General features: G+C 71.3%; 48 protein-coding genes and 1 pseudogene (2 of these 49 only partly in view). 26 read left to right on the forward strand and 23 right to left on the reverse strand.

Features of this window, described 5'->3' with window-relative positions:
• The 5 genes and pseudogenes from QQ657_RS30765 to QQ657_RS30785 all read right to left on the reverse strand — a co-directional run.
• Positions 1-673, reverse strand: a pseudogene (locus QQ657_RS30765) (L-fucose/L-arabinose isomerase family protein) (its annotated part extends 518 nt beyond the left edge of the window); the annotation flags it as partial.
• Positions 673-1,662, reverse strand: coding sequence for a substrate-binding domain-containing protein (locus QQ657_RS30770; RefSeq protein WP_284745758.1), 990 nt, complete (start codon positions 1,660-1,662; stop codon positions 673-675). The pseudogene QQ657_RS30765 and the gene QQ657_RS30770, both read right to left, overlap by 1 nt.
• Positions 1,663-1,676: 14 nt before the next feature.
• Entirely contained in the window at positions 1,677-2,687 is a 1,011-nt protein-coding gene (locus tag QQ657_RS30775) for an ABC transporter permease (protein ID WP_284745759.1), read from the reverse strand.
• Positions 2,684-4,213 carry a sugar ABC transporter ATP-binding protein gene (locus QQ657_RS30780; protein ID WP_284745760.1) on the reverse strand — a complete coding sequence of 510 codons (1,530 nt, stop codon included), beginning with the start codon at positions 4,211-4,213 and terminating at the stop codon, positions 2,684-2,686. The genes QQ657_RS30775 and QQ657_RS30780 overlap by 4 nt, the downstream gene beginning before the upstream one ends.
• Before the next feature lie 133 nt (positions 4,214-4,346).
• Positions 4,347-5,342, reverse strand: a complete 996-nt coding sequence (locus tag QQ657_RS30785; protein ID WP_284745761.1) for a LacI family DNA-binding transcriptional regulator — start codon at positions 5,340-5,342, stop codon at positions 4,347-4,349.
• A 95-nt stretch (positions 5,343-5,437) separates the two neighbouring features.
• Between QQ657_RS30785 and QQ657_RS30790 the strand changes: the two genes are divergently transcribed.
• Positions 5,438-6,919, forward strand: coding sequence for an FGGY-family carbohydrate kinase (locus tag QQ657_RS30790; protein WP_284745762.1), 1,482 nt, complete (start codon positions 5,438-5,440; stop codon positions 6,917-6,919).
• A gap of 31 nt (positions 6,920-6,950) precedes the next feature.
• Here QQ657_RS30790 and QQ657_RS30795 read toward each other — a convergent pair whose 3' ends face one another.
• Positions 6,951-7,271 carry a hypothetical protein gene (locus tag QQ657_RS30795; RefSeq protein ID WP_284745763.1) on the reverse strand — a complete coding sequence of 107 codons (321 nt, stop codon included), beginning with the start codon at positions 7,269-7,271 and terminating at the stop codon, positions 6,951-6,953.
• A gap of 459 nt (positions 7,272-7,730) precedes the next feature.
• Here QQ657_RS30795 and QQ657_RS30800 point away from each other — a divergent pair, with 459 nt between their 5' ends.
• Entirely contained in the window at positions 7,731-10,865 is a 3,135-nt protein-coding gene (locus tag QQ657_RS30800) for a TIM-barrel domain-containing protein (RefSeq protein WP_284745764.1), read from the forward strand.
• 994 nt (positions 10,866-11,859) lie between these two features.
• Here QQ657_RS30800 and QQ657_RS30805 read toward each other — a convergent pair.
• Positions 11,860-12,321, reverse strand: coding sequence for a GNAT family N-acetyltransferase (locus QQ657_RS30805; protein ID WP_284745765.1), 462 nt, complete (start codon positions 12,319-12,321; stop codon positions 11,860-11,862).
• A 67-nt stretch (positions 12,322-12,388) separates the two neighbouring features.
• Between QQ657_RS30805 and QQ657_RS30810 the strand changes: the two genes are divergently transcribed.
• Entirely contained in the window at positions 12,389-12,985 is a 597-nt protein-coding gene (locus QQ657_RS30810) for a TetR/AcrR family transcriptional regulator (protein ID WP_284745766.1), read from the forward strand.
• Between the two features lie 11 nt (positions 12,986-12,996).
• On the opposite strand, the gene QQ657_RS30815 is transcribed toward QQ657_RS30810, so the two are convergent.
• Positions 12,997-13,977 carry a helix-turn-helix domain-containing protein gene (locus QQ657_RS30815; RefSeq protein WP_284745767.1) on the reverse strand — a complete coding sequence of 327 codons (981 nt, stop codon included), beginning with the start codon at positions 13,975-13,977 and terminating at the stop codon, positions 12,997-12,999.
• A gap of 51 nt (positions 13,978-14,028) precedes the next feature.
• Between QQ657_RS30815 and QQ657_RS30820 the strand changes: the two genes are divergently transcribed.
• The 8 genes from QQ657_RS30820 to QQ657_RS30855 all read left to right on the forward strand — a co-directional run bounded on the left by QQ657_RS30820 (position 14,029) and on the right by QQ657_RS30855 (position 21,126).
• Positions 14,029-14,409, forward strand: a complete 381-nt coding sequence (locus QQ657_RS30820; RefSeq protein ID WP_284745768.1) for a cupin domain-containing protein — start codon at positions 14,029-14,031, stop codon at positions 14,407-14,409.
• Between the two features lie 9 nt (positions 14,410-14,418).
• Positions 14,419-14,994: a GNAT family N-acetyltransferase gene (locus QQ657_RS30825; protein ID WP_284745769.1), complete on the forward strand. Its 576-nt coding sequence runs from the start codon at positions 14,419-14,421 to the stop codon at positions 14,992-14,994.
• Between the two features lie 32 nt (positions 14,995-15,026).
• On the forward strand, positions 15,027-15,530 hold the full coding sequence (locus tag QQ657_RS30830; RefSeq protein ID WP_284745770.1) for a winged helix-turn-helix transcriptional regulator: 504 nt from the start codon (positions 15,027-15,029) through the stop codon (positions 15,528-15,530).
• Positions 15,531-15,598: 68 nt separating this feature from the next.
• Positions 15,599-16,090, forward strand: coding sequence for an SRPBCC family protein (locus QQ657_RS30835; protein ID WP_284745771.1), 492 nt, complete (start codon positions 15,599-15,601; stop codon positions 16,088-16,090).
• Entirely contained in the window at positions 16,087-17,112 is a 1,026-nt protein-coding gene (locus tag QQ657_RS30840; protein ID WP_284745772.1) for an LLM class flavin-dependent oxidoreductase, read from the forward strand. The genes QQ657_RS30835 and QQ657_RS30840 overlap by 4 nt, the downstream gene beginning before the upstream one ends.
• A 10-nt stretch (positions 17,113-17,122) precedes the next feature.
• On the forward strand, positions 17,123-19,435 hold the full coding sequence (locus QQ657_RS30845) for a molybdopterin-dependent oxidoreductase (RefSeq protein WP_284745773.1): 2,313 nt from the start codon (positions 17,123-17,125) through the stop codon (positions 19,433-19,435).
• Between the two features lie 45 nt (positions 19,436-19,480).
• Positions 19,481-20,026, forward strand: a complete 546-nt coding sequence (locus QQ657_RS30850) for a dihydrofolate reductase family protein (protein ID WP_284745774.1) — start codon at positions 19,481-19,483, stop codon at positions 20,024-20,026.
• Entirely contained in the window at positions 20,023-21,126 is a 1,104-nt protein-coding gene (locus QQ657_RS30855) for an epoxide hydrolase family protein (RefSeq protein WP_284745775.1), read from the forward strand. The genes QQ657_RS30850 and QQ657_RS30855 overlap by 4 nt, the downstream gene beginning before the upstream one ends.
• On the opposite strand, the gene QQ657_RS30860 is transcribed toward QQ657_RS30855, so the two are convergent.
• Together QQ657_RS30860 and QQ657_RS30865 are read right to left on the reverse strand one after the other, a co-directional pair.
• Positions 21,123-21,479 carry an immunity protein CdiI family protein gene (locus QQ657_RS30860; RefSeq protein ID WP_284745776.1) on the reverse strand — a complete coding sequence of 119 codons (357 nt, stop codon included), beginning with the start codon at positions 21,477-21,479 and terminating at the stop codon, positions 21,123-21,125. The two genes, QQ657_RS30855 and QQ657_RS30860, sit on opposite strands and share 4 nt — an antisense overlap.
• Entirely contained in the window at positions 21,449-22,972 is a 1,524-nt protein-coding gene (locus tag QQ657_RS30865) for an AMP-binding protein (RefSeq protein ID WP_284745777.1), read from the reverse strand. Before QQ657_RS30865 ends, QQ657_RS30860 begins: the two co-directional genes overlap by 31 nt.
• A gap of 62 nt (positions 22,973-23,034) precedes the next feature.
• Between QQ657_RS30865 and QQ657_RS30870 the strand changes: the two genes are divergently transcribed.
• On the forward strand, positions 23,035-23,868 hold the full coding sequence (locus tag QQ657_RS30870; protein WP_284745778.1) for a hypothetical protein: 834 nt from the start codon (positions 23,035-23,037) through the stop codon (positions 23,866-23,868).
• 171 nt (positions 23,869-24,039) lie between these two features.
• Complete coding sequence (locus tag QQ657_RS30875; RefSeq protein WP_284745779.1) at positions 24,040-24,756, forward strand: nitroreductase/quinone reductase family protein; 717 nt, start codon at positions 24,040-24,042, stop codon at positions 24,754-24,756.
• Here the strand turns inward: QQ657_RS30875 and QQ657_RS30880 are convergent, their stop codons facing one another.
• Genes QQ657_RS30880 through QQ657_RS30900 form a run of 5 tightly spaced genes read right to left on the reverse strand, consistent with a single transcriptional unit; the run spans position 24,757 to position 29,419 of the window.
• The gene (locus tag QQ657_RS30880) at positions 24,757-25,608 is read right to left on the reverse strand and encodes a TIGR03620 family F420-dependent LLM class oxidoreductase (RefSeq protein ID WP_284745780.1); all 852 of its coding nucleotides are present in this window, start codon (positions 25,606-25,608) and stop codon (positions 24,757-24,759) included.
• A gap of 28 nt (positions 25,609-25,636) precedes the next feature.
• Positions 25,637-26,326 (reverse strand): TetR/AcrR family transcriptional regulator, encoded by a 690-nt coding sequence (locus QQ657_RS30885; RefSeq protein WP_284745781.1) that lies wholly within the window; start codon positions 26,324-26,326, stop codon positions 25,637-25,639.
• A 28-nt stretch (positions 26,327-26,354) separates the two neighbouring features.
• Positions 26,355-27,284, reverse strand: coding sequence for a phosphotransferase enzyme family protein (locus QQ657_RS30890; protein WP_284745782.1), 930 nt, complete (start codon positions 27,282-27,284; stop codon positions 26,355-26,357).
• A gap of 11 nt (positions 27,285-27,295) precedes the next feature.
• Positions 27,296-28,477, reverse strand: a complete 1,182-nt coding sequence (locus QQ657_RS30895) for a pyridoxal phosphate-dependent aminotransferase (protein WP_284745783.1) — start codon at positions 28,475-28,477, stop codon at positions 27,296-27,298.
• Positions 28,478-28,510: 33 nt separating this feature from the next.
• The gene (locus tag QQ657_RS30900; protein ID WP_284745784.1) at positions 28,511-29,419 is read right to left on the reverse strand and encodes a hypothetical protein; all 909 of its coding nucleotides are present in this window, start codon (positions 29,417-29,419) and stop codon (positions 28,511-28,513) included.
• A 212-nt stretch (positions 29,420-29,631) separates the two neighbouring features.
• On the opposite strand from QQ657_RS30900, the gene QQ657_RS30905 reads away from it, so the two are divergent.
• Positions 29,632-29,931: a YciI family protein gene (locus QQ657_RS30905; RefSeq protein ID WP_284745785.1), complete on the forward strand. Its 300-nt coding sequence runs from the start codon at positions 29,632-29,634 to the stop codon at positions 29,929-29,931.
• 236 nt (positions 29,932-30,167) lie between these two features.
• Here QQ657_RS30905 and QQ657_RS30910 read toward each other — a convergent pair whose 3' ends face one another.
• The 4 genes from QQ657_RS30910 to QQ657_RS30925 all read right to left on the reverse strand — a co-directional run bounded on the left by QQ657_RS30910 (position 30,168) and on the right by QQ657_RS30925 (position 33,146).
• Positions 30,168-30,563: an NUDIX hydrolase gene (locus QQ657_RS30910; protein WP_284745786.1), complete on the reverse strand. Its 396-nt coding sequence runs from the start codon at positions 30,561-30,563 to the stop codon at positions 30,168-30,170.
• Positions 30,564-30,578: 15 nt separating this feature from the next.
• Positions 30,579-32,249 carry a hypothetical protein gene (locus tag QQ657_RS30915; protein ID WP_284745787.1) on the reverse strand — a complete coding sequence of 557 codons (1,671 nt, stop codon included), beginning with the start codon at positions 32,247-32,249 and terminating at the stop codon, positions 30,579-30,581.
• 81 nt (positions 32,250-32,330) lie between these two features.
• Positions 32,331-32,693: a VOC family protein gene (locus QQ657_RS30920; protein WP_284745788.1), complete on the reverse strand. Its 363-nt coding sequence runs from the start codon at positions 32,691-32,693 to the stop codon at positions 32,331-32,333.
• Positions 32,694-32,723: 30 nt separating this feature from the next.
• The gene (locus QQ657_RS30925; protein ID WP_284745789.1) at positions 32,724-33,146 is read right to left on the reverse strand and encodes a hypothetical protein; all 423 of its coding nucleotides are present in this window, start codon (positions 33,144-33,146) and stop codon (positions 32,724-32,726) included.
• Between the two features lie 203 nt (positions 33,147-33,349).
• Between QQ657_RS30925 and QQ657_RS30930 the strand changes: the two genes are divergently transcribed.
• The 3 genes from QQ657_RS30930 to QQ657_RS30940 all read left to right on the forward strand — a co-directional run bounded on the left by QQ657_RS30930 (position 33,350) and on the right by QQ657_RS30940 (position 38,356).
• Complete coding sequence (locus QQ657_RS30930; RefSeq protein WP_284745790.1) at positions 33,350-34,498, forward strand: serine hydrolase domain-containing protein; 1,149 nt, start codon at positions 33,350-33,352, stop codon at positions 34,496-34,498.
• Between the two features lie 973 nt (positions 34,499-35,471).
• Positions 35,472-35,654 carry a hypothetical protein gene (locus QQ657_RS30935; RefSeq protein WP_284745791.1) on the forward strand — a complete coding sequence of 61 codons (183 nt, stop codon included), beginning with the start codon at positions 35,472-35,474 and terminating at the stop codon, positions 35,652-35,654.
• Between the two features lie 92 nt (positions 35,655-35,746).
• Positions 35,747-38,356 carry a CHAT domain-containing protein gene (locus tag QQ657_RS30940; protein ID WP_284745792.1) on the forward strand — a complete coding sequence of 870 codons (2,610 nt, stop codon included), beginning with the start codon at positions 35,747-35,749 and terminating at the stop codon, positions 38,354-38,356.
• Here QQ657_RS30940 and QQ657_RS30945 read toward each other — a convergent pair.
• Entirely contained in the window at positions 38,348-39,322 is a 975-nt protein-coding gene (locus QQ657_RS30945; RefSeq protein ID WP_284745793.1) for an aldo/keto reductase, read from the reverse strand. The genes QQ657_RS30940 and QQ657_RS30945 overlap by 9 nt on opposite strands.
• 1 nt (position 39,323) lies before the next feature.
• Positions 39,324-40,112 (reverse strand): SDR family oxidoreductase, encoded by a 789-nt coding sequence (locus QQ657_RS30950; protein ID WP_284745794.1) that lies wholly within the window; start codon positions 40,110-40,112, stop codon positions 39,324-39,326.
• A 217-nt stretch (positions 40,113-40,329) separates the two neighbouring features.
• On the opposite strand from QQ657_RS30950, the gene QQ657_RS30955 reads away from it, so the two are divergent.
• The 5 genes from QQ657_RS30955 to QQ657_RS30975 are packed head-to-tail and all read left to right on the forward strand — an operon-like array spanning position 40,330 to position 52,022.
• Positions 40,330-46,047 carry a type I polyketide synthase gene (locus tag QQ657_RS30955; RefSeq protein WP_284745795.1) on the forward strand — a complete coding sequence of 1,906 codons (5,718 nt, stop codon included), beginning with the start codon at positions 40,330-40,332 and terminating at the stop codon, positions 46,045-46,047.
• Complete coding sequence (locus QQ657_RS30960; RefSeq protein ID WP_434056798.1) at positions 46,041-49,868, forward strand: beta-ketoacyl synthase N-terminal-like domain-containing protein; 3,828 nt, start codon at positions 46,041-46,043, stop codon at positions 49,866-49,868. Before QQ657_RS30955 ends, QQ657_RS30960 begins: the two co-directional genes overlap by 7 nt.
• Entirely contained in the window at positions 49,865-50,155 is a 291-nt protein-coding gene (locus tag QQ657_RS30965; RefSeq protein WP_284745797.1) for an acyl carrier protein, read from the forward strand. Before QQ657_RS30960 ends, QQ657_RS30965 begins: the two co-directional genes overlap by 4 nt.
• Complete coding sequence (locus QQ657_RS30970; RefSeq protein ID WP_284745798.1) at positions 50,143-50,919, forward strand: alpha/beta fold hydrolase; 777 nt, start codon at positions 50,143-50,145, stop codon at positions 50,917-50,919. Before QQ657_RS30965 ends, QQ657_RS30970 begins: the two co-directional genes overlap by 13 nt.
• Positions 50,916-52,022 carry a glycosyltransferase gene (locus QQ657_RS30975; RefSeq protein ID WP_284745799.1) on the forward strand — a complete coding sequence of 369 codons (1,107 nt, stop codon included), beginning with the start codon at positions 50,916-50,918 and terminating at the stop codon, positions 52,020-52,022. Before QQ657_RS30970 ends, QQ657_RS30975 begins: the two co-directional genes overlap by 4 nt.
• 100 nt (positions 52,023-52,122) lie before the next feature.
• Here the strand turns inward: QQ657_RS30975 and QQ657_RS30980 are convergent, their stop codons facing one another.
• Positions 52,123-52,956: an ABC transporter permease gene (locus QQ657_RS30980; RefSeq protein ID WP_284745800.1), complete on the reverse strand. Its 834-nt coding sequence runs from the start codon at positions 52,954-52,956 to the stop codon at positions 52,123-52,125.
• Entirely contained in the window at positions 52,953-53,888 is a 936-nt protein-coding gene (locus tag QQ657_RS30985) for an ATP-binding cassette domain-containing protein (protein WP_284745801.1), read from the reverse strand. Before QQ657_RS30985 ends, QQ657_RS30980 begins: the two co-directional genes overlap by 4 nt.
• A 254-nt stretch (positions 53,889-54,142) precedes the next feature.
• On the opposite strand from QQ657_RS30985, the gene QQ657_RS30990 reads away from it, so the two are divergent.
• The 4 genes from QQ657_RS30990 to QQ657_RS31005 all read left to right on the forward strand — a co-directional run.
• Complete coding sequence (locus QQ657_RS30990) at positions 54,143-55,699, forward strand: DUF6801 domain-containing protein (RefSeq protein ID WP_284745802.1); 1,557 nt, start codon at positions 54,143-54,145, stop codon at positions 55,697-55,699.
• 110 nt (positions 55,700-55,809) lie between these two features.
• Positions 55,810-56,535: a hypothetical protein gene (locus QQ657_RS30995; protein WP_284745803.1), complete on the forward strand. Its 726-nt coding sequence runs from the start codon at positions 55,810-55,812 to the stop codon at positions 56,533-56,535.
• Positions 56,532-57,317, forward strand: coding sequence for an MlaE family ABC transporter permease (locus QQ657_RS31000; protein WP_155541429.1), 786 nt, complete (start codon positions 56,532-56,534; stop codon positions 57,315-57,317). Before QQ657_RS30995 ends, QQ657_RS31000 begins: the two co-directional genes overlap by 4 nt.
• Positions 57,318-57,671, forward strand: the 5' portion of a protein-coding gene (locus QQ657_RS31005) for an MlaE family ABC transporter permease (protein WP_284745804.1). Its footprint extends 462 nt past the window's final position; 354 of the gene's 816 nt are visible here — the first part of the coding sequence; the start codon lies at positions 57,318-57,320; its stop codon lies off the right edge, out of view.

The raw sequence follows: 57,671 nt of genomic DNA on the forward strand, positions 1-57,671 counted from the left end.
TCAGCTTGGCGCCGTCGTAGCGGACGGTCGCGTGCCGCTCCAGCCACTCGCGCGCGCCGCGCTTCTCCGCCGGATCCGCCGCTTCGGCGCGCCGGACGATCTCCCACTGGTCGATCTCCTCGACGTCCACGCCGAACTGCCGCTGCCACTGGTCGGTGTTGGCGACGGCCGTGTTCATCCCCATCGGCCGCCCGCCGATCCGGCCGAACGTGCTGCCGCGCAGCTTCGCCACCGCGGCCGCCGCCCGGGCCCGTACGCCGATCGCGGCCACGACTTCCCGCGGGGAGCCCCAGAGCCGCGTGTGCGCGCGACCGATCTGGTCGAGCGCACCGCCCGCGGCGAGCATCCCGACCATGCCCGGCTGCACCGGGTCGAGGTTCGCGACCAGCACCAGCGGCCCGCTGAGCGCCCCCGCGGCGAGCATCGTGAAGTGCGGGAACGCCCAGACGCAGTAGTGCAGCACGACCAGGTCCACCCCGGCCGCCTCGATCTCGCGCGCGACCGACGTTGCGACGGTGTTCGCCGACACCGGCGCCGAAGCCCGGACGACTTCGTGGCCCGCATCGGCAAGCGCCGAGACCAGCCGGTCTTCGTTCCCGCGCACGAAGTCCGCGATTCCACTGTGGACGTAGTCGCGGCCGTCGGAGAGGGACAGGACGCCGACCCGAGCCATCAGCGGTTGCCCTTCGCGTACACCTCGGCTGCGTTCGCCTGGGTGACGAGCTGCGTCGGCAGCATCTGCGTCTTCGCCGGCTTCGCGCAGTCGACGAGGATGCTCTTCGCCGACTCCACCGCCTCGCGCCCGCCCGTCGGGTAGACGAACGTCGCCGCGAGGCGCCCGGCTTCGACCGCCTTGATGCCGCCGGGCGGGATGGGCAGGCCGTCGATGCCGATGAACTTGATCTTCTGGTCCAGGCCCGCGGCCTTCGCGGCGAGGTAGGCCCCTTCGGCCATCGGGTCGTTCTGGGCGTAGACCGCCTGGATTTCCGGGTGCGCCTTGAAGATCGCGTCCGCCTGCTGCTGGCCCTTCTCGCGCAGCCAGTCACCGTCCACAGTGGTCACGATGTCGATGCCACGGCCTTCGATGCCCTTCGCGAAGCCGTCTTGGCGCTCCTTGGCTGGCGTGGACCCGGCGAGCCCGCGGATCTCGGCGATCTTGCCGCCCTGCGGCAGGACCTTGTCCGCCAGGTACTGCCCGGCCTGCCGGCCGATGTCGACGTTGTCCGCGCCGATCCACTGCGTGTACGCGTCGCCGTCGACCTTGCGGTCCAGGACCAGCACCGGGATGCCCTTGTCGTAGGCCTTCTTGACGACCGCGGTCAGCGGGGTGGCCTCGTTGGGGCTGATGATCAGCAGGTCGATCCGCTGGGTCAGGAAGTTTTCGACGTCGGCGACCTGCTTGGCGTTGTCCTGCTGCGCGTCGGCGAAGGTGACGGTGAACTGCGGGAACTGCTTCGCCGCGCGGGCGATGTCGTCGTCCATCTGCTTGCGGTAGGGCTCGGCGACGTTCGCCTGGCTCACGCCGATGGTGTACTTGCCCTCGGCGCCTTTGCAAGCCGCGGCAGATGTCACCGTGGCGCCCTGACCGGAGTTCTCGTGCGTGGTGCCGCAGGCGGCCAGGAGCAGGACGAGCGCGGGTAACGCGAAGTGCTTGCCGGACATCTCTTTCTTCCCCTCTACGGTGTCGGACGCAGTCGCTGCAGGCCCGCGGCGACCACGATGACCAGGCCCTTGATCAGGAGTTGCAGGTTGGGGTCGACGCCGTTCAGCGCCAGGATGTTGTTGAGCACGCCCAGCAGCAGCGCGCCGGCGACGGTCCCGGACACCGACCCGCGGCCGCCGGACAGCGCGGTGCCGCCGATCACGACCGCGGCGATCGCGTCGAGTTCGTAGCCGGTGCCGTCGTTGGGGCTGCCCTGGTTGATCTGGCCGGCGTGGACGATCCCGGCGAGCGCGGCGAGCAGCCCGCTCAACCCGTAGACCAGCACCTTCACCCGCGTGACGGCCACGCCGGAGAGGCGCGCGGCCTTCTCGTTGCCGCCGATCGCGTAGACGTGCCGGGCGAACGCGCTGGTGCGCAGGAACGCGATGGCCGCGACGGCGACCACGGCGAAGATGATCGCGGGAATGGGCACGAGCCCGTTGAACGTCCGCTCGCCGAGCAGCGAGAACGAGACGGGCGCCAGGCCCGGGCCGTCGCCGTATTCGATCGACACGCCCTGCCCGCCCGACCACATCCGGGCCAGCCCGCGGGCGACCTGCAGCCCGGCGAGCGTGACGATGAAGGCCTGGATGCCGAACACCGCCGACGCGACGCCCTGCAGCAGGCCGAAGACCAGGCCGGCGGCCAGCACGACGAGCGCGGCGGGCAGCGTGCCGAAGCCGTCTTCGACCATCAGCACGGCCGAGCCGACGGCGGCGAGGCCGAGCACCGCGCCGACCGAGAGGTCGATCCCGCCGATCAGGATCACGAACGTCATGCCGATGGCGATGATGCCGTTCTCGGACACCGCGCGGACGACGTTGAAGAGGTTCCCGCTGGTCAGGAAGTCCGGGAAGCCGTCGTGGACCGGCGAAAACGCGATCGCCGCGGCGAGCACCAGGACGAGGCCGAACAGGCTCTGGAAGCGGAACAGCGTGTCCACGGCGGCGGCGCGCCGGGTCGGGATGAACTCGGCCGTGGTCATCGCGTTTCCCCCATCGCCGCGGCCAGAAGTTCGGCTTCGCCGGCGTCGTGCGTGTCGAGCTCCTGGCTGCTCCGGCCGTCGTGCAGGACGACGACGCGGTCGCACAGCCCGACCAGCTCGGCGGGCTCGGAGGAGGCGAGCAGGACGCCGATGCCGCGGGCGGCCGCGGCGGCCAGCAGTTGGTAGATCTCCGCCTTCGCACCGACGTCGACGCCGCGGGTCGGCTCGTCGAGCAGGAGCAGCTTCGGCTCGGTGAGCAGCGCCCGGCCGAGCACGACCTTCTGCTGGTTCCCGCCCGAGAGCGTCCCGACGGGGTCGGCGAGCGCGCCTTTCACCCTCAGCTCGGTGAGGACCTTCTTCGTGACGTCGTTCTCGCGCCGGCGGGTCAGGAACCCCGCCGTCGCCAGTCTGTCCACAATAGCCAGAGCAGTGTTCGCGCGGACGGAGTGGGGCAGGGCCAGACCGGCGATCCGGCGGTCCTCGGGCACGAGGGCGAGCCCGAGCTTGACGGCGTGACGCGGGCTTCTCGGGTGGATTTCCCGGCCCTCGAAAGAAAGCCGGCCCTGCCACTGCCCGGGCGTCCCGGCGCCGAAGAGCGTCTCCAGGATTTCGGTGCGGCCCGAGCCGAGCAGGCCGCCGAGGCCGACGATCTCGCCGGCGCGGACGATGAGGGAGATCCCGGCGGGCTCCCGGCGGCCGGGCCGGTGCCGCCGCGGGCGCAGCGCGAAGTCGTCGAGGCACAGCAGCTCTCCGCCGGTTTCGCCGTGCTTGACGCGGAACAACGCCTGGACCGGGCGTCCGATCATCGCCTCGGTGACCTGCTCGACGGTGAGGTCTCGGGCGGCGAACTCGGCAGCTACGCGGCCATTGCGCAGCACGGTGGCGCGGTCGGCGATCCGGCCGATCTCCTCGAGCCGGTGGGAGATGTAGACGATGCCGGCGCCCGCGTCGCGAAGCTCGGCGATCACCTTGACCATCCGCTCGACCTCGGTGCCGGTGAGTGCGGACGTCGGCTCGTCCATGACCAGCACGCGTGCGTCGAGGGCGAGGGCCTTGGCGATGGCGACGAGCTGCTGCTCACCGGTGCGCAGCTCGCCGACGGCGCGCTTCGGGTCGAGCGTGATCCCGGTGCGGGCCAGCAGTTCCCGCGTCTCGCGGTGCATCTTCTGCCGGGCGATCGTGCCGGCCTTCGTGCGCAGCTCGCGGCCGAGGAAGATGTTGGCGGCGACGGAAAGGCCGGGCACGAGGTCGAGCTCCTGCGGGATCATCGCGATGCCGCGCCTGCGCGCGTCGGCGGGGCTGCCGAAGGTGGCGGGTTCGCCGTCGATCTCGATGGTGCCGCGGTACCCGGTGACGTCGCCGGAGAGGATCCGCACGAGCGTGGACTTCCCGGCGCCGTTTTCCCCGAGCAGCGCGTGCACTTCGCCGCGGCGCACGGTGAAGTCGACGTCGTCGCAGGCGAGCGTGCCGCCGTAGGCCTTGCTGACGCCGGTCATCGCGACCAGCGGGGTACCCGGCTCTTCCATGACACCCCTCGCGTCGGCGGAAGATGGGAGTAATCGATTACTCGACGCTAGGGGCGAGACGGGGGTGTGTCAAGCGTCACTTCGGGCAGACTCAAGGGCGGCCAGGCCGCACTTTCACGTGAAAGTGCGGGGTTCAGCGGGTCGAGCTGCCCCGGACGATGAGCTGCGCCGCCATCGTCGTCGTGGTCGTCGCTCGGGACGCGCCGTCGGCGATGCGGTCGAGCAGGAGGCGTGCCGCCAGCTGGCCCATCGCGTGGGCGGGCTGGGCGACCACCGTCAGCGCCGGGGAGATCAGGGTCGCCCACGGGGCGTCGTCGAACGACACGATCCCGATGTCGCGGCCGGCGCGCAGGCCCAGCTCCGCCATCACCTGCAGCACGCCGACCGACATCGTGCTGCTGGACACCAGGAGCGCGTCCGGCGGGTCGGGTTTCGTCAGCAGCTGCGTCGCGGCTTCCCGGCCGCCGGTCTCGCGGAATTCGCAGCGGCGCACCAGTTTGGCCGCGTACTTCCGGCCCGCCTCGCGGAGCCCGTCGCGGTAACCGTCGAGCCGGTCGTCCGCCGTGGTGACGCCCGGGGGGCCGGCGATGCAGCCGATCCGCTGGTAGCCCTGGGAAACCAGGTGCGACACGGCGACCCGGGCCGCGACGCGGGAGTCCAGCAGCACGGCGTCGCAGTCCGCCGAGGCGAGGCGCCGGTCGACCGTCACGATCGGCGTCCGGTTCGTGGTCAGCGGCCGGACGTCGCTGTCGCCCGTGGTCGGCGACATGATCACGCCGGCGAGCCGCTCCTGGGCCGCGACCTCGACGTACCGGCGTTCCTTGGCGGTGTTCTCGTCGGAGTTGCACAGCATCACCGAGTACCCGGCGGCCTGCGCCGCGTCCTCGACCCCGCGCGCGATCGCCGTGAAGAACGGGTTCTCGACGTCGGAGATGATCAGCGCCAGCACCGCGGTCTCCCGGCGGCGCAGGCTGCGGGCCAGGCCGTTCGGCGTGTAGCCGAGCTCTTCCACGGCCCTGGCCACACGCTCGGCGAGCACCGGGTCCACAGTGGACTTGCCGTTGAGCGCCCTCGACACGGTCGCGGTCGAGACGCCGGCCAGCGCCGCCACGTCGGAGATCGTCGCCACCGTGTCCTCGTTCGCTCTGGTTCGTTGACAGTGCTTCCGGCACACCATAGCGTGGTGGTAATCGATTTCCCGCAGGTTGGTCCGTGGAGGGGCGGATGACGGGACTGCTGCTCGGCGTGGACATCGGCACGGCCAGCTCGAAGGGCGTGCTGGTGGACCCCGGCGGCGCGGTGCTCGCCCGGTCGGTCCGCGAGCACGCCGTCTCGACGCCGCGGCCGGGCTGGTTCGAGCACGACGCCGAAACGGTCTGGTGGGCGGACTTCACCGGGATCGTCGCCGACCTGCTGCGCGCGGCCGAAGGGCGCCCGCTCGCCGCGCTCGGGATCAGCGGCATCGGGCCGTGTCTCCTCCCGGCCGATGCCGACGGCACGCCGTTGCGCCCGGCGATCCTCTACGGCGTCGACACCCGGGCGGGTGCGGAGATCGCCGAGCTGAACGACGAGCTCGGCGCGGAGAAGATCCTCGCCCGCGGGGGTTCGCCGCTGACGAGCCAGGCGGTCGGGCCGAAGGTGCGCTGGCTGGTGCGCCACGAGCCGGACGTCCACGCGCGCACGAAGAAGCTGCTGATGGCGAGTTCCTTCCTGGTGCACCGGCTGACCGGCCGGTACGTCCTCGACCACCACTCGGCGAGCCAGTGCACGCCGATGTACGACCTGGCCGCCGGCGACTGGGCCGCGGACTGGGCCGAGCGCGTCGCGCCCGGGGTGGCGCTGCCGGAACTGCTGTGGCCGACCGAGATCGCCGGCGAGGTCACCGCGGCCGCCGCGTCGCGGACGGGACTGCCCGCGGGCTTGCCGGTGACGGCGGGGACGGTCGACGCCTGGGCCGAGGCGGCGAGCGTCGGCGTCCGCGAGCCGGGCGATGTCATGGTCATGTACGGAACGACGATGTTCCTGGTCCAGGTACTGACCGAGCCGCGCCCGCACCCGGGGCTGTGGGGCACGCGCGGGGTCGCCCCGGGCAGTTTCACGCTGGCGGCGGGCATGGCGACGTCCGGCGCGGTGACCGACTGGCTGCGGAAACTCGTCGGAGCTTCCTTCGGGGACCTCGTGGCGGAGGCGGCTTCGGTTCCGGCGGGCAGCCGCGGGCTTCTCCTGCTGCCGTACTTCGCGGGGGAGCGGACGCCGCTGTTCGACCCGGCCGCGCGTGGCGTGCTGGCCGGGCTGACGACGTCGCACGGCCGCGCCGAGATCTACCGCGCGGCGCTGGAAGGGATCGCTTACGGCGTGCGGCACAACCTCGAGGCGATGGCCGCCGCGGGTGGCGCGGCGGGGCGGCTGGTCGCGGTCGGCGGCGGGACCAAGGGCGGGTTGTGGACGCGCATCGTCTCGGACGTCACCGGGCTGCCGCAGCAGATCCCGGCCGAGACGATCGGCGCGTGCCTGGGCGACGCGCTGATCGCGGCGGAGGCGGTGGGGATGGACGCGTCACGCGGGAACCCGATCGCCGCGACGGTGACCCCGGACCCGGCGAACCGCGAGCGGTACGACGAGTTCTACCGGCACTACCGGGCGCTCTACGAGGCGACGGCGGAGACGGCGCACTTCCTGGCGGCCCAGCAGCACGCGACGTCCTGACCGGCGTACCGGTTCGCACGAGGGTTTGCCGTCACGTCCCGCGACGGGACCGGCTCCGGCCCGCGACAGCGCTCCGGTGGTGCTCCAGCGCCGCCACGGACTGCGTGACCTGCTCGAAGCTCGGCAGCGCGTGCACGTTCGCGACGAGTGTCATGTCCTTGCGCGGGATCTCGACGAAGCACACCTCGACGCCGGACTCCGCCGCGTGCGTGGCCACCTCGTCGCGCCAGGTGGCGAGGTCGTGCTCGTCGCCGAGCCATTCGTGCAGGTAGACGCACCACTTGCCGCGCAGCAGCTCGCCCGCGATGGCTTCCAGACCGACCAAGTACGGCTCGGTCACCCGGTCGTCCATGACCGTCCCCGAGTACACCAAGGCACTGCTTCCCTCCTGCTCCCCGGTGGGGACCCAGCCCACCGGAAAGCGCTTCCCGGGTGACGGCCTCCCCACCGAGTCCGAGCAGCGCGAACCCCCGCGACCGATGCAGCTCTCCGGGGACGGCGTCAACATACCGGCGGATTTGGCGCGCAGCAACCATTTCCTCGGTATGTCGAGGTTCGCGGCGGTGAGCGTGCACTGCTCGCGTGCGGATGCACGTGCCGATCATGGACGCGCATTTGAATGTTCAGGGAAATGAGAACGGGAATTCCGCGGAGCGTCATCGAGGCGCGAAAGGCGTCCGGACGGTCGCGCAGCGTGAGACCCGACGGAAGTCGCGAGTCGGGCTTCTGAACCGGTTCGGCGGGTGACACTGCGCGAAACCTGCGCTATACAGAGCCCGTCATGCGTGTTGATGCGCGAAAGGTGTCACTAATGAGCAGAGTTGCGCAGTCGCTGGGCTGTTTGGCCGCAGCTGCCGCCCTCGGGCTGGCCCCCACCGCGGCGTACGCCGAGCCGCCCACGGCGCCCGCCGGGCAGCTCGGGGACCTCACCGGGATCTCGGCCGACGGCCCGGTGGTGACGCTGAAGTCGGGCGCCGCCGCCGTGCGCGTGAGCTTCCCGGCCGAAGGCGCCGTCCGGGTCTGGCTCGCCCCCGACGGGACCTTCATCGACCCGGCCGGCGACAAGATCGTCCTGCCGAAGACCACGCCGCCGGCCACGCCCCAGCGCGTCGACAAGGGCGCCTACTGGGCCGTTTCGACGCCCAAGGCGACCCTGCGCGCCTACAAGCACCCGCTGAAGTTCGCCCTCTACGACGCCGCCGACCGCCGGCAGCTCTGGGCCGAGTCCGCCCCGCTGTCCTGGACCGGCACCACGACCACGCAGAGCCTGACCAGGACCGCGACCGAGCAGTTCGTCGGCGGCGGCGAGCAGAACGGCCGGTTCAGCCACCGCGACCAGACGATCCGGATCTTCGCCGACGACAACTGGAACGACGGCGGCGCGCCCAACTCGCAGCCGTTCTATGCCTCTACCTCGGGTTATGGCGTCCTGCGCAACACCTTCGCCCCGGGCAGCTACTCCTTCACGGCCCCGGTGAAGACGACTCACGACGAGCGCCGCTTCGACGCGACCTACGTCGTCGGAGACACTCTCAAGGACGTCATCGGGGGCTATACCGACCTCGTCGGGAAGCCGTTTCTGCCGCCGATCTACGGTCTGGAAACCGGTGATTCGGATTGCTATCTGCAAAATGCAAATCGCGGGAAACGGCACACGCTCGATGCGGTGAAGGTCGCCGACGGCTACGCCGAGAACGGAATGCCGAACGGCTGGATGCTCGTCAACGACGGTTACGGCTGCGGCTACGAAGATCTGCAGAAAACGGGCGAAGGCCTCAGAAAGAACAACATGCAGCTCGGGCTCTGGACCGAGGACGGCGTCCCGAACCAGGCCGACGAGGTCAAGGCCGGTGTGCGGGTCCGCAAGCTGGACGTCGCCTGGGTCGGCCCGGGGTACCAGTTCGCGCTCGACGCCTGCGATACCGCGTACAAGGGCATCGAGGACAACAGCGACGCCCGCGGGTTCGTCTGGCAGCCGGTGAGCTGGGCCGGGGCGCAACGCTGCGGTGTGCTGTGGAGCGGCGACCAGTCCGGTTCGTACGACTACATCAAGTGGCAGATCCCGACCTACGCGGGCGCGACGACGTCCGGCATCGCCTACAACACCGGCGACATCGACGGCATCTTCGGCGGCAGCCCGCAGACCTACGTCCGTGACCTGCAGTGGAAGACGTTCCTGCCTGCCGCGATGACCATGGACGGCTGGGCGTCGTCGGACAAGCAGCCGTGGCGCCAGGGCGAGCCGTACACCTCGATCAACCGGAAGTACCTGCTGCTCAAGGAGCGGCTGCTGCCCTACACCTACAGCTACTCCGCCCAGGCGCACCAGTCCGGCGTCGGCCAGGTCCGGCCGCTGGCCCTCGAATACCCGGACGACCCGAACGTCTGGACGGACAAGGCGAAGTACGAGTTCCTGTCCGGCACCGACTTCCTGGTCGCGCCGGTGTACGAGAAGTCGTCCGTGCGCAACGGCATCTACCTGCCGAAGGGCACCTGGGTGGACTACTGGAGCGGCAAGACCTACACCGGTCCGGCCACCGTGGACGGTTACGACGCGCCGCTCGACACGCTCCCGCTGTTCGTCCGCGCCGGGGCCGTCGTGCCGATGTGGGCCGAAGGCACGACGTCGTGGCAGACGCGGGACAAGTCCCGGCTGGACCTCGACGTCTACCCGCAGGGCCACGGCGGCTTCACGCTCACCGAGGACGACGGCGTCACCCGCGGCTACCAGCGCGGTGAGCAGGCGAAGCAGACGTTCACCGTCGACGCGCCGAAGTCCGGGCCGGGCACGGTGACCGTCGGGATCGGCGCGAGCACGGGTACCTACCCCGGGAAGCCCGCGGCGCGGAACTACCAGCTGTCCGTCCACACGGGAGCGAAGCCGGCCGCTGTCCAGGCGGGTACCGGGGTGCTGCGCCAGTACGGCAGCAAGGCCGAACTCGACCGGGCTCAGTCGGGCTGGTGGTACGACCCGGCCGCACACGGCGTCGTGCGCGTCAAGACCGGGCAGCTCGGCGCGGGCGAGCGGCAGGACGTCCGGCTGTTCGGCACGAGCGCGGTCGGCGGCTTCTTCCCGGAGGACGACAATGGCACGGTGACGCTGACCGCTCCTTCACTGACCGCTCCGGGCCAGGCCGTGGCGGCGACCGCGAGCTTCACCAACGGCACGCCGTTGCCGGTGCGGGACGTGAAGGTTTCCGTTGGTGCGGAAGGGTTCCACGCCGAGGTCGCGGCCGTGCCGAAGCTCGTGTGGCCCGGCCAGAAGGTGGAGGTGCCGGTGAAGCTGACCCCGGACGCCAGGCTGAAGCCGGCGGACTACCAGGTCACCGCCACCGCGACCTACCAGGCCCGGGCCGGCGCTCATCAGGCCGTCGACTCCTCGACCGTCACCGTCCCGTACGCCTCCTTGGCCGCGGCGTACGGGAACGTCGGCGTCACCGATGCGGCGCACACCGCGGTGGGTGACCTCGACGGCGGTGGCAGCAGCTTCCGCGCCGAAGGGCTCGCCGAAGCCGGTCTCAAGCCGGGAGCGGTGTTCACGGCCGGTGGCGCCCTGCTGACCTGGCCGGACGCCGGGAGCGGCAAACCGGACAACGTCGTCGCCGCCGGGCAGACGATCGCCGTGCGCGGGACCGGCTCGAAGCTCGTGCTGGCCGGCACCGGCACCGGGATGGCCAAGGGCACCGTCGTCGTCCAGTACGCCGACGGCAGCACCAGCCAGGCCGACCTGGGCCTGCCGAACTGGTGCTGCGCCGATCCCGCCCAGTACGGCGCGACGACCGTCGCGACCGTGCTGGGCAAGAACACCCGGACCGGTCCGGCTTACCCGACCACGCCGTACCGGGTGTTCGCGAACTCCGTCCCGCTGACCGCGGGCAAGGAGGTCGTGGCGGTGACGCTGCCGTCGAACTCGGCGCTGCACGTGTTCGCCGCGAGCGTGGTCTGAAGGAGGTTCGGCGAGCCGCCGAAGTAGGCGCCGTCCGTGACGTACACCCTGTCGTCGCGGACGGCGACTGCCGTCGGGTTGGCGAGACCGTCCTCAAGGGACAGGAGCGGGTGGATGCCGTCGCGATCGACGGTGACCACCCGGTTCTCCTGGTTGATCGCGGCGACGACGGTGGTGCCGTGGAAGGCGAAGTCGTCGACCGGCCCGAGGCCCGTGGCGACGACCCGTCCGGGGCCGCCGGTGAGCGGGAACCGCACCAGCGTGCCGCGGTCCAGGTTGGACACCCAGACCGCGCCGGCGTGGACCTTGATCCCGTTGGCGCCGAAGCCGCTCACGGGGGCGAGCAGGTCACCGGTGGCCCAGGCGGTGACGCGTCCTCGAGAGACTCGCCAGACCGTGGAGTCGAACGAGTCGGCGACGAAGAGGTCGCCGGTGGCCGGGTCACGCGCGACGCCGTTCTGGAAGCCGGACGGCGGCAGCGCGGCCACCTGGACCGGCGCCGCGCCGGGCCGGACCCGGTAGAGGCCGGTCGCCGCGGTGCCCGTCGAGACGGCGACGTACAGGTCGCCACCGGGTGCGCGGACGATGCCGCCGAGGAACAGTTTCTTGTGGACGACCGGGACGTCGCCGTCGGCCGGCGCCGGGATCCGGGCGATGATCCGGACCTGCCCGCCGGGCGTGACGCGGCCGATTTCGCCGGTGTAGGCGAAGGTGAGGTCGGCGGAGCCGTCGGGCTCCAGGGCGATGTTCTCCGGCTGCTGCCCGGCGGCGAGGTCGAGGGGGATGATCCTCGGCGCCGCGTCCGCGGGGGTGGCCGGCAGGGCGAAGACGGCGGCCGCGGCCAGCACGGCGCCGATCTGCTTGATGCGCAAGGGAACTCCGTGTCGGTGAAGGGAACGGCGAAAAGAACCCCAGATCGCCGTGCCTTCGACGGTAGGCCCGCCGCGCCCCCGGCCACCAATAGCTCAGGCTGGGGTGGCCATCGGAAATCCGATCACAGGTCGCGCGCGAAGCAGCGCGAGAGCGGTTCGCCGACGTACGGCCCGTAAGCCTCGATGGGTTCGTAGCCTTCACGCTGGTAGAAGCGGATCGCGTCCGGCTGCCCGGTGCCGGTCTCCAGCAGCAGCCGGGCGATGCCGAAGTCGCGCGCGCGGTCTTCGAGCGCGCGCAGCAGGGCTGCCGCGACGCCGGTGCCGCGGGCCGCCGGCTCGACGTACATGCGCTTGACCTCGCCCGAACCCGGGCCCAGAAGGCGGAGCCCGCCGCAGCCGATGGCCGTCCCGCCGGCGTCCCGGGCGACGAGGAACACCGCCATGGTCTCGGCGGACGGCAGCGCGCCGGGCTCGTGGTCGTCGGTGCCGTAGCGGGCGTCCAGTTCGGTGCGCTGGGCCGCGCGCAGCCGGACGGCGTCGGGATCGTCCCAGGCCACGGCCGTGATCTCGATGGTGGTGGGCACGGCACTCCTTTCCGTAACAAGCGTTACCGTAGCAGCTGTTACGCTTTCCGGAAAGAGAGGATTCAGTGTGCCGAGACAGCGTGACGTGGGGGCGCAGCGGGAGCTGTTGTCGAACGCGACCTGGCAAGTGCTGGCCGACGGCGGCCTGCCGGGGCTGACCCTGCGCGCGGTCGCCGAGCGCGCCGGCTGCACGACCGGGCTGGTGATGCACGCGTTCCCGACGAAGAAGGCGTTGCTGCTGCACGCGCGAGACCTGCTCTACGATCGCACCGCCCTCCGCGCCGATGCCGCCGAGGCGGCGAGTCTTGACGCGTTCGGGGCACTGGAAGCGGTCCTCGGCCAGGCGGTCGACCTCCCGCACGGTCACCACGACGAGTCCCGGGTGTGGGTGGGCTTCCTCGCGGCGGCCCTGGCCGACGAAGACCTGGCCGAACGCCACCGCGCGGCGAACCACTCGTTCGTGGCCCGGATCCGCCGGCTGGTCGCGGCGTGTCGTCCGAAGTGGACGGACGAGCGGCTCGAGCTGACGACGAAGAGCCTGGTGGCGCTGGTCGAGGGGTTGAACGTCCTGGCCGCGGCGGACCCGGCCGGTTATCCGGCGCGGGTGCAGCAGGCCGCGCTGGCGAAGGCCCTGCAAGCGGTCGTGAGTGAGAAACAGGGCTAGAACACTGTTTCTCACTCACGACCTGATACCGGCACCGGGCCGAAACGGCGACGGTAGGCGCTCGGACTCAGTCCCGTGTGCCGTCGCAGCTGCAGACGCAAGTTCGCCGCCGTCCCGAAACCGCTCGCCTCGGCCACCCGGTCCACTCTCAGCTCGCCGCGTTCGATCAGGCGGCAGGCCAGCGTCACGCGTTCCGTCGTCAGCCATGCCAGCGGGGTCGTGCCCAGTTCCGCGCGGAACTTCCGGTGCAGCGTCGCCGGGCTGATCGCCGCGTGCGTCGCGAGGTCGGTCACCGTCAGCGGTGTGCCGAGCCGCGAGCGGGCCCAGGTCAGGACCGGTGACAGCGACGTGTCCGGGACCGCGGGCAGCGGCCGTTCGACGAACTGGCGCTGACCGCCGTCGCGGTGGCCGGTGAACACCAGCCGGCGGCTGACCGCGTTGGCGATCTCCGCGCCGTGGTCGCGGTGGATCAGGTGCAGGCCGAGGTCGAGCGCGGCCGCGCTGCCCGCCGCGGTGAGGACACCGCCGTCGTCGACGAACAGGACGTCGGGTTCGAGGTCCACGTCCGGGAACTGCGCGACGAAGTCGTCGGCCCAGCGCCAGTGCGTCGTCGCGCGGCGGCCGTCGAGGACGCCGGCGAAGGCGAGGGTGAACGCGCCGGTGCAGAAGCTCACGAGCCGCGCGCCGCGGTCGGCCGCCCGTCGGACGGCGGCCAGGACCTCGGGGGACGGCCGGGTCAGCGGGTCGGGCCGGTTGGGCACGATCAGCGTGTCCGCGATGTCGGCGACGTCGAGCCCGCGCACCCCGGAAAGCGTGAACATCCCCAGGTGCATGGCGACTTCCGGGCGGGGCGAGCAGAGCGCGAAGTCGTACCAGGGCCGGTCGAGCTCGGGCCGCCGCAGCCCGAACAGCTCGGTCGCGACGCCCAGCTCGAAGGGGTTCGAGCCGTCGTCGACGAGCACGACGACCCGGTGCGAGAATTCTTGCGGCATGTGCGATTCCTAGCACTCGTGCGCCGGAAACACCAGGTCGACGATGGGTGCATGAACCCGATCGACCTGAACGAAGTCCTGGCGAGCTTCGACGCCGCCTGGAGCCCGCGGATCGTCACCCGCGTCAACGACTACGACATCCGGCTGGCGCGCTTCGCCGGCGAGCACGTGTGGCACGTCCACGACGACACCGACGAGTTCTTCCTGGTCCTCGACGGCGAGATCGAGATCGGCCTGCGTGACCCGGACGAGCGGGTGGTGACGCTGTCGCGCGGCCAGGTGTTCGTGGTGCCGAAGGGGACGTTCCACAAGCCGTCGTCGAAGGCGGGCGCGAGCGTGCTTCTGGTGGAACCGGCGGGGACGCTCTCGGTCGGCGACGAGCACGACGAGGTCCCGGACCACGTCGACGTGACCACGGGGCACCTGGTCTAGCTTCGGGGGATGCTGACCGTCGTACCCGTCGACCAGGCGTCCTGGGCGGACCTGCAGGCGATCTTCGGCGACCGCGGCGACCCGGCCCGCTGCCGGTGCCAGTACTTCAAGGAGACGCCGGCGCAGTGGAAGTCGGGGACCGCCGAGGAGCGCGCCGACCGCTTCCGCGCCCAGACCGCCGAGCACGCCACCGGGCTCGTCGCGTTCCTCGACGGCGAGCCCGCCGGCTGGTGCGCGGTCGAGCCGCGCACCGCCTATCGGCGGCTCCTCCGCAGCCGGCTGGTCTGGGACGGCCGCGACGAGGACCCCGAGGACGACGGCGTCTGGGCGGTGACGTGCTTCGTCACCCGCAAGGGCTTCCGGCGACGCGGGGTGAGTGCCGCATTGGCGAAGGCGGCGGGGGACTTCGCCCGTGAGCGGGGTGCCCGCGCGGTCGAGGGCTACCCGATCCGCGTCGAGCCCGGGAAGCAGGTCGCGTGGCCGGGCGAGTTGTTCGTCGGCACCAGCGGGATCTTCGCCGACGCCGGCTTCGCCGAGGTCAGCCATCCGACCACCCGGCGGGTCGTCATGCGGCTGACCTGCTGAGTCCTTCTGGAAAACGGGGTACTCTCGGCCGCATGAAACGGACCTCGTTCGCGCAGTGGCCGTGCTCGATCGCGCGCACCATGGACCTCCTGGGCGACTGGTGGACCCCGCTCGTGCTGCGGGACGCCTTCTACGGCGTCCGCCGCTTCGACGAGTTCCAGCAGGCGCTCGGCATCGCACGCAACACCCTCGCCGACCGGCTCAAGCGCCTGGTCGACGAGGGGCTCCTCGAGAAGGTCGCCTACCAGACCGAGCCGGTGCGCTACGACTACGTCCTCACCGAAAAGGGCCGCGACTTCTACCCCGTGCTGCTCGCGATGACGCGCTGGGGCGACAAGTGGCTCTCGAGCGAGGCCGGGCCGCCGATCACCGTGCACCACGCCGCCTGCGGGCACGACACCCACGCCGAAATCGTCTGCGCGGAGTGCGGGGAACCGATGACGCCGGAGGACACGCGGATGCGCCGTGGCCCCGGCTTCCCGCCCCGGCTGGCGCAGCGCCCGGACGTCGAAGCGCGGTTCGCCCGGCAGGAGTGACGTTGACAGCGTAGGTCTATCTACGCAACTATCGTGGTCAGAGGCTCACTGAGAGGGGTGCGACCACGATGGAGTGGACCGGCGCGCGGTACGCGGACAAGCCGACGGCCGAGGTCTCGACCTGGATCGACGCCGCGCCGGAGGTCGTCTGGCCGGTCGTCTCGGACATCGCGGTGATGCCTTCCCTGAGTGCCGAACTGCAGTCCGTCGAATGGCGCGAGGTCGGCCGGACGTTCGTGGGCAAGAGCAAGCACGACGCCTTCGGCGAATGGGAGACGACGTCGTACGTCGTCGAGTGCGAAGAGCCGCGCGTGTTCGCCTGGGCGGTGCAGGATCCGGCCGAGCCGAGCTCGGTCTGGAAGTTCACCCTCGAGCCGGACGACGGCGGCACGCGGCTTTCGCAGTGGATGCAGATGGGCCCGGGCCGGTCCGGGCTGTCGTTCGCCATCGACCGGATGCCGGAGAAGGAACAGAAGATCGTCTTCGTGCGGCTGCGGGAGTTCGAAACCGCGATGACCGGCAACCTCGCGGCGATCAAGGACCGGGTCGAAGGCCGATGAGGACCGCGACGACGGTCGAGTTCTCCCAGGACTCCCGGACGACGCTGGACTTCGTGCTGGAGGCGGAAAAGCTCGGCCTCGACGTCTGCTGGGTCGCCGAAGCCTGGGGCTCGGACGCGCCGTCCGCGCTCGGCTACCTCGCCGCCCGCACCGACCGGATCCGGCTGGGTTCCGGGATCATCCAGCTCGGCACGCGCACGCCGGTCGCGATCGCGCAGGCCGCGTTGACGCTGGCCGACCTGTCCGGCGGCCGGTTCGCCCTCGGGCTGGGCCCGTCCGGGCCGCAGGTGATCGAAGGCCTGCACGGCGTCCCCTTCGCGAAGCCGTTGACGCGCATGCGCGAGACCGTCGAAATCATCCGCCAAGCGTTCGCCGGGGAGAAGATTTCGTTCTCCGGCAAGGCGTTCGAGGTCCCGCTGCCCGGCGAAGCACGTCCGATGCGGCTGTCCACCACGCCGAACCCGGACATCCCGATCTACCTCGCGACGCTGTCGCCGAAGCTGCTGGAGCTCACCGGCGAGGTCGCGGACGGCTGGCTCGGCACCAGCTTCGTCCCCGAAGGCGCCGACGCGTACTTCAGCCACCTCGACGCCGGACTCGCGAAGTCCGGCCGCACGCGTAAGGACATCGACGTCTGCCAGGGCGCGGAAGTCGCCTTCGCGGCCAACGAGGACGAGCTGCGCGTCATGGTCGGCAGCCGCAAAAAAGAACTCGCCTTCAGCCTCGGCGGCATGGGCTCGGCCACCACGAACTTCTACAACGACGCCTACAGCCGCCAGGGCTGGGCGGACGTCGCCGCCGAGGTCCGCGAGCGCTGGCAGGCCGGCGACCGCGACGGCGCGACCGCGCTCGTCACCGACGAGATGGTGCTCGGCACCACGCTGATCGGCACCGAAGAGATGGTCCGTGCCCGGCTGCGCGTTTGGCGCGACACCGGGATCGACACGGTCCGGCTGTACCCGGCCGGCGAAACGCTCGAAGCGCGCCTCACCACCTTGGGCCGCGCGCTGGACCTGCTGTGAAGGGAACGCCATGAGCGAGTGGCACCGCACCGCGTGCAGCCTCTGCTACCTCAACTGCGGACTGGAAGTGCAGGTCGAAGGCCGGAAGATCACCCGGGTCCGCGGCGACAAGGCGCACCCGCGCTCGGCAGGCTACCTGTGCCAGAAGGCGCAGCGCCTGACCTGGTACGGCGACCACGACGACCGGTTGACGACACCGCTGCGCCGGCGTCCCGACGGCACCCACGAGCCCATCGACTGGGAGACCGCGCTCACCGAAATCGCCGCGAAGCTGCACGCGATCCGGGACGCCGACACCGCGGCCGGCCGGCCCGGCTCGTTCGCCTACGTCGGCGGGGGCGGCCAGGGCAACCACTCCGGCGGCGCGTACGGCGCGTCGCTGCTGAAGTGGATGAACTCGACGCGGCACTTCAACGCGCTGTCGCAGGAGAAGACCGGCGACTTCTGGGTCAACGGGCAGCTGTTCGGCTCGACGCTCGTGCACACCGCCGAGGACGTCGAGCACTGCGACCTGCTGCTCGTGCTGGGCTGCAACCCCTGGCAGGCGCACGGGTTCAGCAACGCGCGGCACGCGCTCAACACGATCAAGAACGACCCCGCGCGCAGGATGATCGTGATCGACCCGCGGCGCACCGAGACCGCGGAGATCTCCGATCTGCACCTGCCGCTGCGCCCGGGCACCGACGCCTACCTGCTGGGCGCGATCCTGGCGCTGGTGCTGGAACGCGGCGGCGCCGACGAGGAGTTCCTCGCCACGCGCACCGAAGGCTTCGACGAGGTCGCGGCGGCGCTGGGGAAGATCCCGGTGGACGAGTGGATCGCGCACGCCGAGGTGTCCCGGGCGGACGTCGAGCGGGCGGTCGACCTGATCCTGTCCTCGACGGCGATGACCGTGCGCGTCGAGCTGGGCATCCAGCAGGGGCGGCACTCGACGCTCAACAGCTACCTCGAGAAGCTGCTCTACCTGGTCACCGGGAACTTCGGCCGGCGCGGCACGAACAACCTGCACTCGTGGCTGCTGCCGCTGTGGGGCTCGTCCGGCGGCAAGCGGTCCGAGGTCACCGGGTTCGAGTACATCGGCGGCCTGCTGCCGGCGAACACCCTGGCCGAGGAGATCCTCACCGACCACCCGAACCGCGTGCGCGCGCTGTGGGTGGAGTCGTCCAACCCGGCCAACACCTACGCCGGCACGCGGGAGGTCGAACGGGCGGTGCGGGAGGCCGAGCTGTCCGTGGTCGTCGACGTCGCCTACACCGAGACGGCCGCGCTGGCGGAGTACGTGCTGCCGGCGGCGTCCCAGCACGAGAAGTGGGAGTTCACGCTCTTCACGTTCGAATGGCCGACGAACTACTTCCAGCTGCGGCGGCCGTTGCTGGACCCGCTGCCGGGCACGCTCGTCGAAGCCGAGATCTACACGCGGCTGTTCGACGCGCTGGGCGTGCTGCCGCCGTCCGACGTCCTCGCGTCCCTGGCCGCCGGACCGCGTGCGGACCTGCAGGCTGGGATCGGCGCGCTGGTCCAGGCGATGCCGGAGCGGTCCGCGATCCTGCCGGTGCTGCTCTACCGGACCCTGGGCGCGTCCCTGCCCGACGGCGCGGCGTCGATCGCGCCGCTGTGGGCCGGGTGTCACCGGGCGGCGAAGACGATGACCGTGCCGGTACAGCGCGCGTTGGGTAGCTCCTCGACGGGGCCGGAGCTCGGGGAGGAGCTGTTCTCGCGCGTCTTGGCCGGTCCGACGCCGTTCTCGACGCACGAGCAGGACGAGGTCTGGAGCCTGATGCGCCGCTCGCGGGTCCGGCTGGCGGTACCGGAGCTGCTGGAGTGGCTCGGTTCGCTGGACCCGGCGGCCGAACAGCCCGACCCGGCGTTCCCGTACTCCCTGCTGAACGGGCAGCGCCGGGCGCACAACGCGAACCAGATCCTGCGCGACCCGCGCTGGCGCCGCACGGATCCGGACGGCGCGCTGCGGGCGCGTCCCGAAGAGCTGGCGTCGATCGGCGCCTCGCCGGGCGACTGGGTGGCGGTCGTGACGCCGGCCGGCCGGGTGGTCGTGCGCGCGGAGGCCGACCCGGGGATGCGGCCGGGCCAGCTGTCCCTGCCGCACGGCTACGGCATGGCCCACCCGGACGCGCACGGCCGCCGCGTGGTCAGCGGTCCCCGGATCAACCTGCTGACGGACGCGCTGGACCGCGACCCGATCGCTGGCACACCCCACCACAAGGACGTTCCGGCGCGCCTGGAGCCGGCGACGGAGGAGGAACGGGCTCGCGCGGAGGTGGACAGCGCGCGCGTGCGGGAGACCGTCGCGAGTGGACGGTCTTAGCGTTTCGCCCGTTTATAGTGGGACCCCTCGAACCTAAGGGGGCCCATGCGCAAGATCGTTTCGAACCTGTTCATCTCGCTCGACGGCGTGGTCGAAGCGCCGGACAAGTGGTCGCTCCGGTACTGGAACGACGAAATCGGCCAGGCGGTCGGGGGCGGGATGGCCGCGGCCGACGCGATGCTGCTCGGGCGCGTCACCTACGAAGGGTTCGCCGAGGCGTGGCCCGGGCGCACCGTCGAGGACGACGAAGGTGCCGAGTTCATGAACAACGTGCGCAAGTACGTGCTTTCGTCGACTTTGTCCGAAGTGAGCTGGAACAACTCGACGCTGCTGACCGGCGATTCCACCGAGGCCGTCCGGGCGCTGAAGGTGTCGTCCGGCGGCGACATCATGACCAGCGGCAGCACGACGGCGGTGCGCTGGCTGCTGTCCGAAGGCCTGGTCGACGAGCTGAACCTGCTGCTGTACCCGATCGTCGTGGGGCGGGGGAAGCGGCTGTTCCCGGCCGAGGGGCCGAGCTTCCCGCTGGTGCTGAAGAAGTCGGCGACGTTCGGCAACGGCGTCGTCCAGCTGACCTACGTCCCGGCGTGAGCACGCCGTTCCGGATCGAGGTCCCCGAGGCGGACCTCGACGACCTGCGCGCGCGGTTGCGCCGGACCCGCTGGCCCGAGGCCGGGCCGGACGACTGGAGCCAGGGCACGCCGTTGGGATATCTGCGTTCTCTGTGCGAATACTGGGCTTCTGGCTACGACTGGCGTGCGGTGGAAGCGCGGATGAACCGTTTTCCGCAGTACCGCACGGAAATCGACGGCCTGGGCATCCACTTCCTGCACGTGCGTTCGGCGTCTTCCGACGCGCTTCCCCTGATCCTGACGCACGGCTGGCCCGGCTCCTTCCTCGAGTTCTCCAAGGTGATCGCGCCGCTCTCGCGCGACTTCCACCTGGTGATCCCGTCACTGCCGGGGTACGGCTTCAGCGACAAGCCGTCGTCGCCGGGCTGGGGCATCGAGCGCATCGCGGCGGCATGGGCATCGCTGATGGCCGGCCTCGGCTACTCCCGCTACGGCGCCCAGGGCGGCGACTGGGGGACGTCGATCACGACATCGCTGGCCCAGCAGGACGCGGCTCACCTGGCGGGCATCCACCTGAACCCACCGATCGCGGCCCCGGACCCATCGACGTTCGACGATTTGACTGTTTCCGAACGTGCTTCTCTGGCGGCGTTGGACCACGCGCAGCGCTGGGAGGACGGGTATTCGGTGCTGCAGTCGACCCGCCCGCAGACGGTGGGGTACGGGTTGCTGGACTCCCCGGCGGGGTTGTGCGGCTGGCTGGTGGAGAAGTTCCACGCGTGGTCCGACGGCTTCCCGTTCACCCGCGACGAGCTACTGGACGACGTGACGCTGTATTGGCTGACGGGGACGGCGGCGTCGTCGGCCCGGTTGTACTGGGAGAGCATCCGAAAGGTGCAGAAGTGGTTCTCGGAGGCCACGGACGACACGGTGGATGTGCCGACGGGCTGCTCGATCTTCCCGGCCGAGATGCCGCGGCCGTCGCGGCGGTGGGCTGAGAAGAGGTATACGGACATCCGGCATTGGAACGAGCTGGACCGGGGAGGCCACTTCGCGGCTTACGAGCAGCCCGAGCTGTTCGTGGACGAGGTGCGGACGTTCTTCCGGATGGTCCGCTAGCGCTTGAAGCCCTTCGGATCGGCCAGGTACCGATCCAAATCCGGATCCTCGTGCAGCTCGGTGAACCCGTCCTCGACGTCCTGGCCCAGCTCCACCCGCAGCCGGTTCAACGCCGCCCGCACGTCGGCGTTGAACCGCGAGCACCGCGCCTCCCGCCACGATCCCGGGTCCGGCGGATAGTCCCAGTTCAGCGACTCGTCGTACTGCTCGACCAGACTGTCCAGCGAAGCGCGCAAAGCAGCGCTGACCGGCAGCTCGTCGAGGTCCGCCGGCCCGATGTCACCCCACAGCACCGCGCCCGAACCCGCGTCGAAGAAGAACCTCAGTTGACCTGGCGGTTCTGACCCTCCCAAAACGGCTCCCGCAGCTTGAACTTCTGGATCTTCCCCGTCGCCGTCCGAGGCAGCTCCTCCAGGAACTCCACCCGCTTCGGGCACTTGTACCCCGCCAAATACTCCCGGCAATGCTTGATCAGCTCCTCCGAAGTAACTTCCGACGAAGTGACCACCAGAGCCGTCACCAGCTCGCCCCACTTCTCGTCCGGAATCCCGATCACCGCGGCCTCCCGGACGGCCGGGTGCGAATTCAGCGCGTCCTCCACCTCGATCGACGACACGTTCTCCCCGCCCGAGATGATCACGTCCTTCTTGCGGTCGGCGATCGTCAAGTACCCATCGGAGAACGTCCCGCCGTCGCCCGTGTGGAACCAGTTGCCTTCCTGCACGCGCGAAGTCTCCGCGGGGTTCTCCCAATACCCCTCCAGGTTGTGGTTCGACTGCGCGAGGACCTCGCCGTCCGTGTCGACGGCGATCCGGACGCCCAGCGCCGGCGTCCCCGCACGGCCCAGGAGCCGGGCCTGCTCGTGCGGGTCCAGGTCGGCCCACTCGCTGCGCATCCGGTTGACCGTCAGCAGCGGCGCCGTCTCGGTCAGCCCGTAGATCTGGATGAACTCCCAGCCCAGCTCCGCCCGCACCCGCTCGATCGTGCGCGTCGGCGGCGGGGCGCCGGCCACGACGATCCGGACGCGGTCGCGGCCCGGGATCTCGCCCTCCCAGGTCGCGGCGCCGTCCAGCGCCGCCGTGACCACCGCGGGCGCGGCACAAAGAATGGTGACGCCGTGTTCCGCGATGCGCCGCAGGATCTCGGTGCCGTCGACCTTCCGCAGCACGATGTGCCGCCCGCCGAGGCCGGTCACCGCGTACGGCATGCCCCAGCCGTTGCAGTGGAACATCGGCAGCGTGTGCAGCAGGACGTCGTTGTCGCTCAACGTCGTGTGCAGGCCGAACACGGCCGCGTTCAGCCAGATGTTGCGCTGGGTGAGCTGCACGCCCTTGGGCCGCGCCGTCGTGCCCGAGGTGTAGTTGATCGTCGCCGTCGCGGACTCGTCGCCGGCCCACGGCCGCGGGGACCCGTCGCCGCCCCAGATCGCGTCGTCGTCGCGGCCCAGGACGAAGACGTGCTTGGCCGTCACCGTGTCCAGCAGGTGCGCCAGCTCGGGGTCGACGATCAGCACCTCCGCCCCGGAGTGCTCCACGATGTACTTGACCTCGGCCGGGGCCAGCCGGAAGTTCACCGGCACCAGCACCCGGCCCCAGCCGGACACCCCGAAGAACGACACGAGCAGCCGCGCGGCGTTGTGCGACACCATCGCGACGCGCCCGCCGACCGGCACGCCCAGCTCGTCGAGGTGCGCGGCCTGCGCGCGGGCCCGCCGCGCGACCTCGCGGTAGGTCAGCGAACCCCAGCTCGGCGCCGGCTGGTTCGGCTCGTCGACCACCGCGACGCGGTCCGGATACACCGTTTCCGCGCGGTCGAGGAAGTCGCGGACACCCAGATCGAAGAACATGCCCCCGATGATGACTCTTCGCAGGGTGCTCGCACCAGTCCGATGTGGTTCGCTGGAGCGCGATGGACTTCGACACGGTGGCCGGCGAGCTCTACGGGGGTGACCTCGCGGAGTTCGTCAGTGCGCGCAACGCGGCGGCGAAGGCTGCGAAGGCCGGAGGGGACGCCGAGCTCGCGGCCCGGATCCGCGAGCTGCGGAAGCCGACCACGGCCGCGGCGATCGTCAACCGGCTGGCCCGGGAAGACGCCGCCGAGCTGCGCGAGCTGGCCGAACTCGGCGACGAGCTGCGCGACGCCCACACCCGCCTGGCCGGCGACGACCTGCGGGCCCTGACCCGGCGCCGCGGCGAGCTGGTCCGGCAGATCGTCCGCGGGCTGCCGTCGATGAGCGACACCGTCTCCCGCGAGGTCGAGGCGACCCTGGAGGCCGTCGCGGCCGACCCGGACACCGCGCGGCTCGCCGTGGCCGGCCTCCTGACGTCGGTGGCGCACCAGGACACCGACCAGTGGTTCACCCTGGCCGCGACCGCCCCGCCGGCCACCGGCAAGCGCCCGGCCAAGCTGGTGGACAAGGCCGAACCGGCGAAGCCCAAAAAGGACCCTCGGCGCGAGGAAGAGGACCGCAAGGAGCGCGAACGCGCCCGAGCCGAGCGCGAGCGCCTGCGCAAGGAAGCCGCCGAGCTGGCCAAGGAGCGCGCGGTGGCCGAGCGCGACCTGGTCCGCACCGAGCGCGCGGCCGAGCAGGCGACGGCCCGCGTCGAGGACCTGCGCACCCGCCTGGCGGAGGCCGAGCAGCGGTCGGAGCGCGCGACGGCGGAGTTCGAGAAGGCGAAGGAAACCTACGAGCAGGCCGACGCGGCCGCCGAGGAAGCGCGAAAGGCCGCCGAAGCGCGCTGATTCCGTGCTACCGTGGCGTTGCGCCCCGGATGGGCCTACGCACGGAGGTAGTGGCTACTCAGCCCCCCTGAATCGACACGTTCTGCCTTCCCTGGCAGAAGTGTGCCCTCCGCGCGCCCATTCCGTGTCGCTTCACGGCCTCCGGTGATCACTTCATCGGAAAGGACCAGCTTGATCCTGCTCACCACGACCGGTGCCCGCACGGGCCGGCCGCACCGCATTCCCCTGGGAGCCTTGGACATCGACGGCCGTCTGGTCGTCGTCGCTTCGGCGATGGGCTCGCCGAGGCATCCCGCCTGGTACCACAACATCCGCCACAACCCTTCGGTCACCGTGGAAACCGACGCCGAGACGTTCGAAGCGATGGCCGCGCTCCCGCCCGATCGCGACGCGTTGTTCGCCGAAGTCATCGCGCGCGAACCGGGATTCGCTGACTACCAGGCGAAGACGACCCGTGTGCTGCCGGTCGTGGAGCTGCACCGCCTCGACGCCGTGCGCCGCATGGGCGACTGGCTCGTCGAGGTGCACGACTGGCTGCGTGCCGAACTGCGGAACCTGCGCGACGGTGGAACGCAACGCCTGAGCACGCGGTGCTCCGGCTTCTGCGCGGCCCTCACCCGGCACCACACCGGGGAGGGCACCGCGATCTTCCCCATGCTGGCCACGCGGTTCCCGGCACTCGCGTCCACGTTGGACAAGCTGGGCGAGGAGCACGTCGTCGTCGCGCGGTTGCAGGAGGAGATCCAGCGCCTCGTCGACGAGGAAACCGATCCCGCCCGGCTGCGGACGGAGTTCGACCGGCTGGCGTCCGCTTTGGACGACCACTTCGCCTACGAGGAACGCACGATCGTCACCGCGCTGAACGCCCTCCTGCCCGCGCCCGGCTGATCAGAGCAGCACTTCGGCCAGCCGCCGGTGGTTCTCCGCCTCCACCTGGGCCGACCGGCCGATCACCTGGAGGGCCACGTGGTCGGCGCCCGCGTCCACATGGGACCGCAGCCCCTTCGCGATCTCCTCGGGTGTCCCGTGCAGCGCGAGGTCGTCGATCAGCCGGTCGCTGCCGCCGCCCGCGACGTCGGCGTCGGTGTACCCGTGGCGCAGCAGGTTGTTCACGTAGTTGCGCAGCCCGAGGTAGGGCTCGCGGATGAAGGCACGGCCGACTTCGCGAGCCTCCTCGGGGGCGCCGACGACGACTTTCTGCTCCGGGGCCAGGATCTTGCCCGCCCCCAGGACCGACCGGGCGTGCCGCGTGTGCGCGACCGGCACGAGGTAGGGGTGCGCGCCCGCCGTGCGGTCGCGGGCCAGGCGCAGCACCCGGTCGCCGAGCGCGGCGAGCACCCGGGCGTCGGCGGGCACCCCGGCCGCGTCGAGCCGGTCGAGGAAGCCGACGAGCGTGTCGTACGGGCTGTGGTAGCCGGTGACCGACTCGGGGTGGCCGACGCCGATCCCCAGCAGCAAGCGCTTTCCGTACCGTTCCGCCAGCCGGTGGTACGACTCGGCCAGCGGCTCCGGCTCGTCGGCCCAGACGTTCACGATCGCCGTCGCCACGGTGATCCGCTCGGTGGCGGCCAGGATCTCTTCGACCAGGGCGAGGTCGCTGATCGAGGCCCGCCCGGTGCCGAGCCAGGCCGTGCCGTAGCCGAGCTTGTCCGCCGCGATGGCGTGCTGCTTGCGGGTCGGGTCGTCGCGGTGCGGGGACAGGAACACGCCGTAGGTGCCGAGGTTCACTACATTTGTCATAGGACTCAATGTAGCAAATGTAGCGTCGTCAGTTCGAGAGGCGGTGCAGCCACTCCCGCAGCAGGTGCCGCTCGGTCGTGGTCAGCTCGTCGACGTCGTCCTCGAGCGCGGTCGACAAAGCGACCGCGAGCGCGCCGACGGACGAGCCCTCGGCCGGCCGCTCGGCGAGCAGCCCGGCCAGCACGGCCTCCCTGACCTGCGCGGACATCGCCAGGTCGCGGCTCTCCTCGGGCTCGGCGATGAGGCTGAGCGTGACCCCGCTGTTCGCTGCGGCTAACTGGCGCGCCGCCTCTGCTGCGTCGACGCGCAACCGGCCGTCACGCGCGAGCGGCGTGAACAGCTCCAGCAGCATCGCCTCGGCGCTCGAGGTCAGGTTGCACGGCACGCCCGGCTCGATCTGGCCGTAGAGCAGCACGTAGAACTGCGGGTTCTCCAGGCCGTACCCGACGTGCCGGTCCCAGCCCGCGCGGATCCGGTCCACCGGGTCGCCGCCCGGCTCGGGAGCCTGCACGTACTGCGTGAAGCCGTAGTTGACGACGGCGTCGAGCAGGCCCTGCTTGCTGCCGAAGTGGTGGTACAGCGTGGGGGCCTGGACACCGGCGCGTTCGCAGATCGCCCGCGTCGACACCGGGCCGCCCTGCGCCTCGTGCAAGAGCTGCCCGGCGGCCAGCAGGAGGCGGTCGCGGGTGCTGGTGGCGTTGCTCGATCGTCCGGCCATGTAGCAATTGTAACGCCGGTCTGTAACGTCAGGGCCGCAGCCGCAGCTGGACGCGGCGGAGCCCGGCGAAGGCGTTCAGCACCACCGGGTCGGTCGTCGCCGCGTCCGGGCGCACCGACCGGTAGCCGTCCAGGAGCGCCTCTCGCAGCTCGTCCCGCTGCGGCAGGTGCTTCAGCTCGTCGAGCGCCACGGCGAGGTCGTACGCGTAGTGCCCGTACCCGCAGTCGTCGAAGTCGATCGCCCGGACGCGGCCGCGGTGGAACAGGTAGTTCTCCTGGCAGAGATCGCCGTGGACCAGGCCGAAGACGTCGGCACCGCACCCGAGGCCGGCCCGCACCGCGCGGACCCGCCCGGCGGCGGCACGGACCCGTTCGTCGCCGCCGGCCTGCGCGACCGCCCGGTCGAGCACGGCGTCGGAGAAGCCGTCGACCTGCGAACGGCCGAACTCGGTCAGGTCGTCGACGCGGCCGCGGTCGAGGCCGTTCATCCGCGCGCCGTGCAGGTGCAGCCGCGCGGTGAACTCGCCGACCGCGTAGAGCTGTGGCGCGCTGAGCCGTTCGTCGACGAACCGGCCGTCGACCCAGTGGCACAGCACGCAGGTGCGCGGCTCCGGCACCGCCGGGTCGGCGACGACGGTGACCAGGTCCCGCGCCCGCGTCGACACCGGCCGCGGGACGACGAGGTCGGTTTCGCGGCCCAGCGCGGCGAGCCACGCCATTTCGGCCCGCACCTGCGCGGCGCCCGGGCCGTCCGCGCGGTGCACCCGCAGCACGTACCGGTGGCCGTCCGCGCCGTCGACGCGGAACGTCGTGTTGAGCCCGTGCCCGAGCGGCGTCAGCCGGGCCACCGGCACGTCGTAGTCGGTCAGGGCGGCTTCGGCGAGCCGGCGCAGGCGTCTCGTGCGGCCGGAGCGGTCGAGGTTGGCGAACGGCCGGTCGTTCGCCGTCGAGCCGGCCATGGCCCACGTGCTCAGCTGATCGACCGTTCCGGCTCGCGGGAGTGCGCGACGAGCTCGATCGTCGGCGTGTGGCGCCCGCCGCCACCCAGCCGCTCGACCCCGCGCAGGCCCTCGACCAGCCGCTCGACCTCGGTGTCCGGCCGCACCCCGAAGCGCATGAACTGGCTGGTCATGCCGATTTTGTTCCCGCACTGGCGCACCAGCAGGTGGTGCTCGGTGAGCAGGTAGTCGCACAGTTCGGCGCCGTCGACCGAGCCGGGCAGCTTGACGAGCAGGAAGTTCGCCTGCGACGGGAACACCGTCAGCTCCGGGAACTGGTTGAGCTGCGAGTTCATCATGAACCGGTCGAGGGCGAGCTTCTTGAGGCTGTCCTCGTACTCCGCGCGGCGCTCGGCGAGCATGAAGATGACGGTCTCGGCGAGCGAGTTCAGGTTCCACTTCGGCAGCGCGCCCGACAGCTTGCGCGTCAACGCCGGGTTCGAGACCTGGTAGCCGAACCGGATGCCGTGCAGCCCGAAGTTCTTGCCGAGGCTCTTCAGCACGATGACGTTCGGCCGCACGACGGCTTCGGCGGCCACCGACGGGTTCATCTCGGCCTCGACGAAGTCGATGAACGACTCGTCGACCACCACGAGGTCGAGGTCTTCGAGGGCGTCCATGAACCGGATCACCTCGCGCCGCGGCAGGTACCCGCCGTCGGGGTTGTTCGGGTTGCACAGCACCGCGACCCGGGAGCCGCGGCGCTTGATGAAGTCGACGTACTCGTCCACGCGCAGCTCGAAGTTGTCGGACTCCTTGAGCAGGAACATGTCGACGCGCTTGCCGGTTTCGAGCGGCTGGTCGGTCCAGCGGCCGAACGTCGGGATCGGCACGGCGATGCTGGCGTCGACCAGCAGCCGGTCGATCCAGGTGATCAGCTCGGTCGAGCCGTTGGCCAGGGAGATCGTCGACGGGTTGAGCCGCAGCACGTGCGCCAGCTGCGCGGTGATCGCGCCCGCGTCGCTCGGGTAGAACTTGAGGATCGTGCGGAGGTTGCGCTCGAGCTCGCCGAACATCTCGTCGGTGGGGAAGTACGGGTTGCAGGGGATGCAGAAGTCCGCGAGGTCGTCGGCGTGCTGTCCCATCGCCCTGGCCACGGAGAAGAACGACGGGCTGTGGGCTGCGCTCTGCTGGAAAAGGCCTCTGGTGGTCATACCGTGCCGCACGCGTGGTCTCCGTCCGCCGCTTTACCGGCCCCTTGCCTTCCCGATGGGGATACGTGTGAATCGGACGAACGGTTCACCGGCGGTCACGGCGTAGATCCCGGTGCCGGCCAGCACGGCGCCGGCCAGCGCGGACAGCGCCATGAGGGGCAGCGGTGCGGCCAGCGGGTCGATGCCGGTGAAGGACTCGACGCCGATGACCGCGGTGAGCACGGCGTCGGAGACGACCGCGATGGTCACGACGCGCATCCGGTGTGCTTCCGGCCGGCGGCTGAACCGCAGGACCCAGGCCAGCGCGGGGAGCACGAGGATCGCGTGCATGGCGACCGCGTGCAGCGGCTTGAGCGAGCCGGCGGTGGTGTACGCGCCCTGCGGGTCGCCGCCGCGCGCTTCGACCACGCCGCGGGCGATCATCACCGCGCCGGTGGCCAGCGCGACCAGGAGGACGACCAGGCCGGCGCGGACGGCCAGGCGCAGGCTCGCCGCCTCCGGCCCGGGCTCGACCAGCGCCGCGGCGGTGAAGCCGATGATCGTCAGGATGATGACGCCGCCGCCCGCGGCGAGTGTCATCGACACGACGTTGTCGAACGGCGTCTCGAAATTGAAGTGCGACGGCACGCCGCGCCACGCCTGCATGCTGACCAGCACGACCTCGGCGACGCTCGCCGCCGTGAACGCGCCGAGGAGGATCGAGCGCAGCCGGGGCCGGACGGTGAGGAACGACGTCGCCCAGGCGACCGACGCGAGCGTCAGACCGAACGACAGGCCGAACGTGACGGCTTTGCGCATCGACAGCGGGCCCAGCCACGAGCCGCCGGTGGCGAGGAGCACGATCGCGTGCACGACGCCGCTCAGGAACAGCGCCGCGCCGATGACGTAGGCGATCCGCTCGGCGCGCCGGCCGTCGCGCCAGATCGGGGTGAGTGCGTTCATGGCACCGAGTGTCGCGCCCCGGAGGCGTCACCGCGTCGGCCCGGTGGCGGCTCCCCGGCGTACGACGACGGGCGTACGGCAATCGAGAAGAAATGTCGAAAAGCGTTGGTAAAGGAATTGCCTTGTTCTTGACCGGAATATGGGCAAAACGCGTGGTAGGGGACACTCGGCAGGCGGATGCGGTGCGGCCGGAAGAGTTCTACCATCGAATCATGTACATCGCCCTGCTGACCTACACAGCGCCCGATACAGAAGTAGACTACGCGCTCCCGGACCATTCGGACTGGTTGCGCAAGCAATTCACGAAGGGAGTCTTCCTCGTTTCCGGAAAGGGGAGCGGCACGGCCGACCACGTGATCCTGACGCGCTCGGTGCTGCGCGGCAGGCTCGACGCGATCCTCGCCAGTGATCCGTTCGTCGTCCGGCGCCTCGCCCGCTACGAGGTCATCGAGTTCACCGCCACGCGCACCGCCCAGGAGCTGCTGGCGATCAACGAGGCCATCGCCTCCTGAGGAGTTCCGCCACGGTCGGGTGGCCCGGCGACGAGGCCCCGCCACCTGCCGGCGAAGAATCGCTGTCGACGCGGGGCTGCCGGCGCCCATTTCCCTTGCGGCACAACGGAAATGGTTCCGCCGCCTGAGTTCACCCGATTCAGCGATGATCTTTCGCACGCATGTTCGGTAACGTCGGAGGCATGACCACTCTTTCCCTGCCTTGCAACCGAAGACCGTCGCCGCACCCGCGGCGATCACAGCAGCCGGCGAAAATGCTCCGCCATCTCGAGCCGTCCGGCTTCGTGCGGCGCGAGCCAAGCGAAGTCGTCGTGCTCTTCCGGGTTGAGCACAACCTCTCCGGTGCCGTCTTCTTCCACCCGGTAAACAAAAGCGTGGATCTCCATCGCGCGCCCGGCGACGTCCGGCCAGGAATCGCGGGCGAGCTCACCCATGACCCGGACCCGCAATCCCGTTTCCTCAGCCACTTCCCGGACCGCAGTGGCTTCGAAAGCCTCGCCCGGCTCGACCGTCCCGCCGGGCAGTTCCCACCGCCCCGCGAGGAAGACGCCCGGCCCGCGCCGGAGGAACAGCACCCGGTCGCCGCGGGCGATCCAGCAGTAGGCCAGGTGCTTCTGCGCGATCTCCGTCATGCGCGCGATTCTCGCTCAGTTGGTCTTCGACGTCGGCAGGTGGGCGCCGAGATACCCGACGTACACCGCGCCCGTGCGGTCCGTGTCGTCGAGGAAGTGCAGCCGCGGCGCCGGCGACTTGAAGCGCTCCAAGGCGATGTGGGCGCCGAAGTAGTCGCGGCCGACCGGGTTGGTCCGCGGGGCGACGCGGAACGTCCGCGCCTGCCGGAGCCGTTCGTTCGTGGTCACGGTGTCCGACTCGGCCAGAGCGATGATGTTGGCGCTGATCAGCGAACCCGGCTGGCCGGTGCGGGCGAACGCGAGCACGTCCGAAAGCCCGGGCCCGGGATCCTGGCCCGCGTCGAGCAACGTGGTCCGCGCGCACGCGTACGCGTCGAGGGTGCGGAGCGCGTCCCACGCCTTGCGGCGCCAGGCGGCGGCTTTCGGGTGGTGGTCGAGGATCGCGGCCGGAGCCGGTTCGGCCGTGATCGCGAGGTGCTTGAGCGTCGCCGTCGCGACGGCGAGCAGCTCGGCGAAGCTCGGGAACTCCTCGGGCGGCCGCTCGGCGGCGGCGACCGCGTCGTCGGCGTCGTGGTACCGGGCGAGCGTGCCCGCCAGCAGCCCGTTCACGCGTCTGAGCTCGTCACGTTCGGTCTCCGTCTCCTCGAACGCGCGCGCGTAGTCGTCCACCTCGCCCTGCAGCTGCGCGAGCTGCGTCCGCAGGCACGCGACGTCGATCGCGGAGAGCTCTTCGAGCCGGTGGCGAAGCACCTTGACCTCGCCGGCGTGCCGATCCCGGTCCGCGGCGTCGGCCTTCGACTGCTTGCGCAGGATCGTGATCACGCCCCGCGCCTCCGCCAGCTCGCGCTCGGCGCGGTCCAGCTTCTCCGTCAGCTCGGCGTCCGGTTCCCGCTCCGGCGCGTCGAACGGATCCGCGGCGTACCAGGCTTTCACGCTCGGTACCTCCGCCCACTCCTCGGGCAGCGGCGTCCGGCCGCGCGTCTGGAGCAGCCGCGTGATCGCGCCCTGCAGCGCCTCGCCGGACACCGGGCTGGCCGTCTCGACGAAGTCCGGGAGCTGGTCGCACAGCGGTGCGTACAGCCGCGCGCCCTGCGGCACCTCGTAGCCGAGGGGCACGTGCTGGTTGAGGGTGCGGCGGAAGCGGTCGTCGACGTCGAAGACGTTGACCAGGCCGGGCCAGCCCTCGACCGGGATCGTCGGCGGTTCGGTGAGCATCAGCACCGCCGACGTCCGCCACGGCGCCACCAGCGCTTCGCCGAGCAGTTCCGCGACGCGGTCGCACTCCTCGCGAGACCATCCGCGCATTGCGAGAACCGGGGCTTCGATCGGGATTTCGTCACTCCCGCTCGCGCCGAGCTCCTCCAGCCCGATCCGGTGCGCCGGCGCTTCGTGGCAGCTGCGCCAAGGCCGCGAGCACGCGGCGGCCAGCAACCACGCCACGCGATCTTCGCCGGCGTGGTAGCACAGCGAAAGCAATACCTGAACGGAGTAGCGCCCCTCGCCGCCCGTCCACCCGAACTTCAGGTCGCATCGGCGCGAACCGCCGTCGTCGGAGAAGCCGAGATCGGCGACCGTGTAGTCGTCGTGCTGCCGCTGGCGGGCGATCAGCCTGCCGCGCAAGGCGTCCAGGGGGCGTTTTCCCTCGGTGGGGACCAGTCCGTGGTGCCAGATCCGGTGCACCCCCACAGGACTCAACTCCGTTCGCCGGGAACAGGACCTCAGGCGAACATAGCGGATCCTGTGATCGGGCGAACGCGGGGCGTCACCTCAAGTGCGCGTCCAAAAGCAGAACGGGTGCCCGGCCGGATCGAAGCACACGCGGACGTCCGCCTGCGGCTGGAAGTCCGCGACCACGCCACCCGCGGCGGTCGCGGTCGCCGTCGCCGCGTCGAGGTCGTCGACCTCGATGTCGAGGTGCAGCTGCATCTGCTGGGCGCCGCCGGCGGGCGGCCACACCGGCGGGAGGTGGTCGGTCTCGAGCTGGAACGACAGCCCGGCACTGCCGTCGTCCGGGCGCAACGTCACCCACTCCGGCTCGTCGGTCTTGATCGGCCAGCCGAGCAGTTTCGAGTAGAACTCGGCGAGCACACGCGGTTCCGGCGTGCCCAGCACCGTGGAGGTCAGCTTCATGATCCGGTGGTACCCGCCGGCGCGGGACTTCTACCGGCCCGAACCGGTCTGGGTGTCGAAGTAGGCGACGGGCGGGCCGACCTGCCGCCACGACGTCGTCGCGAACACCGCGGCGCCCGACAACGCGAGCAGCGCGGTGACGACGGCGAGCGTGGCGCCGATCCGGCCCGGACCGGGCCGGGTGCGCGCACCGGCGTGGACGCCGAAGACCAGCGCCAGCACGCTGATCGGCAGCAACGCGAACCACAGTGCGCCGAGGACCAGCACGAACGCCTGCGCGACCCAGGAGTACACCCACGCGGTCACGACCGGCGGCCGCACGATCAGCCAGGCCGCCCAGGTGGCGACGGCGAGCGTGAGCCCGGACGCGCCGATCGCGAGCGACGCGATCGCCAGGCCGCGGCCGGGTCGTGTGGTTTCGGCCGGTTCGCCTTCGAACTCCGGTTCCCCCATGCCGGGAACATCTTGGCGAACTGCTTCGGCGTTACCAATCCGGCCAAAAGTAGGCCGACCCCCGAGCGGTACGCAACCGTTGCTGCGGACCGATTCGGCCGTGACTGTGGTCGGATTGGTAACGAACGGCACAGGACGTGGAATACCCCGCCGCTGCGTAGGTTGGTTCCAGGCACAGGCGAACGATCACTGAGGGAGCCACCATGTCGTCCGAGCACATCCAGGGCACCGTCGCCGACGGGTTCGAGTCCGTCCGAGAGGAGTTCGCCGCCGTCGCGACCGGCGAAGGCGGCGACTACGCCGCCCAGCTCGTGGCGCACGTCGACGGCGAGCGCGTCGTCGACCTGTGGACCGGCCCCGAGATCACCGCCGACTCGCTGACCGGCGTGTTCTCCTCGACGAAGGGCGCGGCGCACCTGGTGGTGGCGCTGCTCGTCCAGGACGGCGTGCTCGACCTCGACCAGCGGGTCAGCCACTACTGGCCGGAGTTCGGCGCGGCGGGCAAGGCCGCGATCACGCTGCGGGAGCTGCTCGCGCACCGCGCGGGCGTCGTGGGCGCGGACGCCGGCTTCACGGCCGACGAGATCGCCGACGACCGGGTGATCGCCGAGCGGCTCGCCCCGCAGCGGCCGTACTGGCGCCCCGGCACGCAGTTCGGCTACCACGCGCTGGTGATCGGCGCCCTGACCGGCGAGGTCGTCCGGCGGGTGACCGGCCGCAGCATCCAGGAGCACTACGAGGAGCGCATCCGGCAGCCGTTCGGCTTGGACTTCTACCTGGGGCTGCCGGACGAGCTGGAGCCGCGGTTCCTGACGACGCAGCCGATGCTGCCGACCCCGGAGCAGCTGGCCGAGCTGGAGGCGAACGCGACGGGCCCGGACAGCATCAGCGGCATCGCGTTCAACCGCAACCACCCGAAGGGGCCGGAGCTCTGGGACCTCCCGAACCTCAAGGTGGTCCGCAGGCTGAGCCCGGCATCGGTGGGCGGCGTGGCATCGGCCCGAGGCCTGGCGGGGATGTACGAGGCGGCGATCACAGGGCCCGACCGCCTCCTGAACCCGGAGACGGCGGCGGAGTTCGCCCAGATCCATTCGATCGGAGCAGACCTGTCGACCCGCAACCACAACGCATTCGGCCTCGGCTTCGCGGTCGTCTCGGAGGACTACCCGGTCCTGGGGCAGGGAGCATTCGGCCACAGCGGCGCGGCGGGTTCCCAGGCGTTCGCAGACCCCCGCAGCGGGTTGGCATACGGCTACAACCGCCGCAGGTTCGCATTCCCGGGCGGAGCGGCCCCGGAAAACGTGAGGCTGGTGGCAGCGATCCACAAGGCGGTGACGGACCAGCGGGCGTGACGAGATAGCGGTCCACAAAGGACTCTCCTGACCCGGACGGCCAGGAGGGGGGAGGGTGAGTGCCCGAAAACTGTTCTGCGCCAGCAAGGATCGCCGAGCGCGAGGTCGGTGCGGACAGGTCAGACGCAGAGCTGGCAGGGAGCGGCCGGTCGGCGAGGGGCAGGCCGGGCGCTTAGTAGGCGGGGAGCGGCTAGTCGGCGCAGGGTGAGTTGGCTGCGGGCCGGTGCAGGGCGGCCAAGGCGGCGGAAGTGGCTGGTCAGCGCAGCGTGGTCAGGTGCTGACTCGGCAGGGAATCTGCCGGTCGGTGCAGAGCACCACGGGGGCGGGGCGTGCCGGAAGTGGAGCGGATCGACCGCAATCGGGAGCAGGAAGCGGACTGACCGCAATCGGGCGCCGCAATCGGGCGCTGGAAGCCGGGTGCCGGAGGCGGGGCGCTGGAAGCGGGCGCCGGAAGCAGGCGCCGGAAGCAGGCGCCGGAAGCAGGCGCCGGAAGCAGGCGCCGGAAGCAGGCGCCGGAAGCAGGCGCGCGCAGGTTTGGCGACCCGTCAGCCAGAGCCAAGGCGGGTTCGGCGCGTAGCCGGCACCGCCGACCCCAGGCCATCTCCGGCCAAGGCCAAGCAACCCGACCAAGCCCGCACCTCCGGCCGAACCAGGCGGCAGCCGGCCGAGGGCAAGGAGTCGCCGCGCGCACCCGGCGTAACCCCTCACCCCGGACGGCCCCGGCCCGCACTCGGCCACCCGGCGGGATGCACGTCCGCAATGGACGTCGTTACAGAGTTCACTCGTTAGGACGTTCCGACCGGAGCGTTTGGCCTGATCACACGGTCCGGACTGACTTTCAGTAGCGAAACCCTCCCGATCATTGCTCCGTTGTGGAACTATTGGCCCATTCGCGGGGAGAGGGCCCCGCGAGGGGGACTCACCGTCACGGCGAGCGGCCCCATGCAGATCCCCAGGGGAGAGGAGATCGACCATGTCGACGCCCACGGACACCAAGCCGGAGGAAACCCCGGAGCCGGTCGAGAAGGCCGGACCGGTGGTCCCGCACCCGGAGCCCGACGAGCACGGTTGGGTGCACCTTGACCACCCGCCGCTCAAGGACGGCCCGGTCGTGACTCCGAACTGCGGGTCGCCCTGCTACCAGGTCGCCCGCTGAGCTTCACCAAGCTGTGATCGCCCGCCTGCCGATCTTCGACCGGTAGGCGGGCGTCATTTCGTCACGAGCTGTGCTGTCATAGGGGAGTGCCTGTGACAAACCTGGACCCGCCCGGTGTCATCGACAGGGTCCGCGCCCTTCAGAAAGATGCCACCGATGCCTCGTGCGTGGGGCGCTATCGCGAAGGTGTCAGGCTGCTGCGCCGCGGGATGGGCATGCTGGACTCCATCCACCCGGTGCCGGACGAGCACCGCACCGATTGGCTGGTGACCCGCATCCGGCTCGCGAGTACGTTGGCCGCGATGTCGACCGAGATCACCGGGGACGTGCCGGCCGGGCTGGCCGGGCTGGATGACGTGCGCTTACTGGTCAGCACCGTCTCCGAGCCGGTCCTCCGGGCCGAACTCGACGGCTCGCTCAACCACAACTACGCCGTGAAGTTGATGACCGTCGGGCGCTACGAGGAGAGTATCGGGTACTTCGACGAGTCGATCACGCACCACGAGTACCGGTTGGAGCACGGTCCCAACCCGGAAGTGCGGATGGGCGCCTTCGTCCAGACCCTTTCCACTCGAGGGTGGTCACACACGAAGCTCGGCAATGTCGCCCTGGCCCGGGCGGATCTGACTCGATCCATCGAGCTTGCCGAAAAGTACGAGCTGGGCGCCGTCGCCGCGGATGTCCGGCGGACCCTCGGTGGGCTGGCCCATCGAACCGGTGACGTGCCGGAGGCGCTGCGGCTGTACGAGGAGAGCGAGCGCACCTACCGCGCCCTGGACCGGGAAATTCCGCCGCTGCTCCGACTCGAGCAGGCGGAAGCGCTCCTGGCCGCGGGGCTGGCCGAGGAAGCCGCCGGGCACCTCGACGAAGTGCTCGAACTCATGCGGAACGAACAGGTCATCACTCGCGAGCTGGCGTTCGCGGAGCTCCATCGGGCGTCGGCCGCGCTGCTGAACGACGAACTCGAACTCGCACGGCAGATGGCATCCTCCGCTCGCCGGGGCATGCAGCGCGCGGGATGCCGCACGTGCACGGCCAACGCGACCGTCGTCGGCTTGCACGCGGACACCCGCGAAGCGTTGCGTGCGGGCCACATCCCGGCCGCACTGCCGACCCGGGCGATAAACACGGCCGCGAAGATGCCGATCCCCCAACTCACCGACCAGGCCGCCACCGCTCGGATGCTGGCCGTCCGCCTGGACATCCGGCGCGGCAACCTCAAACGCGCCGTCGAAACCCTGCAAAAAGTCCCCCGCCCCGGCCAGCTGACCCCCATCGACTACCGGATGCTGCGCCGCCTCTGCCGGGCCGAACTCGCCGTTGCCCAGGAAAACCGGGCCAAGGCGCTCACCGAAATCCGGTCCGGGCTCACGGAGCTCGACGCCGTTCGCGACCGGATGGGCGGGCTCGACCTCGTCTCCGGGACCGCGCTCCACGGCCAGGAGCTCGCCGATCTCGCCGTCAAGCTCGTGCTCGAACGCAACGATGCCCGGCGCCTCTTCGTCTGGCTCGAACGGACTCGCGCCCAGACCTACCGCTACGAACCGCTCTCCGCCGGGACCGATCCCGAGCTCGCCGCGCGCGTCGCCGAGGTGCGGGGCCTCGGGCAGGCTATCCAGGAAGCCCAGCACGACGGCCATCCCATCGCCGGGCTGCGGGCCAAGTACAACGAACGGCTCCGCGAGGCCCAGCGGCTCGGCTGGCACACCGGGCGCTGGGGACGGCCGCGGCCGGTGGCCGGGCTCGGGGAGGTCGTCGCGCAGCTCGGGGAACGGGCTCTGGTCAGCTTTGCCGCCTCCGGGGACGAGCTCGTCGCCGTCGTCGTCGCCGGGGGTGAGTGCCGGCTCGTGCGGCTCGGGTCCGCCGAGGCCGCCGCCGAGTCCGCGCGCGTGCTCAACGTCGACCTCGACGCCCTCGCGCCCGACAACCTCCCCGAACGGCTCGCCGAGGTCGTCATGGTCTCCGCGCGCAAGCAGGCCGACAAGCTCGACGCCCAGCTCATCCAGCCTCTGGCGGACATCCTGGGCGACCGCCAGCTGGTCATCGTCCCCACCGGGCCGCTCTACGCCGTGCCGTGGGGCGTCCTGCCCGGGCTGCGCGGGCGGCCCACCGTCGTCGCGCCGTCGGCGACCGCCTGGCTCGCCGCCGAGCTGACGAAGTCGCCGCGGGCCCGCAAGATCGTGCTCGTGCGCGGCCCCGGGCTCGCCGGTGCGCGCGGTGAGCTGGAGAAGCTGACCACCCACTACCGCACCGCGACGACCATGACCGGCGCCAAGGCCACCGTGAAGTCCGTGCTGCGCGCGATGGACGGCGCCAAGCTCGCCCACTTCGCCGCCCACGGCGCGCACGAGCCCGAGAACGCGCTGTTCTCCCGGCTCGAACTCGCCGACGGCGCGCTCTTCGGGCACGAGATGGCCGGCCTGCGGCAACCGCCGCGCCAAGTCGTCTTCGCCGCGTGCGAACTCGCGTTGAACCGGATCCGGCCCGGCGACGAGGCTCTCGGCTTCGCCAGCGCGTTGCTCGCCAGTGGCTCGCGCACGGTGATCGCGCCGCTGTCACGCGTCGGCGACCTGGCTTCGGCGGCCGCGATGGACGACTACTACCGCGCGCTGGCCGTCCGGGACAGCCCCGCACTGGCCCTGGCCGACGCGATCGCCGTCGACCCCTTCCGCCGGCCCTTCGTCTGCCTCGGCTCAGGCTGAGAGCGCTGAGAACGCCGGCGGGGACCACACCAGCCGCGGATCCGTCTGCACGAGGCTGCCGAGCAGCTGGTCGACCCGGGTCAGCACGTCGAGGTCCAGCCGGACACCGGCGGCCTTCGCGTTCTCCGTGACCTGCTCCGGCGTGCTCGCCCCCACCACCGTCGAGGCGACGGTCTCGTGCTGCAACGTCCACGCCAGCGCGAGCTGAGCCATCGTCAGGCCCGCGTCGTCCGCGACGCCGCGCAGCAGCTCCACCCGTTCCAGCAGCTCCGGGATCAGCAGCGGCCGCGCGTGCGCCGGCCCGGCCCCGCGCGAGCCCGCCGGGACGCGCCCGTCCCGGTACTTGCCGGTCAGCACGCCCTGCGCCAATGGCATCGACGCGAACTGCCCGACCCCGATCCGCTCGCCCACCGGCATCACCTGCGCCTCCGGCACCCGCCACAGCATCGAATAGTGCGGCTGGTTGGCGACGAACGGCACGTCGTACCGCGAAGCCGCCTCGTGGGCCTGCAGCAGCTGCTCGGCCGTCCACTCCGACGTGCCCACGTACCGGATCTTCCCCTGCCGCACGAGATCCGAGAGCGCGAGGAACGTCTCCGCGACCGGTGTGCGGTAGTCGAAGCGCAGCAGCTGGTAGACGTCGACGTGGTCGGTGCGCAGCCGCCGCAGCGAGCCTTCCAGCGACGCGATCACGTGCTTGCGGCTCAGGCCGGCGTCGTTCGGCCCCGGGCCCTCGGGCCAGAACACCCCGGTGCACAGCACGAGTTCGTCGCGGCGCACCCCGGAGAACGCCTCGCCGAAGGACGCCTCCGCCGCGCCGCCGTCCCACGCCGCCGCGGTGTGGAACGTCGTGACGCCGGCGTCCAGCGCCGCCGCGACGCAGCCGGGTCGGGAACCGTTCTGCCAGTTGCCGTACGCGATCTCGCTCACGGCGAGCCCGCTCGCGCCGAGCCTGCGGTACTCCACGTCAGCCTCCCTGGACAGCCATCTCGTCGATCCACGCGTCGACCGCGCCCGCCTTGCGCACGAACGACTCCCGCACGCAGGCGTGCGGCAGGATCAGGAACTCTTCGGTGCCGAGGCCGCGCACGACCGCGTCGGCGACGTCCTCGGGTTCGAGCAGCGGCGCCGCCGCGGCGATCGCCAGCGCGGCCGGGTGACCGGCGGCGATGCCGGGTTCGAGCAGCGCCGTCCGGACGCCGAGCGGGCACAGCGCGCTGACCCGCACCCCGCGCGGCCGGTAGGTGATCGCCAGCCACTCGGCCAGGCCGACGGCGGCGTGCTTGGTGACCGAGTACGGCGCGTCGCCGGGGGTGCCGAGCAGCCCGGCGCCCGACGCCGTGATCAGCAGGTACCCTTCGCCGCGCGCGAGCATCGCGGGCAGCACGACCTGCGCGGCGTGGACGTGCTGCATGACGTTGATCTCCCACGACTTCGCCCACTGCTCGTCCGCCGCGTGGACGCCGGTGCCGAACGCCGCGCCCGCGTTGGCGCAGAACAGGTCCACCTCGCCGAACTCGGCGCGAGCGGCCGCGACCAGCGTCTTCAGGTCCTTTTTGGACGTCGCGTCGGCGGTCACGGCGACGGCGCGCCCGCCCGCGTCGGCGATCTCGTCCGCCACTCGTCCGGCGCCCGCGGCGTCGACATCGGACACGACCACCCCGGCCGCGCCCTCGGCGGCGAAGCGCCGCGCCATGGCGGCCCCGATTCCGTGTGCAGCGCCGGTCAGCACGACGACCCGTCCGGTCAGTTCCACGCGGGCTCCAGTAATTCGGGGTGGCATTGTCATCCACGTGCGAAAAATGTATTTCCTGATTGCTATGCAAGTGATAAAAGTGCTGGTCAGGACGTCAACTGCGAGCTATCTGACACTTTCGGAGCTTAGCACGAGTATTGCTTTCCACGTGCTCGGTACGTTATTCCTGGAATCGGTTCGGTGACGATCACCCACCCCGCTCACAGGAGGTCAGCCGATGGCCGAACTCGTCCCGCCGTCGCACGCCCGACGGCTGCGGTGCCCGGGCTTCGGCGACCCCGGCGTGGTCGCCGCGGTCGCGCGCGGCGGTGGCCTCGGCGTGCTCGACGGTGCCGATCCGGCCGCGCTGCGGCTGGTCGCGGCCGGGGTCCGGGTGCCGTACGGGGTGCGTACGGACGGTCCGCTCCCCGAGGGTGCGGCCTTCGCCGTCCGGACGAGAGCGCCTTGGACGGGGGCACTCGCCGAGGTCGCGGACGCCGCCATGGCGGCCGAGGCGGTGAACGGCGGCGCGCTCGGGCTGGTCGCGCGCGGTGGTGAGCTGAGCGATTTCGTTCTGCTGCAACAGCTCTTGACCGCCTTCGACGTTCCGGTGTGGGGAACCGCCGCCGGGCCGCGCACCGCGGTCGGTGCGCTCGCCGGCGGCGCGGCGGGCGTGGTGCTGCCGTCCGCGACGGAAGCCGGCGTGCGCCGGGTCATCGGCGCCGAAGTCCCCGCGGCAGGGTTGGGCACGCGCTTGTGCCGGACCCTGGGCAGCGCGCTCCCGGTCGTCCAAGGACCGATGACGCGGGTCAGCGACCAGCCGGGGTTCGCGGCCGCGGTCGCCGAAGCGGGCGGGTTCCCCTTCGTCGCGGTGGCCACGGCTAACGGCACGCGCACCACCGAGTTGCTCACGCGCACCGCCGAACGCCTCGGCGACCGGCCGTGGGGCGCGGGCATCCTCGGCTTCGTGCCCGACGACCTGCGCGTCGAGCAGCTCGCCGCGATCCGGGCCGCGCGGCCGCGGTGCGTGCTCGTCGCGGGCGGGAAACCGGGGCAGGTCAAGGCTTTGGAGGCCGAGGGGATCGCGACGTTCGTGCACGTCCCGTCGCCGATCCTGCTCGGCCAGTACCTCGACGCCGGGGTCCGCCGGTTCGTCTTCGAAGGCGCCGAATGCGGTGGGCACGTCGGTCCGCGACCGAGTTTCGAGCTGTGGGAGGAACAACTGGCCGTACTCGGCGCGACCGAGGACGTCGAGGTGCTGTTCGCGGGCGGGATCCACGACGCCCGGTCGGCCGCGATGGTCAGCGCGATGGCCGCGCCGCTCGACGCTGTCGGCGTCCTGATGGGTACCGCGTACCTCTTCACCGAAGAGGCGGTGACGCACGGCGCGATCACCGGGCTGTTCCAGGAACGCGCGCTCGCCGCTGAGGCGACCGTCACGCTCGAGACCGCGCCGGGTCATCGCACGCGGTGCCTGCCGAGTCCGTACACGGCCGAGTTCGAGCAGGTCAAGGCCGGTCTGCGTGACATACCCGCGCAGGAAGCGTGGCAGCGGCTGGAAGAGCTGAACACCGGACGGCTGCGTGTCGCGAGCAAGGGCGTCCGGCGCGACGGCGAACGGCTCGACGACGCCACCCAGCTCGCCGAGGGGATGTACATGGCCGGTCAGGTCGCCGTGCTGCGCGACCGCCGGACGACGATCGCCGACTTGCATGCCGACGTCACGTCCGGGAAAACCTTTGCTCGCGAGCCGGAAGCTGCTCCGGCACCGGACACAAAGGACATCGCCGTGATCGGCATGGCCTGCACGTTCCCGGGCGCTCCCGACCTCGAAGCGTTCTGGTCGAACGTCCTGCGCGGCGAGGACGCGGTCACCGAGGTCCCACCGGAACGCTGGGACCCGGAAGTCTACTTCGGACAGTCGACGTCGAAGTGGGGCGGGTTCCTGCCGCCGCTGGACGTCGACCCGCTCGACCACGGCATTCCGCCGTCGGCGATGGGCAGCATCGATCCCGCGCAGCTCGTGTCGCTGGAGACCGCGCGCCGGGCACTGGCCGACGCCGGGTACGGCGAGCGCGACTTCGACCGTGAGACCACGAGCGTCGTGTTCGGCGCGGAGGCGGGCGGCGACCTCGCCAATGCGGGCACGCTGCGGTCCCTGCTCGACGGCTACCTCGACGAGGTGCCGCCGGAGCTGTTGGCCCAACTGCCCGCGCCGACCGAGGACACGTTCCCCGGCACGCTGGCCAACGTCATCTCCGGCCGGATTGCCAACCGGCTCGACCTCGGCGGCGCGAACTACACGGTGGACGCCGCGTGCGGGTCGTCGCTGGCCGCGCTCGACCTCGCGGCGAAGGAGCTGCGTGCCGGGACGAGTTCGCTGGTGCTGTGCGGCGCGGTCGACCTGCACAACGGCATCCACGACTACCTGATGTTCACGTCGGCGGGGGCGTTGTCCCCGACGGGCCGCTGCCGCCCGTTCGACGCGGCGGCCGACGGCATCGCGCTGGGCGAGGGCGTCGCGTGCCTGGTGCTGAAGCGCCTGTCCGACGCCGAGCGCGACGGCGACCGGATCTACGCGGTGGTCAAGGGCGTGGGCGCGGCGAGCGACGGCAAGGCTTTGGGGTTGACCGCGCCGCGGCCGGAAGGTCAGCACCGGGCGCTGGAAAGGGCTTACCGGGACGCGGGAGTGTCCCCTGTGGACGTCGGGTTGGTGGAGGCGCACGGAACCGGCACGGTGGTCGGCGACGCGACCGAGCTGCGGACGTTGACGGGGTTCTTCACCGCGGCCGGTGCTTCGCCCGGTTCGTGCGTGCTCGGGTCGGTGAAGAGCCAGATCGGCCACACGAAGTGCGCGGCCGGGCTGGCGGGGCTGATCAAGGCGGCGCTGGCGCTGTGGCACGAGGTGGTGCCGCCGACGCTGCACTTGAGCCGGCCGAACGCGGCTTGGGATCCGGAGGCGAGCCCGTTCACGTTCACGACGACGGCCCGGCCATGGGCGGATCCGGCCCGGCTGGCGGGGGTCAGCGCGTTCGGCTTCGGCGGGACGAACTTCCACGCGGTGCTGGGGGCGGGACCGGTGGCCCCGGACCGTCGGCACGGACTGCGGGACTGGCCCGTCGACGCTGAAGAGCTCCTTCATAGTGTCCGGAAGAGCGGCGCGGAACCAGGCAAGGTCGCCTTTCTCTTCCCCGGCCAAGGCAGCCAGCGCACCGGCATGCTCGCCGAACTCTTCGTGCACTTCCCCGAACTCGCTGATCTCCTCAAGCTCGCCCCCGACATCGCCGCGAAAGCGTTTCCCCCCAACGCCTTCGACGCCGACACCGCCGAGGCGCAAGAACGAGCCCTCACCGACACCCGCGCCGCCCAACCGGCCCTCGGGCTGGTCGAGACCGCCGTCGCGAGGCTGCTGCAGCAAGTCGGCGTCGAGCCGGCCTTCCTCGCCGGGCACAGCTACGGTGAGCTCGTCGCCCTCTCCGTCGCCGGTGCCTTCGATACCGAGACTCTCCTCCGACTGAGCCGGGCCCGCGCGGAAGCCATCGCCGACACAGCCCGGCCCGGCACCATGGCCGCGGTCAGGGCCCAGCGGGACCACCTCACCCCGACCCTCATCGGCCCGGATGTCGTGATCGCCAACCACAACGCGCCCGAACAGGTCGTCCTTTCCGGACCCACCGCGGCCATCGAACGCGCGATCCGGCGGCTGCGCGAGACCGGTGTCGCGGCCCGGCGGATCCCGGTCGCGTGCGCCTTCCACAGCCCGCTGGTCGCCGAAGCGGGAGACGTCTTCGCACGAGAACTCGCCCAAGAGTCCATTGGGGCCCCGCAGCGAACCGTGTGGTCCAACCGCACCGCGAAGCCTTACGAAGGTGACGTCAAAGAAGAACTCGCAGCCCAGATCGGCGCCCCCGTCCGGTTCCTCGACCAGATCGAAGCCATGTACGACGCCGGCGCGCGGACGTTCGTCGAAGTCGGGCCGGGCCGGGTGCTCACCCGGCTGGTCGGGGAGATCCTCGGCGACCGGCCGCACACCGTCGTCGCATGCGGGCCCGATCTCAAGGCCTTCCTCACCGCCCTGCGCACCCTCGCGCGAGCCGGTGTCGACGTCCGCACCGATCGCCTGCGACGGACCAAACCTCCCGCGCCGTCCCCGACCGCCTGGGCCGTCGACGGACGCTCCGCCCGCGCGCCCGGCGCCGCGACCCCCGCCCTGCCCCCGGCCCGACGAATCCGGAGTTCCGCCATGACCCAGCCCGCTCCCGGCCGCGACCAGGCGGTCGTCGACTTCCTGCGCACCACCCGCGAACTCGTGGTCGCCCAGCGGGAGGTCATGCTCGGCTACCTCGGCAGTGCCCCCGCACCCGTCGTGATCCACGAACCCGAACCGCAACCAGAACGGGAACCACAGCCCGAGACGACCGAAGCCGACGTCCGCGGCACGGTGATCGGCGTGATCAGCGAACGCACCGGCTACCCGGCCGAGATGATCGCCGGTGACCTCGATCTCGAAGCCGACCTCTCGATCGACTCGATCAAGCGCACCGAGATCGCGGGCACGCTGCTCTCCCGGCTGGGGCTCCCGGCCGACGACCGCACCGACCAGCTCAGCCGCGACCGGACCGCCGACGCGCTGGCCGCGCACCTGGAGAGCTGGCTGAACCCCGTCCCGGCGGCCGTCGCGCCCACCCGCTACCGGCTCGACCGGGTGCCCGTCCCGCTGGACCCGGATCCCGGGCGGCTGCGGGGGAAGACCGTGGCGGTGCCGGACGACGCCGTCGGAGCCGCGTTCGCCGCGGCCGGGGCGGAGGTCGTCACCGGGGACGCGGACCTCACCGTGCTGCTCGCCCGGGACCTGACGGACGTGTTCGCCCAGCTCAAGGCGGTGCGGGGGACCGTCCTCGTGGCGGCGGAGCCGGACGCCGTGCCCGGGCTGCGCGGCCTGGTGCGCTCGGCCGCGCTGGAACGCGACGGCGTCACCCGGCTCGTCGAAGACACCCAAGACTTCGCGAAGGTGCTGGTCGACGAAGCTCTCAGCGACGGCCCGGCGGTGGTCGGTCACGACGACGCCGGCCGCTTCACGATCGAGCCGCGGCCCGCGGACCTCGGGGCGATCGCGTACTCGGGGGCCGGGCCGGGCGGAGGTGAGCTGGCCGCGCTCGGCCTCGGCCCGGACTCCGTCGTCCTGCTGATCGGCGGGGCCCGCGGGATCGCCGCCCACACGGCCGTCGCGCTCGCCGCGTCCGGCTGCCGGATCGAGCTGGCCGGCCGCACGGCGTGGCCCGGTCAGCCGGACGACCTGCCCGAAGACCCCACCGCGATGCGCGCGGTGCTGGCCGGGCGCGGTGGCCCGGTCGCCGACATCGAACGCCGCGTGCGGATCGTGCTGGCCCAGCGTGAAATCGGGCGCACCCTCGACGAGATCCGCACCGCGGGCGGGAAGGCGGGGTACACGTCACTCGACGTGCGCGACCCGGACGCCGTGCGCCGCCTCGTCAAGAACCTGCCGGGCCGGCTCGACGGGGTCGTCTTCGCGGCCGGCGTGATCGACGACAAGCTCATGGCCGACAAGGACGAAGAGTCGTTCCGGACCGTCTACGAGACCAAAGTGGACGGTGCGCGAACCCTGCTTGACGCACTCGAAGCCGAACCCGGGTTCGTCACGTTCTTCGGCAGCATCGCCGCCGTGCTCGGCAACCGCGGCCAGACCGACTACGCCGCCGCGAACGACGCCCTGGAGGCACTGGCGGCGAGCTGGCCCGGCCGGGCCGTGACCGTCCACTGGGGACCGTGGGCGCCCGCGGACGACCACAGCGGCATGGTGTCACCGGAGCTCGCGCGCGAGTACGAACGCCGTGACGTCGGCCTGCTCGACCCGGCCGAGGGCACCGCCGCCCTGCTGCGCGAACTCGCCTACGGCACCGACCGCGCGGTCCTGTACACGGCGTCGCTGTGGTGAGCCAGGAGCCGGTCGCGATCGTCGGCATGGGCGTGTTCCTGCCCGGCGCGTCCACAGTGGACCAGTACTGGCGGAACCTCGCCGAGGGCGTCGACGCCGTCACCGAGATCCCGCCGCACCGCCGCGACCCGGCGTTCCACGGCCACGACGCCACCGCGCCGGACCGGACCCACGGCCACCGCGGCGGGTTCGCGCCCGACACGCTCGCCTTCGACCCGGTCGCCCACGGCGTCCCGCCGACGTCGCTCGAAGGCACCGAGCCCGACCAGCTGACGGCGCTGGCCGTCGCCGTGGCCGCGGTCGACGACGCGGGCGGTCTCGGCCGGCTCGGCGACCCCGAACGCATCGGGGTCGTGCTCGGCCGCGGCGGCTACCTCTCGCCGGGGCTGCGGGGCTTCGACCAGCGCGTCCGCACCGTCCGGCAGATCACCCGCACGGTCGGCGAACTCCTACCGTCGGCGGGGCCGGACGTCCTCGACCGGCTGCGGACGGCGCTGCTGGAGCCCCTCGGCGAGTTCCGGCCGGAGAGCGCGGCCGGGCTCGTGCCGAACCTCGCCGCGGCCCGCGTCGCGAACCGGCTCGACCTCGGCGGGCCGGCGTACACAGTGGACGCCGCCTGCGCGTCTTCACTGGTCGCGGTCGACCAGGCGATCGGCGAGCTGACCCGGCACCGCTGCGATGTCGTGCTGGCCGGGGGTACCCACCAGACGCACGACGACACGCTCTGGTCGCTGTTCACCCAGCTCGGCGCGCTGTCGCCGAGCCAGCGGATCAGCCCGCTCTCGCGGGAGGCGGACGGCATGCTCATCGGCGAGGGCACCGCGCTCGTCGTGCTCAAGCGGCTGGCCGACGCGCGGCGTGACGGCGACCGCGTGTACGCCGTGATCCGTGGCAGCGGCACGTCGAGCGACGGGCGCGGCGCGAGCCTGCTCAGCCCGTCCGTCGCCGGACAGACGCTCGCGCTGCGGCGGGCCTGGGACGGGCTCGACCCGGCGGAGATCGGCCTGCTCGAAGCCCACGGCACGGCCACGCCCGCCGGGGACGCCGCCGAGCTGACCACCGTCGCCGACGTCTTCGGTCAGGCCGACGGGGCGCGGTCGGTGATCGGCTCGGTCAAGTCGATGATCGGGCACACGCTGCCGACGGCCGGGGTCGCCGGGCTGGCCAAGGTGGCGCTCGCGCTGCACCACGGGGTGCTGCCGCCGACGCTCAACTGCGCCGACCCGAACCCGCTGCTCGACAAGACCCGGTTCCGGGTGCTGGCCGAGGCCGAGCCGTGGGGCACGCTCCCGCGCGTCGGAGCGGTCAACGCGTTCGGCTTCGGCGGCGTCAACGCGCACGTCGTGCTGGAGGCCGGGGATCCGGTGCCGAAGCGGCGGGTGCGCGTCGAGGAGCCGGAACGCGTGCTGCGGCTGGCCGCGAACACCCCTGGCGAACTCCTGGACCGGCTCGACCGGCCGGAGGAGAGCGACGGCCCCTGCCGGATCGGGATCGTCGGCCCGGACGAGCGCAAGCTGGCCACGGCCCGGAGGGTGCTCACGAAGGTGGCGGCCGAGGGCCGGTCGTGGCACGGCGGCGGCGACATCTGGTGCTCGGTCGATCCCTTGCTGCCGAACGGGAAGATCGCCTTCGTCCACCCGGGACTGGAGGCCGGCGCCGAGCCGCGCATCGACGACGTGGCGAAGCACTTCGGACTCAACTGTCCACAGTGGTCCACAGCGAGCGTGCTCGACCGCGCGGCGAGCGTGTCGGCGACCGGGCTGGTGCTGGACGAAGCCTTGCGGCGGCTGGCGATCCGGCCCGACGCGCTGACCGGGCACAGCGTCGGCGAGTGGACCGCGATGCAGGCCGCCGGGATGTACCGGGCGGAGCCGGGCCTCCTCGAGCACTACTGGCCCGACGGGTTCGAGCTGCCCGACGCGGACTACCTGGTGCTGGGTTGCTCAGCAGAACGGGTGGCCGAGCTGCTCCCCGGCGACCTCGTGGTCTCCCATGAGAACGCCGCCCGCCAGACGATCGTGTGCGGCCCGCCCGACGCCGTCGCGAAGTTCGCCGAGACCTGCCGTGGCCTGGGGATCGTGGCCCGGACGCTGCCGTTCCGGTCCGGCTTCCACACTCCGCTGATGCGCCCGCACCTCGCGCCGTTCGCGCGGCTCGTCGCGGAGCTGGACCTGCGCGAGCCAGTGTTGCCGGTGTGGTCGGCGACGACCGCGCGGCCCTACCCGGCCGATCCGGACGCGGTCCGCGAGCTCTACCTCGTGCACCTGATCCGCCCGGTCCGGTTCCGGGAGCTGACCGAAGCACTGCACGACGCCGGGTTCCGCGCGTTCGTGCAGGTCGGCGCCGGACAGCTCGGCTCGTACGTCACTGACACGCTGGGCGAACGTCGGCACCTGGTCGTCGCGGCCGCGTCCGGCACCCGGTCCGGGCTCGCCCAGTTGCGCCGCGTCGCGACCGCGTTGTGGACCGAAGGCGGGAACCCGGACTTCGGGGCCCTGGAGCCACGGCAGATCCGGCTCGTCACCGGGAACTCCCTGCTGTCGCTGGGAGATTCGGCTCGCGGGTTGCTCGACGACCACGCGCTGCCAGCCGGGGTGCCGGACGCGATCGTCGCCGAGTTCACCGCGCTGCTCACCGAGACCCGCCGGACCGCGGCGGACGTCGTCGCCGCAGCCGCGAGCCGGTGCGTCGAGTCCACTGTGGATGTGTCCCTGACCGCGATGCCGTACCTGCGCGACCACCGGTTCTTCCGACAGCGCGAAGACTGGCCAGACGAGTCCGACTTCCGGCCGGTGGTGCCGGCGACGACGCTGGTGGACCTCGCCTGCCGGGCCGTCGAGCGCACGTGGCCGGGCACGACGGCGGTCGCGGTGCGGGACGCCGTGTTCTCCCGATGGCTGATTGCTTCGCCGGCGCAGCGGGTGCCGTTGTCGATGAGCCGCGAGGGCGACCGCGTGAGTGTCGAGATCGGACCGTACGCGCTGCTCACCGTCGAGCTGGGAACGTTCGCTCCGCCGCCGTCTCCGGCCGGGGTGCCCGGCCCGGAGACGACACCACCGCTGACCGCGGAGGAGATCTACGCGCAGCGCGAAATGTTCCACGGCCCGGCGTACCGGGGTCTGTCCCGGCTGACCGGCCTCGGCGAGCGGCACATCCGCGGCGAGCTGGTCGTCCCGGACGCGCCCGGTGGGCTGCTCGACAACGTCGGCCAGCTGCTCGGGTGCTGGCTGATGGCCGCCCGCTCCGACGGCCTGCTCGCGTTCCCCCGGTCGATCGGCCGGCTCACCTGGCACGGGCCGGAACCGGTGCCCGGCACCCGTGTCTCATGCCTCATCCGCGTCCGGCTGCCCCGGCCCGACGTGCTCGAGATGGACGCCGAATTGGTGCGCGACGGCCGTGTACTGGCGAGCATCGAGGGCTGGCGGGACGTCCGGTTCCCCTGCGATCGCGCGGCCCACCGCGTCTACGCCTTCCCAGATCGGCACCAGCTCGCGGAACGGCGGGACGACGGCTCGGTCGCGGTCACCGACCGCTGGCCGACGGTCGCCGCGCGGGACATCTACGCCGGCATCTACCTCAGCGCCGAGGAACGCGCCGAGTTCGCCGCCGTGCCCCCGCGGCGAGCTCGCGGCTGGCTGCTGGAGCGCATCGCGGCGAAGGACGCCGTCCGGGTCCGGCTCGCCGAACCCGTCTACCCGGCGGAGATCCGCGTCCACGACGACGGCCGGGTGTCCGGGCGCGGCCGCGAACTCCCGGACTTCGCCGTCACGGTCGAGCTGACCGGCGACACCGCCATCGCACACGTCAGGAGCACGTCATGACCATCGACCACGCGTCCGCCGTCTTCGACATCGTCGCCGAGCTGCTCGCCGAGCTCGTCGGCGACGCCGAGGTGCTCGGCACCGAGATCACGCCCGGCACGACGTTCCACGAGGACCTGCAGCTGGAGAGCATCGACCTGGTGACCTTCGCGAGCATCCTCACCGAGCACTTCGGCGCCGAGGTCAACCTCGCCGAGTACCTGGCGGAGCAGGACCTCGACGACGTCATCGGGCTCACCGTCGGCGACATCGCCCGGTTCGTGGGGGAGCGCACGTGCCCACGATGACCGTGAACGGGCTGCGCACCAACGTGCAGCTCGTGCCCGCCGGCGGCACCGAGACCGTGGTGTTCCTGCACGGCATGGGCACCGACAGCCTGGCGAGCTTCTACCTCACGCTGGCCCCGCCGGTGGCCGCCGCCGGCATCGACGTCATCAGCTACGACCTGCGCGGGCACGGCAAGACCGAGCGGCCGGTGCGGGGCTACACGCTCGGGGACTTCGTCGCCGACCTCGACGACCTGCTGAAGCAGCTCGACGTCGACCGGCCGGTGCACCTGGTGGGCAACAGCTTCGGCGGGACCCTCGCCTACAGCTACGCCGTGGCCAATCCTTCACGTGTCCGCAGCATCGTGTGCATCGAGAGTGAACCCGCGACCGAGGTGTGGGCGGGCAAGATGGCGGAGATCCTCGCGTACACCGTGAAGTTCCTGCAGGTGGAGGAGAGCTTCGACTGGATCGAGGCGAACTTCAGCGCCCACCACCGGCGCCTCGCGAAGATGGCAGCGGAGCGGATCACGTCGACGAAGATGGCCGAGGAGGTGCCGCTCGGGCCGTTGCTCACGTGGGAGCAGGTGGCGGCGATCGGCTGCCCGGTACTGTCCATTTTGGGCAGTCACGGCTACCAGGCCGACGACCTCGAAGCGCTGACGTCGCTGCTGCCGCACGGCGAGCTGCACGTGTTCGAGGGGCAGGGGCACTCGGTGCTGGTGGAGCAGCACCGAGAGGTACGCGAGCTGGTGCTGCGCTGGATCGAGCGGCACGCGGCGTGAGGTTCCTGCTGGTCGTGCCGCCGCTGGCCGGGCACGTGGCGCCGTTGCGCGGAGTGGCTTCGGTGCTTGAGGCGCGGGGTCATTCCGTGGCGTGGTGCGGTCCCGAGCCGGAAGTGTCCACTTTGGTCTCCGGACGCGTCTTCCCGGCAGGGGACTCCGCACCGTTTTCGTTGGCGTTGCGGCCACCCGGGCTGCGCGGGTTCGCCGCGTTGAAGTACTTGTGGGAGGAGTACCTGGTTCCGCTGGCGGACGAGATGGTTCCGGGTGTCCTGTCGGCTGTCACTTCGTTCGCGCCCGACGTGGTCGTGGTGGACCAGCAGGCGATGGCGGGAGCGCTGGTGGCCGAGCGGTGCGGGCTGCCGTGGGCGACGTCGGCGTCGACGTCCACCGAACTGGCGGATCCGCTGCGGGCGTTGCCGAAGATCGCGTCCTGGGTGGACGAGCTGCAGGCGGGACTGCGGGCTCGTCACGGCGTGCTGCTCGGGGACTTGCGGTTCTCACCGCACCTGGTGCTGGCGTTCACGACGCGGGCGCTGGCCGGCCCGTCTCGCCTCGCGGCTCCGGTGGCTTACGTCGGTCCGGCGCTGCCGGCCGCTTCGGGTGAGTGGTCTCTTGTGGACGATCGGCCCCTGGTCGTGGTGACGCTGGGGACGTCGAACGCTTCGGCGGGGTCACGGTTCCTCGCCGAGAGCGTGGACGCGCTGGCCGGGATGCCGTCCGTGCAGGGGCTCGTCGTGGACCCCGCTGGCTACTTGATCAGTGAAAGCGTCGGGCTGGCGCGCCGGATCCCGCAGGTGACGGTGTTCGCCCGCGCGTCGGTGGTGGTGTGCCACGGCGGTCACAACACGGTGTGCGAGGCATTGGCGGCCGGAGTGCCGCTGGTGGTGGCCCCGATCCGCGACGACCAGTCGATGCTGGCCCAGCAAGTGACGGCGGCTGGGGCTGGGGTTCGGATCCGGTTCGACCGCGCGAAGGCGGCGGACATCCGCAAGGCGATCGAGTCGGCCGAGACATTCCGGCCCGGCGCAGCGAGGATCCGCGAGTCGTTCGCCGCGGCCGGCGGGGCAGAAGAGGCCGCGACCCACCTGGAATCCCTCGTTTGAACCCGCGACTCGCGTGATCAGAGCCGTAACTCGCGTGATTGAAGCCGGAACTCGCGAGTTCCGGCTTCAATCACGCCAATCACGTCACTGATCACGTGAGTTACGTGCGGGCTCGGAAGGTGCGGGCCGCCAACGAAGAGCCCGCCACCGCTGCCACCGCGGCGATCGCCAGCGCTGCTGCCACGGACCAGCCGATCGGGCGGGCCAAGGCCAGCGCGCGGGTCGCGTCGATCGCGTACGTCAGCGGGTTCACCGCCGAGACCGCGCGAACCCACGTCGGCATCGTGTCCAGCGGCATGTACGCGCTGGAGGAGAACATCAGCGGGAACATCACCACGAACGACGCCGCCTGGAGCGTCTCGGCCTTGCGCAGCCACGTCGTGATCGCGACGAACACCCAGCTCAGGCACCAGCCGACCACCATCGTCAGCAGCAAAGCGAGCGCGAGTCCCGGCACCCCGCCCGCCGGCCGGAAGCCCAGGAAGACCACGCTGGCCAAAGCCGTCACCACCAGCTGGACACCCAGCCGCGCCGAGTCGGCCATGGTCCGGGCCACCAGCACCGAGAACAGCGAGATCGGCAGGCACCGCAGCCGTCCGGTGAAGCCGCCGTAGATCTCCGCCAGCAGGCCCGCGCCGGAGCTCATCGCCGTCGTCATGGCGATGTTGACCAGCGTCGCCGGCACCAGGAAGTTCACGTAACCCTGGTACGCCGCGACGCCGGGCAGCGCCCCGACGCCGCTGAACACCTGGCTGAACAACAGAAGCAGCACCACCGGCTGCAACAGTCCGAAGAAGACCAGCCGCCGGTCGCCGAACGCCGTGCGCAGCGACCGGGCCGCCAGCACGCGGACCTGTGTCCAGAAGCCGGATTCGGGCCAGGCCGCCGGGTCCGCGAGGGCGGCCATCGCCGCGCGGTGCCGGGCCTGTGTCACGACGCCACCGCCGTCCGGTGCAGCGAAAGGTAGACGTCGTCGAGCGTCGGCTCGGTCACCGTCAGGTCCCGCAGCGGCGCGCCGGCCGCGTCGAGCGCGCGCACCAGCACCGGGATGTCGCCCGGCCCGCTCAGCGGCGCCGAAAGCACCAGGCCGGTGCGGCCCGCCGCGAGCCCGAGGCGGGAGAGGGCGTCCACCGCGCGCTGCAACGCCAGTTCGGTGCCGAACGTCAGCGTCGCCGTCCGGTTGCCGAGCCGTGCTTTGAGCTGCGACGGCGTCCCCGACACGGTGATGTGGCCGAAGCCGAGGACGACGACGTGGTCGGCCAGCCGGTCGGCCTCCTCGAGGTACTGCGTGGTCAGCACGACGGTCGTGCCCCGCGCCGCGAGGCCTTCGACGACCGACCACAGCCCGGACCGGCTGACCGGGTCGAGGCCGGTGGTGGGCTCGTCGAGGAACAGCACCTGCGGCGCGCCGACCAGGCCCGCGGCCAGGTCGAGCCGCCGTCGCATCCCGCCGGAGTAGGTGCCGGCCGGGCGGTCCGCCGCGTCTTCCAGGCCGAACGACGCGATCAGTTCGGCGGCCCGCGCCTGCGCCTGCCGCGGTCTCGCGCCCAGCAGTCGCGCGATCAGCACGAGGTTGCCGCGGCCGGACAGGGCGTCGTCGACCGCGGCGAACTGCCCGGTCACCCCGATCCGCCGCCGGACCGCGCGGCCGCGCTGCACGACGTCGTAACCGCAGACGCGGGCGGTGCCGGCGCTCGGCCGGACGCGCGTGCTGAGGATGTCGATCAGCGTCGTCTTCCCGGCGCCGTTGTGGCCGAGGACCGCCAGCACCGCGCCGCGGGCGACGCTGAGGCTGATCCCGGCGAGCGCGGTGACTTCGCCGTACCGCTTCGCGAGGTCAGTCACGGCGATGACCGGCTGGTTCATGGCCGCTCCTTTCCCTGCCCGGAAAAAAGGTATCCGGACCCGGTGGTGACGAGCAAGAAGATGGCCGCCATTCGCCGTGCGCGTGACAATTTTCGCGGGCGCCGATCGTCCGCGAGTGACAACCGCTGACCTGCGTGACCCTTCGCGGAGAGGGCGATCCCCTGCGCGTGACAAAGAATTCGGGGCCGCTTGTTAACCCGGTTTTACGGAGGTACTTTTCGCTGAAATTCCCCCATTCCCCGAGGTGACGCGCCGTGAAGTTTTCGTGGAAGTCGAGAAAGCCCGCCTACGGCCTTGCGGTCGCGACCGTCGCGGGCATCGCGGCGACCGTCGCGCTGGTCGGGGCGGGGCCGACCCAGGCCGCACCGGTGAGCCTGACGCTGAACTACAACTGCCCGTTCCCGCTGATCGGCGACCAGGTCCTGGCGGTCAAGATCGACACGAACCTGCCCGACGACGCCGTCGCGGGCGCGTCGTCGACCCCGATCACGTTCGACGTCGACGTCACCGTGCCGGAGACCGCGACCGAGGGCCTGGCGCTGGTCGGGTCCACGTCGCTGGACGGTTCGGCGAAGGCCGCGGCCCAGCTCAAGTACCCGGTCGACAAGACGCTGAACTTGAACCTGCCGCTGACGATCGCGTCGACGCCGGTGCCGCCGTCGGGCGCGTTCCACGTCAAGAGCAGCGGCAAGGCGCCGGCGGTGACGTTCCCCAGCCCGGGCACCGCGTCGGTGACGGTCGGGAACTTCAGCACCACGATGACCCCGCGCACCGCGGACGGCCAGCCGACCGACCTCGGCACGTTCACCTCGGACTGCGTCGCCGTGCCGGGCCAGAACCAGCTGCTGGGCACGTTCGAGGTCAAGCAGGCGGGCGGCACCACGACGCCGACCACGCCGACGACCCCGACCACGCCCACCACACCGACGACCGAGCCGACGACGCCGACCACGGAACCGACGACTCCCACGACCGAGCCCACCACTCCGACCACGGAGCCGACCACCCCGACCACGGAGCCCACGACTCCGACGACGGAGCCGACGACTCCCACCACCGAGCCGACGACTCCGACGACCGAGCCGACGACGCCCACCACGGAGCCCACGACTCCGACCACTGAGCCGACAACGCCGACGACCGAGCCGACCACTCCGACGACGGAGCCGACCACCCCGACCACTGAGCCGACGACCCCGACGACGGAGCCCACGACTCCGACGACGGAACCGACGACCCCCACTACCGAGCCCACGACGCCCACCACGGAACCGACGACAACCCAGCCGACCACGCCGCCGGGCGGCATCGACGTCAAGTACTCGGTCAAGGGCAAGTCGACTCTCAAGCAGCTGCACGCCACACTGCCGCTCGGGCCGGGCAGCCTCGACGCCAAGCTCGACGCGGCGTCCGGCAAGTTCGGGGCCCGGCTCGCGCTGCCGAAGTCCGATGTGGACTTCCGGGTGCTCGGCTTCATCCCGGCGTCCGCGACGGTGAAGCTCGTCCAGGTCGGCGCGATCAACGGCACGCTCACCGGCGGGGCGGTCAAGGCGAACGCGCAGGTGGACGTCCAGCTCACCAAGGTCCGCGTGTTCGGGTTCCCGATCCTCTCGTCGACCTCCTGCCACACGGTGAAGCCGGCCGACGTCCCGCTCGCCTCGGCGTCCGGGTTCGACCCGCTCAAGGGCGGCAAGCTGACCGCGACGTACGGCATCCCGCAGTTCACCGGCTGCGGGTTCCTCACCGGCCTGATCACCGGCATCACGTCCGGCCCTGGCAACAAGTTGGAGATCACGCTCACCAGGAAGTGAAGTCGTGACGCGGAAACGCAGACCCGCGTGACAAGAATGAGAAAACCCTTGTGCAGCAACGAGAATCGTCAGTAGCTTCGGAAAGGATCGCCTTCGATGAGGAAGTCCGAATGTCGCTGCTGACCCGGTTCTCGCTGCCGCTGGTACTCGTGCTGGTGGCGTTCTCGCTCGGTGCCGCGGAAGCGGCGCCGAGCGAGACGGCGGCCCAGCCGCAAGCGGCCACGCAGATACCCTTCGGGTTCACCCTCGGGGACGCCCGGCAGCCGACCACGAGCCACGTGGCCAAGCTCGGTTCCGACATAGCCTTCCCGCCGGGCACCTTCGACGGCGCGCTGGGTGGTCTCACGAACACCGTGCCCATCACCGGAAAGCTGAGCATCCCGCCGACGGACGGGTACTTCGTGGCGTTCCGGTTCATGGCCACCACCGGCCGGGTCGAGATCATCCCGGACGGCGACGCCACGGGAACGGCGACGGTGCACACGGGCAAGGACAAGGACTGCAAGGCCACGCAGACGAACATCTGCGCCGACACGGACGTGACCGCGAAGGTGTTCATCAAGCTCTCGGACGTGAAAGTGGGCGGCAAGACCCTCGACGTCGGGCCGGACTGCCGGACGGCCCAGCCCGCCGCGGTGACCATCAAGGCGCTGGTGCCGATCTCGCTGCCGGCCCCGCCGGTGAAGGTGACCTCCACCTTCACCGCGCCTCCGTTCGCCGGGTGCGTCGGGCACGAGGACCTGAGCCGGTTGCTCACCGGCCTGGTTTCGGGGCCGGGCAACACCTTCGTCTCGAACCTCCAGTTGCGCTGCTTCAGCACCGGGTGCAAGGCATGACGATCCAAGTGCAGCAACGGGCCGCGAACGGCCTGCGCGAGTTCGGCCGCATGTGCGCGATGGGCCTCGACATCATCCTCGCGATGTTCCGCCGCCCGTACCAGGTGCGCGAGTTCGTCCAGCAGTTCTGGTTCATCGCCAGCGTGTCCATCGCGCCGGCGATCCTCGTCTCGATCCCGTTCGGCGCGGTCATCTCCCTGCAGCTCGGCTCGCTCACCAGCCAGATCGGCGCCCAGCAGTTCAACGGCGCGGCGAGCGTGCTGGCCGTCGTGCAGCAGGCGAGCCCGATCGTGACGACACTGATCATCGCCGGTGCGGGCGGCAGCGCGATCTGTGCCGACCTCGGTGCGCGCAGCATCCGCGAGGAGATCGACGCGATGGAGGTGCTGGGCGTCTCGGCGATCCAGCGCCTGGTCGTGCCGCGGGTGCAGGCCGCGGTCTGCGCGTCCGTGCTGCTCAACGGCCTGGTCAGCGTGGTCGGCGTGCTCGGTGGCTACTTCTTCAACGTGATCATCCAGGGCGGCACGCCCGGCGCGTACCTGGCCAGCTTCAACGCCCTCGCGCAGCTGCCGGACCTCGTCGTCAGCTCGGTGAAGGCGGTGATCTTCGGCTACCTCGCCGGAGTCGTCGCGTCCTACCGCGGCCTGAACCCCAAGGGCGGCCCCAAAGGCGTCGGCGACGTCGTCAACCAGTCCGTCGTCATCACGTTCCTGCTGCTGTTCTTCGTCAACACCGTGCTCACCGCCCTGTACCTGCAACTCGTTCCGGCGAAGGGGACCTGAGTGGCCATCCTCGGCAAACCCGGCGACCGGCTGTTCGACCTCGGCGACCAGCTGCTGTTCTACGTCCGCGCGCTCGCGGCCGTCCCGCTCGCGGTGACGCGCTACTTCCGTGAAGTGGTGCGGCTGCTGGCCGAGGTGACGTTCGGCAGCGGCGCGCTCGCGGTGATCGGCGGCACGATCGGCGTGATGGTCGGGCTGTGCGTGTTCACGGGTGTCACGGTGGGCCTGCAAGGGTTCAGCGCTTTGAACCAGATCAACATCTCCGCGATGACGGGGTTCCTCACCGCGTACTTCAACACCCGCGAGATCGCACCGCTCGTCGCGGGGCTCGCACTTTCGTCCACTGTGGGCAGT

Origin of the sequence: Amycolatopsis ponsaeliensis, from assembly GCF_030182635.1 — a bacterium.
Classification (GTDB): domain Bacteria; phylum Actinomycetota; class Actinomycetes; order Mycobacteriales; family Pseudonocardiaceae; genus Amycolatopsis; species Amycolatopsis ponsaeliensis.

What these genes read in the sequence shown, in the direction of transcription:
- QQ657_RS30770 (WP_284745758.1), bottom strand. Translation starts at nt 1,662, where the DNA reads ATGTCCGGCAAGCACTTCGCGTTACCCGCGCTCGTCCTGCTCCTGGCC.
- QQ657_RS30775 (WP_284745759.1), bottom strand. Translation starts at nt 2,687, where the DNA reads ATGACCACGGCCGAGTTCATCCCGACCCGGCGCGCCGCCGCCGTGGAC.
- QQ657_RS30780 (WP_284745760.1), bottom strand. Translation starts at nt 4,213, where the DNA reads ATGGAAGAGCCGGGTACCCCGCTGGTCGCGATGACCGGCGTCAGCAAG.
- QQ657_RS30790 (WP_284745762.1), top strand. Translation starts at nt 5,438, where the DNA reads ATGACGGGACTGCTGCTCGGCGTGGACATCGGCACGGCCAGCTCGAAG.
- QQ657_RS30795 (WP_284745763.1), bottom strand. Translation starts at nt 7,271, where the DNA reads ATGGACGACCGGGTGACCGAGCCGTACTTGGTCGGTCTGGAAGCCATC.
- QQ657_RS30800 (WP_284745764.1), top strand. Translation starts at nt 7,731, where the DNA reads ATGAGCAGAGTTGCGCAGTCGCTGGGCTGTTTGGCCGCAGCTGCCGCC.
- QQ657_RS30815 (WP_284745767.1), bottom strand. Translation starts at nt 13,977, where the DNA reads ATGCCGCAAGAATTCTCGCACCGGGTCGTCGTGCTCGTCGACGACGGC.
- QQ657_RS30820 (WP_284745768.1), top strand. Translation starts at nt 14,029, where the DNA reads ATGAACCCGATCGACCTGAACGAAGTCCTGGCGAGCTTCGACGCCGCC.
- QQ657_RS30825 (WP_284745769.1), top strand. Translation starts at nt 14,419, where the DNA reads ATGCTGACCGTCGTACCCGTCGACCAGGCGTCCTGGGCGGACCTGCAG.
- QQ657_RS30830 (WP_284745770.1), top strand. Translation starts at nt 15,027, where the DNA reads ATGAAACGGACCTCGTTCGCGCAGTGGCCGTGCTCGATCGCGCGCACC.
- QQ657_RS30835 (WP_284745771.1), top strand. Translation starts at nt 15,599, where the DNA reads ATGGAGTGGACCGGCGCGCGGTACGCGGACAAGCCGACGGCCGAGGTC.
- QQ657_RS30840 (WP_284745772.1), top strand. Translation starts at nt 16,087, where the DNA reads ATGAGGACCGCGACGACGGTCGAGTTCTCCCAGGACTCCCGGACGACG.
- QQ657_RS30845 (WP_284745773.1), top strand. Translation starts at nt 17,123, where the DNA reads ATGAGCGAGTGGCACCGCACCGCGTGCAGCCTCTGCTACCTCAACTGC.
- QQ657_RS30850 (WP_284745774.1), top strand. Translation starts at nt 19,481, where the DNA reads ATGCGCAAGATCGTTTCGAACCTGTTCATCTCGCTCGACGGCGTGGTC.
- QQ657_RS30865 (WP_284745777.1), bottom strand. Translation starts at nt 22,972, where the DNA reads ATGTTCTTCGATCTGGGTGTCCGCGACTTCCTCGACCGCGCGGAAACG.
- QQ657_RS30870 (WP_284745778.1), top strand. Translation starts at nt 23,035, where the DNA reads ATGGACTTCGACACGGTGGCCGGCGAGCTCTACGGGGGTGACCTCGCG.
- QQ657_RS30880 (WP_284745780.1), bottom strand. Translation starts at nt 25,608, where the DNA reads ATGACAAATGTAGTGAACCTCGGCACCTACGGCGTGTTCCTGTCCCCG.
- QQ657_RS30885 (WP_284745781.1), bottom strand. Translation starts at nt 26,326, where the DNA reads ATGGCCGGACGATCGAGCAACGCCACCAGCACCCGCGACCGCCTCCTG.
- QQ657_RS30890 (WP_284745782.1), bottom strand. Translation starts at nt 27,284, where the DNA reads ATGGCCGGCTCGACGGCGAACGACCGGCCGTTCGCCAACCTCGACCGC.
- QQ657_RS30895 (WP_284745783.1), bottom strand. Translation starts at nt 28,477, where the DNA reads ATGACCACCAGAGGCCTTTTCCAGCAGAGCGCAGCCCACAGCCCGTCG.
- QQ657_RS30900 (WP_284745784.1), bottom strand. Translation starts at nt 29,419, where the DNA reads ATGAACGCACTCACCCCGATCTGGCGCGACGGCCGGCGCGCCGAGCGG.
- QQ657_RS30905 (WP_284745785.1), top strand. Translation starts at nt 29,632, where the DNA reads ATGTACATCGCCCTGCTGACCTACACAGCGCCCGATACAGAAGTAGAC.
- QQ657_RS30910 (WP_284745786.1), bottom strand. Translation starts at nt 30,563, where the DNA reads ATGACGGAGATCGCGCAGAAGCACCTGGCCTACTGCTGGATCGCCCGC.
- QQ657_RS30920 (WP_284745788.1), bottom strand. Translation starts at nt 32,693, where the DNA reads ATGAAGCTGACCTCCACGGTGCTGGGCACGCCGGAACCGCGTGTGCTC.
- QQ657_RS30925 (WP_284745789.1), bottom strand. Translation starts at nt 33,146, where the DNA reads ATGGGGGAACCGGAGTTCGAAGGCGAACCGGCCGAAACCACACGACCC.
- QQ657_RS30930 (WP_284745790.1), top strand. Translation starts at nt 33,350, where the DNA reads ATGTCGTCCGAGCACATCCAGGGCACCGTCGCCGACGGGTTCGAGTCC.
- QQ657_RS30935 (WP_284745791.1), top strand. Translation starts at nt 35,472, where the DNA reads ATGTCGACGCCCACGGACACCAAGCCGGAGGAAACCCCGGAGCCGGTC.
- QQ657_RS30955 (WP_284745795.1), top strand. Translation starts at nt 40,330, where the DNA reads ATGGCCGAACTCGTCCCGCCGTCGCACGCCCGACGGCTGCGGTGCCCG.
- QQ657_RS30965 (WP_284745797.1), top strand. Translation starts at nt 49,865, where the DNA reads ATGACCATCGACCACGCGTCCGCCGTCTTCGACATCGTCGCCGAGCTG.
- QQ657_RS30985 (WP_284745801.1), bottom strand. Translation starts at nt 53,888, where the DNA reads ATGAACCAGCCGGTCATCGCCGTGACTGACCTCGCGAAGCGGTACGGC.
- QQ657_RS30995 (WP_284745803.1), top strand. Translation starts at nt 55,810, where the DNA reads ATGTCGCTGCTGACCCGGTTCTCGCTGCCGCTGGTACTCGTGCTGGTG.
- QQ657_RS31000 (WP_155541429.1), top strand. Translation starts at nt 56,532, where the DNA reads ATGACGATCCAAGTGCAGCAACGGGCCGCGAACGGCCTGCGCGAGTTC.